General features: G+C 68.2%; 41 protein-coding genes and 1 pseudogene (2 of these 42 cut by a window edge). 24 read left to right on the forward strand and 18 right to left on the reverse strand.

Annotated elements, in window-relative coordinates:
• The 3 genes from KY572_RS10510 to KY572_RS10520 form a co-directional block, all read right to left on the reverse strand.
• A protein-coding gene (locus KY572_RS10510; RefSeq protein ID WP_224242414.1) for a hypothetical protein crosses the window boundary here: on the reverse strand, positions 1 to 487 show its start. The gene continues 692 nt to the left of window position 1, outside the view; only the first 487 of its 1,179 coding nucleotides appear in the window; it begins with the start codon at positions 485 to 487; its stop codon lies off the left edge, out of view.
• Between the two features lie 76 nt (positions 488 to 563).
• Positions 564 to 1,619: a thaumatin family protein gene (locus KY572_RS10515; protein ID WP_224242415.1), complete on the reverse strand. Its 1,056-nt coding sequence runs from the start codon at positions 1,617 to 1,619 to the stop codon at positions 564 to 566.
• Positions 1,620 to 1,814: 195 nt separating this feature from the next.
• The gene (locus KY572_RS10520; RefSeq protein WP_224242416.1) at positions 1,815 to 2,762 is read right to left on the reverse strand and encodes a lytic transglycosylase domain-containing protein; all 948 of its coding nucleotides are present in this window, start codon (positions 2,760 to 2,762) and stop codon (positions 1,815 to 1,817) included.
• Positions 2,763 to 3,026: 264 nt separating this feature from the next.
• Between KY572_RS10520 and KY572_RS10525 the strand changes: the two genes are divergently transcribed.
• The 3 genes from KY572_RS10525 (at position 3,027) to KY572_RS10535 (ending at position 8,295) form a co-directional block, all read left to right on the forward strand.
• Positions 3,027 to 5,804: a serine/threonine-protein kinase gene (locus tag KY572_RS10525; protein ID WP_224242417.1), complete on the forward strand. Its 2,778-nt coding sequence runs from the start codon at positions 3,027 to 3,029 to the stop codon at positions 5,802 to 5,804.
• A 55-nt stretch (positions 5,805 to 5,859) separates the two neighbouring features.
• The gene (locus tag KY572_RS10530; RefSeq protein WP_224242418.1) at positions 5,860 to 7,236 is read left to right on the forward strand and encodes a sigma 54-interacting transcriptional regulator; all 1,377 of its coding nucleotides are present in this window, start codon (positions 5,860 to 5,862) and stop codon (positions 7,234 to 7,236) included.
• Positions 7,237 to 7,359: 123 nt separating this feature from the next.
• A complete protein-coding gene (locus tag KY572_RS10535) occupies positions 7,360 to 8,295 on the forward strand; it encodes a C39 family peptidase (protein WP_224242419.1) in 936 nt (311 codons plus the stop codon).
• 31 nt (positions 8,296 to 8,326) lie between these two features.
• On the opposite strand, the gene KY572_RS10540 is transcribed toward KY572_RS10535, so the two are convergent.
• Positions 8,327 to 9,148, reverse strand: a complete 822-nt coding sequence (locus KY572_RS10540; RefSeq protein WP_224242420.1) for an AraC family transcriptional regulator — start codon at positions 9,146 to 9,148, stop codon at positions 8,327 to 8,329.
• 274 nt (positions 9,149 to 9,422) lie between these two features.
• Between KY572_RS10540 and KY572_RS10545 the strand changes: the two genes are divergently transcribed.
• The 3 genes from KY572_RS10545 (at position 9,423) to KY572_RS10555 (ending at position 11,960) form a co-directional block, all read left to right on the forward strand.
• Complete coding sequence (locus tag KY572_RS10545) at positions 9,423 to 10,121, forward strand: O-methyltransferase (protein ID WP_224242421.1); 699 nt, start codon at positions 9,423 to 9,425, stop codon at positions 10,119 to 10,121.
• 410 nt (positions 10,122 to 10,531) lie between these two features.
• The gene (locus KY572_RS10550; protein ID WP_224242422.1) at positions 10,532 to 11,545 is read left to right on the forward strand and encodes a hypothetical protein; all 1,014 of its coding nucleotides are present in this window, start codon (positions 10,532 to 10,534) and stop codon (positions 11,543 to 11,545) included.
• Positions 11,546 to 11,657: 112 nt separating this feature from the next.
• Complete coding sequence (locus tag KY572_RS10555; RefSeq protein WP_224242423.1) at positions 11,658 to 11,960, forward strand: PRC-barrel domain-containing protein; 303 nt, start codon at positions 11,658 to 11,660, stop codon at positions 11,958 to 11,960.
• Positions 11,961 to 12,167: 207 nt separating this feature from the next.
• On the opposite strand, the gene KY572_RS10560 is transcribed toward KY572_RS10555, so the two are convergent.
• A complete protein-coding gene (locus KY572_RS10560; protein ID WP_224242424.1) occupies positions 12,168 to 12,518 on the reverse strand; it encodes a hypothetical protein in 351 nt (116 codons plus the stop codon).
• A 354-nt stretch (positions 12,519 to 12,872) separates the two neighbouring features.
• Positions 12,873 to 13,247, reverse strand: a complete 375-nt coding sequence (locus tag KY572_RS10565; protein ID WP_224242425.1) for a PKD domain-containing protein — start codon at positions 13,245 to 13,247, stop codon at positions 12,873 to 12,875.
• A gap of 724 nt (positions 13,248 to 13,971) precedes the next feature.
• Here KY572_RS10565 and KY572_RS10570 point away from each other — a divergent pair.
• From KY572_RS10570 to KY572_RS10595, 6 genes are all read left to right on the forward strand, one after another.
• Positions 13,972 to 15,009, forward strand: a complete 1,038-nt coding sequence (locus tag KY572_RS10570) for a sigma-54-dependent transcriptional regulator family protein (protein ID WP_224242426.1) — start codon at positions 13,972 to 13,974, stop codon at positions 15,007 to 15,009.
• Positions 15,006 to 15,401 (forward strand): response regulator transcription factor, encoded by a 396-nt coding sequence (locus KY572_RS10575; protein WP_224242427.1) that lies wholly within the window; start codon positions 15,006 to 15,008, stop codon positions 15,399 to 15,401. Before KY572_RS10570 ends, KY572_RS10575 begins: the two co-directional genes overlap by 4 nt.
• Before the next feature lie 193 nt (positions 15,402 to 15,594).
• Positions 15,595 to 16,848 carry a LodA/GoxA family CTQ-dependent oxidase gene (locus tag KY572_RS10580; RefSeq protein WP_224242428.1) on the forward strand — a complete coding sequence of 418 codons (1,254 nt, stop codon included), beginning with the start codon at positions 15,595 to 15,597 and terminating at the stop codon, positions 16,846 to 16,848.
• Positions 16,763 to 17,539 carry a LodA/GoxA family CTQ-dependent oxidase gene (locus KY572_RS47740; RefSeq protein WP_224242429.1) on the forward strand — a complete coding sequence of 259 codons (777 nt, stop codon included), beginning with the start codon at positions 16,763 to 16,765 and terminating at the stop codon, positions 17,537 to 17,539. Before KY572_RS10580 ends, KY572_RS47740 begins: the two co-directional genes overlap by 86 nt.
• A complete protein-coding gene (locus KY572_RS10590; RefSeq protein ID WP_224242430.1) occupies positions 17,536 to 18,687 on the forward strand; it encodes a tryptophan 7-halogenase in 1,152 nt (383 codons plus the stop codon). Before KY572_RS47740 ends, KY572_RS10590 begins: the two co-directional genes overlap by 4 nt.
• Positions 18,688 to 18,746: 59 nt before the next feature.
• Complete coding sequence (locus tag KY572_RS10595; RefSeq protein WP_224242431.1) at positions 18,747 to 21,797, forward strand: hypothetical protein; 3,051 nt, start codon at positions 18,747 to 18,749, stop codon at positions 21,795 to 21,797.
• 60 nt (positions 21,798 to 21,857) lie between these two features.
• Here KY572_RS10595 and KY572_RS10600 read toward each other — a convergent pair whose 3' ends face one another.
• Positions 21,858 to 22,853 carry a hypothetical protein gene (locus KY572_RS10600; protein WP_224242432.1) on the reverse strand — a complete coding sequence of 332 codons (996 nt, stop codon included), beginning with the start codon at positions 22,851 to 22,853 and terminating at the stop codon, positions 21,858 to 21,860.
• Positions 22,854 to 23,234: 381 nt separating this feature from the next.
• Between KY572_RS10600 and KY572_RS10605 the strand changes: the two genes are divergently transcribed.
• Both KY572_RS10605 and KY572_RS10610 read left to right on the forward strand, forming a co-directional pair.
• Positions 23,235 to 23,681 carry a glycoside hydrolase domain-containing protein gene (locus tag KY572_RS10605; RefSeq protein ID WP_317987834.1) on the forward strand — a complete coding sequence of 149 codons (447 nt, stop codon included), beginning with the start codon at positions 23,235 to 23,237 and terminating at the stop codon, positions 23,679 to 23,681.
• 148 nt (positions 23,682 to 23,829) lie between these two features.
• On the forward strand, positions 23,830 to 29,136 hold the full coding sequence (locus KY572_RS10610) for a trifunctional serine/threonine-protein kinase/ATP-binding protein/sensor histidine kinase (RefSeq protein ID WP_224242433.1): 5,307 nt from the start codon (positions 23,830 to 23,832) through the stop codon (positions 29,134 to 29,136).
• A gap of 197 nt (positions 29,137 to 29,333) precedes the next feature.
• Here KY572_RS10610 and KY572_RS10615 read toward each other — a convergent pair.
• A pseudogene (locus tag KY572_RS10615) lies at positions 29,334 to 29,651 on the reverse strand (transposase); the annotation flags it as partial.
• 351 nt (positions 29,652 to 30,002) lie between these two features.
• On the opposite strand from KY572_RS10615, the gene KY572_RS10620 reads away from it, so the two are divergent.
• A complete protein-coding gene (locus tag KY572_RS10620) occupies positions 30,003 to 31,892 on the forward strand; it encodes a S8 family serine peptidase (protein ID WP_224242434.1) in 1,890 nt (629 codons plus the stop codon).
• A gap of 363 nt (positions 31,893 to 32,255) precedes the next feature.
• Here the strand turns inward: KY572_RS10620 and KY572_RS10625 are convergent, their stop codons facing one another.
• A complete protein-coding gene (locus KY572_RS10625; RefSeq protein ID WP_224242435.1) occupies positions 32,256 to 33,407 on the reverse strand; it encodes an IS4 family transposase in 1,152 nt (383 codons plus the stop codon).
• A 324-nt stretch (positions 33,408 to 33,731) separates the two neighbouring features.
• Here KY572_RS10625 and KY572_RS10630 point away from each other — a divergent pair, with 324 nt between their 5' ends.
• Together KY572_RS10630 and KY572_RS10635 are read left to right on the forward strand one after the other, a co-directional pair.
• Complete coding sequence (locus KY572_RS10630) at positions 33,732 to 33,887, forward strand: hypothetical protein (protein ID WP_224242436.1); 156 nt, start codon at positions 33,732 to 33,734, stop codon at positions 33,885 to 33,887.
• A 93-nt stretch (positions 33,888 to 33,980) separates the two neighbouring features.
• On the forward strand, positions 33,981 to 34,748 hold the full coding sequence (locus KY572_RS10635) for a hypothetical protein (RefSeq protein WP_224242437.1): 768 nt from the start codon (positions 33,981 to 33,983) through the stop codon (positions 34,746 to 34,748).
• Between the two features lie 166 nt (positions 34,749 to 34,914).
• On the opposite strand, the gene KY572_RS10640 is transcribed toward KY572_RS10635, so the two are convergent.
• Positions 34,915 to 36,306 carry an IS1380 family transposase gene (locus KY572_RS10640; protein WP_224242438.1) on the reverse strand — a complete coding sequence of 464 codons (1,392 nt, stop codon included), beginning with the start codon at positions 36,304 to 36,306 and terminating at the stop codon, positions 34,915 to 34,917.
• 830 nt (positions 36,307 to 37,136) lie between these two features.
• Between KY572_RS10640 and KY572_RS47745 the strand changes: the two genes are divergently transcribed.
• Complete coding sequence (locus KY572_RS47745; RefSeq protein ID WP_317987835.1) at positions 37,137 to 37,547, forward strand: hypothetical protein; 411 nt, start codon at positions 37,137 to 37,139, stop codon at positions 37,545 to 37,547.
• 402 nt (positions 37,548 to 37,949) lie between these two features.
• On the opposite strand, the gene KY572_RS10650 is transcribed toward KY572_RS47745, so the two are convergent.
• The gene (locus KY572_RS10650) at positions 37,950 to 40,976 is read right to left on the reverse strand and encodes a pentapeptide repeat-containing protein (protein ID WP_224242439.1); all 3,027 of its coding nucleotides are present in this window, start codon (positions 40,974 to 40,976) and stop codon (positions 37,950 to 37,952) included.
• Between the two features lie 732 nt (positions 40,977 to 41,708).
• Between KY572_RS10650 and KY572_RS10655 the strand changes: the two genes are divergently transcribed.
• The 4 genes from KY572_RS10655 (at position 41,709) to rnk (ending at position 43,523) form a co-directional block, all read left to right on the forward strand.
• Complete coding sequence (locus KY572_RS10655; protein WP_224242440.1) at positions 41,709 to 41,939, forward strand: hypothetical protein; 231 nt, start codon at positions 41,709 to 41,711, stop codon at positions 41,937 to 41,939.
• Positions 41,936 to 42,232 carry a DUF421 domain-containing protein gene (locus KY572_RS10660; protein ID WP_224242545.1) on the forward strand — a complete coding sequence of 99 codons (297 nt, stop codon included), beginning with the start codon at positions 41,936 to 41,938 and terminating at the stop codon, positions 42,230 to 42,232. Before KY572_RS10655 ends, KY572_RS10660 begins: the two co-directional genes overlap by 4 nt.
• Positions 42,233 to 42,586: 354 nt before the next feature.
• Positions 42,587 to 43,054: a CBS domain-containing protein gene (locus tag KY572_RS10665; protein WP_224242441.1), complete on the forward strand. Its 468-nt coding sequence runs from the start codon at positions 42,587 to 42,589 to the stop codon at positions 43,052 to 43,054.
• A gap of 61 nt (positions 43,055 to 43,115) precedes the next feature.
• Positions 43,116 to 43,523 (forward strand): nucleoside diphosphate kinase regulator, encoded by a 408-nt coding sequence (gene rnk, locus KY572_RS10670; RefSeq protein ID WP_224242442.1) that lies wholly within the window; start codon positions 43,116 to 43,118, stop codon positions 43,521 to 43,523.
• 112 nt (positions 43,524 to 43,635) lie between these two features.
• Here rnk and KY572_RS10675 read toward each other — a convergent pair whose 3' ends face one another.
• The 5 genes from KY572_RS10675 to KY572_RS10695 form a co-directional block, all read right to left on the reverse strand.
• Entirely contained in the window at positions 43,636 to 46,395 is a 2,760-nt protein-coding gene (locus tag KY572_RS10675) for a valine--tRNA ligase (protein WP_224242443.1), read from the reverse strand.
• 125 nt (positions 46,396 to 46,520) lie between these two features.
• Positions 46,521 to 47,066 (reverse strand): hypothetical protein, encoded by a 546-nt coding sequence (locus KY572_RS10680; RefSeq protein WP_224242444.1) that lies wholly within the window; start codon positions 47,064 to 47,066, stop codon positions 46,521 to 46,523.
• 14 nt (positions 47,067 to 47,080) lie between these two features.
• Positions 47,081 to 47,458: a hypothetical protein gene (locus KY572_RS10685; RefSeq protein WP_224242445.1), complete on the reverse strand. Its 378-nt coding sequence runs from the start codon at positions 47,456 to 47,458 to the stop codon at positions 47,081 to 47,083.
• Positions 47,459 to 47,561: 103 nt separating this feature from the next.
• Entirely contained in the window at positions 47,562 to 48,305 is a 744-nt protein-coding gene (locus tag KY572_RS10690; RefSeq protein WP_224242446.1) for a LytR/AlgR family response regulator transcription factor, read from the reverse strand.
• On the reverse strand, positions 48,302 to 49,327 hold the full coding sequence (locus tag KY572_RS10695) for a sensor histidine kinase (RefSeq protein ID WP_224242447.1): 1,026 nt from the start codon (positions 49,325 to 49,327) through the stop codon (positions 48,302 to 48,304). Before KY572_RS10695 ends, KY572_RS10690 begins: the two co-directional genes overlap by 4 nt.
• Positions 49,328 to 49,546: 219 nt before the next feature.
• Between KY572_RS10695 and KY572_RS10700 the strand changes: the two genes are divergently transcribed.
• Both KY572_RS10700 and KY572_RS10705 read left to right on the forward strand, forming a co-directional pair.
• Positions 49,547 to 52,012: a WD40 repeat domain-containing protein gene (locus KY572_RS10700; protein WP_224242448.1), complete on the forward strand. Its 2,466-nt coding sequence runs from the start codon at positions 49,547 to 49,549 to the stop codon at positions 52,010 to 52,012.
• A gap of 15 nt (positions 52,013 to 52,027) precedes the next feature.
• Positions 52,028 to 54,286 (forward strand): serpin family protein, encoded by a 2,259-nt coding sequence (locus KY572_RS10705; protein ID WP_224242449.1) that lies wholly within the window; start codon positions 52,028 to 52,030, stop codon positions 54,284 to 54,286.
• A 13-nt stretch (positions 54,287 to 54,299) separates the two neighbouring features.
• Here the strand turns inward: KY572_RS10705 and KY572_RS10710 are convergent, their stop codons facing one another.
• Positions 54,300 to 57,230 (reverse strand): CHAT domain-containing protein, encoded by a 2,931-nt coding sequence (locus tag KY572_RS10710; RefSeq protein ID WP_224242450.1) that lies wholly within the window; start codon positions 57,228 to 57,230, stop codon positions 54,300 to 54,302.
• Positions 57,230 to 57,671, reverse strand: partial view of an RNA polymerase sigma factor gene (locus KY572_RS10715; protein ID WP_224242451.1) — the 3' portion only. 110 nt of this gene lie beyond the right edge of the window; 442 of the gene's 552 nt are visible here — the last part of the coding sequence; its start codon lies off the right edge, out of view; it ends in the stop codon at positions 57,230 to 57,232. The genes KY572_RS10710 and KY572_RS10715 overlap by 1 nt, the downstream gene beginning before the upstream one ends.

Genomic DNA, 57,671 nt, shown 5'->3' on the forward strand with positions numbered 1-57,671 from the left:
TCATGCCCTGCGCCACCCGGTCCATCACCGCGGCGCGCAGCCGGGCGCGGATGTCCATCCCGCCCTGCTGGGAGCTGGAGTTCTCGCGGCTCTCCACCCGGCGCTCACGCGACAGCTCGGGCGCCTGCACCATCTGCGGAGCCGGGCGCGCCTGCGCCTGCTCCTGGGTCACCACGGGGCGGGCCGCCGCCTCGCCGTTGATGACGCTCAGCCGGGGGCGGGGGAAGGACTCGTGTCCCTCCTCCATGCTGCTGTCGAAGCCACCCGTGTACGCCCCGAGCTGCCCGCCGCTCTCCGCCCCCTCCTGGCGCCTGGCGCCCTGCGCGCCCCCGCTCTTGCCGCCCGCCGCCGCCTTCCCCGCGCCGCCGCCCCCGGCCGCCGGCTTGCCAGTTCCGGACTTGGGCTCCTCCCGCTTCGGCTCCGCCGCCTTCGAGGCCTGCGCCGCTGCTCCGTTCCGGGAAATCGCCTGTGCCAGTCGAACGCTCATGGTGTGCCTCTTGCGGGTGGGAACTGTTCCCCTAGAGAGCAAGGGGCATGCCATGCGGCGGGAGGGGGCTCGGCTCCTACGTCAGGTTCTTCAGGTGCACCGTCAGGTGGCTGTCGGCCGTCCCCAGCGTGCTCGCGTCATCGGTGGGGATCACGTAGCCCTGGTCGGCGCCCACGTGCTTGCGGAAGAAGTCCACCACCTCCCCATCCTGCACGTTGGAGGTGGTCGTCTTCTTGATGCCGTAGACGTTGCCGCTGCCGTCCTTCGCCTTGACGGCGTCCGGCGCCTTCTCCAGCAGGTTCTCCAACGTCCCGGACTTACGGCCCCCGCTCTCCGGCTCGATGGTCATCGCCGCGTTGTTCCCCTCGATGTAGCTCACGTCGTAGTAGGTCTGGTTTCCGCCCCCGTTGAACTTCACCTCGCCCAGGGTGGCCGCCTTCCCGTCACCCGCCGTGCTGCGGAAGTTGCCGCACCAGCCCTCGGGGAACGCCACCGTCTGGGTCTCCCCCGGCTTCAAAGTCACCGGATCCACGGGCTTTTCCCCCGCGTTCGGCGTGAACTGGACCGTCATGGGCTCGTCGCCATCGTTGGTGAACGTCATCGTCCGCTCACCCTTGGCGCTGCCCTTCGGCTGGGAGACGCCCGCCGACGAGTCCACCTTGGCGCTCTCCTGGGCCTGGGCCGGCGCGCTCGGAGCGGCGCTCGAGGGAGCGGCCTCGGCGCCCAGGTCCGGCACTCCCGCCTGGGCGCCCAGGTCCGGCACTTCGCCCTCGGCTCCGCCCAGGTCCGGCACTCCGCACTGGGCTCCGCCCAGGTCCGGCACTCCGCCCGCCTGCGCGCCCTGCAGGGGCGAGACGCCGCCGAAGTCGCTCCCCAGCATGCGCGCGGACTGCTCCAGCAGGGTGGCCACCTGGGACAGCAGCTGCACCGCCTGCTGCAGCCCGCCCGCCTGCGTCAGGCCCGCCGGCGAGTCGAAGCCGTCGCTCATCAGGAGCTTCTGCAGCGCGCTTTCCTGCCGCGGAGCCGGCGTGCCGCACCGGGCCTGCGGCTGGGCGGGGCTCTGCTCGAGCCGCGGGGTGCTCTGGATGGAGGCGTGGGAGAAGGAGGACGGGGACAGAGGAGAGAGGGCCATGACGGGGTTCTCCGAAGGAGGGGGAAGGGGAGGAGGGGCGGCGGAGGGTGCGTGCAGGGAGGCAACAGCAGGATGTGTGCCAAGGTGTCTTGGGGGTGTTCTTGCTGGCTCGGGCGAGGGTTCGGGAGGCGGAGACTGGTGACAGCCGTCCTGGAAATGGTGACGGCTGTCACCAGGCGGCGGCCCGGGCCCGGGCTACGCGGGCAGGGTGCCCTGGCCGGTGCTGATCGTGTCCCAGAACTGCTTCACCTTCGTGACGTAGGTGGCGTCACCGGTGCCGGCGGGGATGGCGTTCGGGTTGGAGCGGTCCACGCCGTTGGGCCCGGAGTTGTAGGCGCGCAGCGCCAGGTCCCAGCTGCCGAACTGCTCCTTCATGTCCTTCATGTAGCAGGCGCCCGCGAGGATGTTCGTCACCGGGTCCGAGAGATCCTTGCCCTGCAGCTCGGGGTGCCTGGCCTGCAGCTCCTTGAAGGTGTTGGGGTTGACCTGCATCAGGCCGGTGTCCGTCAGGCCGTTGCCGCCGTTGGTGGAGACGGCGGCCAGGTTGCCGCGCGACTCCTGCCAGATCTGCGCGGCCAGCATGGCGGCCGGCACGCCCGTCTTGGCCGCGGCGGCCTCGATGGCGTCCTTGAACTGCGCCAGGGCCGGGGGGAACCCGGCGCCGAGCTTCGCGTCGCCCGAGGGAGTCGCCGTGCCCGCCGAAGAGGTGCTGCCAGACTGCGCGGGCGCGGTGGGGGCCGCGGAGGCGTCGGAGCCGGCGGCCGCGGAGGCGTCGGAGCCGGCGGTCGCGGTGGCGGTAGCCTCCGGCGACTGGGGCGCGGCGGCGCCGAGGTCCGGGGGAGCGCAGCACTCGCCAGCGCCCGGCAGGCCCGCCTGGCCACCCTGGCCGCCCAGGTTCGCCTCCAGCATCTGCTGGAGCACGTTCACCGTCTGCGCCAGCGTCGACACGACGCCCAGGAGCATCTTCTCCATCTGCGCGCCGCGCTGGGGGCCCGCATCGAAGCCGTCCGCCTGCAGCGCCTCGAGCCCGGGCGACCCGCAGCGCTGCTGGGCCAGGGCCTGCGTGGGGGCCTCGGCGCAGCGCGAGACGGACTGCGTGGCGAAGGTGGACGTCTGGGGGGCGCGGAGCGAAGAGACGTTCATGGCGGGGTCTCCTGGGATCTGGTGAGGGGGGCTGCTACTTGTGGATGACGTGACTACCTGGGAGCAGAACTCGTGCCAGGGCTGGGAAGGAGGGCCGGGCCGCTCTCTCTCCAAGGGTGCAGGGGCCGGCGGCCTGTCCACTGGCCGTCGACAAGGCGGCTTGCCCTGGTGACAACCGTCCCGCATTGATGATCCCTGTCACCATCCAGGTAGAGTCCACGCCGGCTCGGTGGGCCCCTCCCCATGGCCGCCAGGGACATCCTTATGAGCGAGGAACACAGCCAGACCGAACCCACCGTCACGCCGACGCCGGCGCTGAACACCAACCGCACCGGGGAGGGCCGTGCGCCCTCTCGGATGCAGCCCGCCTCGCAGGTGGGGCGCTACCTGCTGCTGCAGCGGCTGGGCGAGGGCGGCATGGGGGTGGTGTACTCGGCGTATGATCCGGATCTGGATCGCCGGGTGGCCCTCAAGCTGCTGCGTCCGGATGGGCAGACGGACTCGGAGGAGGCCCGGGCGCGGCTGTTGCGCGAGGCGCAGGCGCTGGCGCGCGTCTCCCACCCCAACGTCATCCCCATCTTCGACGTGGGCGTGTGGGGCGAGCAGGTGTTCCTCGCCATGGAGCTGGTGGAGGGCGGCACGCTGGCCTCCTGGCTGAAGGAGACGGAGCGGCCCTGGCGCGAGGTGCTCAGCTACTTCCTGCAGGCAGGCCGCGGGTTGCAGGCCGCGCACGAGGCCGGGCTGGTGCACCGCGACTTCAAGCCCGCCAACGTCCTGGTGAGCCGCACCGGGCGCGTCTTCGTCACGGACTTCGGGCTGGCCAGGCAGATGGGCGGCGCGTCCGCACCCAAGGCGCTGCCCCCCACCGAGGAGCTGGCCCGGCGGATGACGCCGACGGACAACCGCCTGCTGGAGACGCCCATCACCCAGGTGGGGCTGGTGATGGGCACGCCTTCCTATATGTCTCCGGAGCAGTTCCGGGACGCCGAGCTGGATGCGCGCTCGGATCAGTTCAGCTTCTGCGCCGCGCTGTACCTGGGGCTCTACCGCCAGCGGCCCTTCGAGCCTGGCCGCATGGAGTCCTACGCGGTCTCCTCGGCCGCGAAGTCCGCGAAGTCCGCGCCGCCGCCCGATGGCCGGCACACCGTGCCCATGACGCCGAAGAAGCCGCGGGCGGCGGAGAGCGCCTCGCGGCCGGCGAGCCCCATCCTGGAGCCGCCGCGCGAGGCCAGGGTGCCCACGTGGGTGAAGCAGGCGGTGATGCGCGGGCTGGCGCTGGAGCCGGCGGCGCGCTTCCCGTCCATGACGGAGCTGCTGGAGGCGCTCTCGCAGGAGCAGCGCCGCGTGCAGCGGCGGCGGTGGGGCGTGGGCGCGGCCGTCGTGGGAGCGGCGCTGACGGTGGTGGGCGTCGTCGAGTACCGGCAGTCGCGGGTGTGCGTGGACGCCGGGGCGCCCATGGACGAGGTGTGGAGCCCGACGGCTCGCCAGAAGATGGAGACGGCCTTCGGCGCCACGGGCCGCTCCTTCGCCCGGGAGATGGCCACCCGTGTCAGCGGGGTGCTGGACGGCTACGCGGCCGAGTGGAAGCGGCAGAACACCGCCGTGTGCGAGACGACGCGGCGGCAGGGCACGCAGCCCCAGGAGCTGCTGGCGCGGCGCGTGGTGTGCCTGGAGCGGCGGCGCAAGGACATGCGGGCCACGGTGGAGCTGCTGGCGCAGGCGGACGCGTCGGTGGTGACCAAGGCGCTGGACGCCGCCTACGCGCTGCCCGCGCTGCAGGAGTGCGAGGACGTGGAGACGCTCGCCGAGCAGCAGGGCCTGCCCACCAACCCCACCCTGCGCGCGGAGGTGCAGCGGCTGGAGGAGAAGCTCACCGCGGTGCGGGCGCTGGTGGACGCCGGCAGCTTCAAGTTCGCTCGGGAGGCGGCCAGGCAGCTCGAGGCGCCGGTGCTCGCCACCGGCTACCTGCCGCTCATCGCCGAGACGCGCTTCCACCTGGGCTGGCTCGAGATGCAGCTGGGCGAGCCTCCCGAGGCGGCGCAGCTGCTCTCCCAGGCCGTCTACGACGCCGAGGCGAGCCGGGCGGACCGGCTGAAGATCTCCATCCTCAACAAGCTGCTCTACGTGGAGGACGAGCAGCGGCACTTCCCGCAGGCGGAGGGCTGGGCCGGGCTGGCCAACGCCTCGCTCCGGCGCATTGGCGGGGCGCCCGTGCTGGAGTCCGACGTGAAGGTGAACCAGGCCAACCTGGCGGTGAACCAGGGCCGCCTGCCCGAGGCGAAGGCGCTGCTGGAGCAGGCCCGGGCGCTGCAGGAGCGCGTGCTGCCCCCCGGCCATCCCAAGCGCGCGCGCACCACCTTCCTGCTGGGCCGGGTGCTGCTGGATCTGGGAGAGAAGGCCAGCGCCCTGGCGATGCTGGAGGAGGCCCTGAAGCAGACGGAGGCCTCCGTGGGCCCCATGCACCCGGACATGGCGCAGCGCCATGGGATGATCGGTGTGGCTCTGAGGGAGATGAAGGAGCCGGCCCGTGCCCTGCCGCACGTGCAGGCAGGAGCCGTCATCCGCAAGGCCCACTTCGGGGCCACCAGCTGGCAGTACGCGGACTCGCTGGATGAGCTGGGATGGGTGCTTCTGGATCTTCGGCGCTACGACGAGGCGCTCGCGGTCTACCAGGAGGCGCTGACGGTCAAGCGCCAGTCCCAGCCAGAGGGGTCTCCAGCGCTCCAGTACTCCTATGACGGAGTGGGGCAGGCGCTGCTGGGGCTGGGGAGGGCCGGCGAGGCCGTGGAGGTGCTGCGCAAGGCCGTCGCCTTCACCGAGGTGCCGCCCGACGTGCTGGCCGAGTCCGGCTTCGCCCTGGCCCGGGCCCTGGCGCTCTCCGGCAGCCCGGAGCAGGCTCGAGACGAGGCCATCCGGGCGCGCGAGCGCTTCACCCAGGCCAGCCTGCCGCAGCGCGTCGCCGACGTGGACGCCTTTCTGGTGGCGCTCCCGAAGGCTCCCGCCGCCCAGGCGCGCACCGTCTCTCAATCCCTGCACCCGTGAGGCGCGCACTGTCTCTAGATGGCGGAAGGCTTGGACCGTGGTAGGATGACGCGCCGTGGCGGCCCAGGACGAAGAGGAGCTCTTTTCTGATCCCACAGCGACCCTGAGCCGGGCCCTTCCGGGTCAGGTGAAGATGAAGCTGCTGGTGCTGTCGGGCCCTGACGCTGGGCGCAGCTACCCGCTCACCGGCCCGGAGTACGTGGTGGGCAAGGCCCCGCCCAGCGACATCGTCCTGAACGACAAGTCCGTCTCGCGCCAGCACCTCAAGCTGCAGGTGCGCGAGGGGTACGTGAAGGCCACGGACATGGAGTCGCGCAACGGCTCGTTCTGCGAGGGGCTGCGCTTCAACGAGCTGGACGTGCGCCTGGGCAGCGTCATCACCCTGGGCACCACCGAGCTCAAGCTCGTCCCCGAGGACACGCGCTCGCGCTCCGTGCTGCTCTCGGAGCGCGACCGCTTCGGCGCCCTGGTGGGCACCAGCCGCAAGATGCGCGAGGTGTTCACGCTGCTGGAGCGCATGTCCAGCGGCTCCTCGGACGTGCTCATTCAAGGCGAGACGGGCACGGGCAAGGACCTGTGCGCCGAGGCCCTCCACGCGGAGAGCCCGCGCAAGGATGGCCCCTTCGTCATCATGGACCTGGCGGGCATCGCGCCCTCGCTCGTGGAGAGCGAGCTGTTCGGCCACGTGAAGGGGGCCTTCACGGGGGCGCAGGCGGACCGCGCCGGCGCCTTCGAGCGGGCCAACGGCGGCACCGTCTTCCTGGACGAAGTCGGAGAGCTGCCGCTGGAGCTCCAGCCCCGGCTGCTGCGCGTGCTGGAGCGCCGGCAGATCAAGCGGGTGGGAGGCAACGACTACCGCACCGTGAACGTGCGGGTGGTGGCCGCCACCCACGTCCGCCTGGAGGACGCGGTGCAGGCGGGGAAGTTCCGCCGGGACTTGTTCCACCGGCTCGCGGTGCTGCGCATCACCCTGCCGCCGCTGCGCGAGCGCCCCGAGGACATCCCCCTGCTCATCGACACCCTGCTGGAGCGGATGGGGCGGCCGCCCAGCGCCCTGTCGGATCAGACGCGGGCCCTGCTGGCCCAGTACCCCTGGCCGGGCAACATCCGCGAGCTGCGCAACGTGGTGGAGCAGGTGGTCAACCTGGGCGAGGAGGCCCTGCCGGAGATGGAGCCGGCCGCGGACGGGGCCGCCGCGGCCCAGCGGGCGCTGGAGCTGCCCTTCAAGGAGGCCAAGGAGAAGCTCATCGACGGCTTCGAGCGCGACTACCTCAAGGGTCTGCTCGAGCGCTGCGAGGGCAACCTCTCCCGCGCCTCCCGCGAGGCCGACATCGATCGCGTCTACCTGCGGAAGCTGCTGCGCAAGCATGGCCTGGACACCCGGGCTGGTGGCTCCGGACTCCAGGGTGATGACTCCGGTCACCAGGATTAGCGACGAAAACGGGGTTCTCTAGCTTCAGGCCCTATGGTAGATTTCCAGAAAATGCTGTGCACGTGAATTGCACACATGGTATGCAGACCACGTTGGTCTCCTTACCCTCCCTAGGAGAAGCCCATGAGCGTGACTCTTCCTCCGAGCCAGTTCCGCCCCCTGCCGAACTCGCAGGGGACTTCTTCCGCCCAGTCCCAGGGAGTGCAGCAGACACCGGCGCTTCCGGAGCTCCCGAAGCCTCCGCCGCTGTCGGCCACCGTGCCCCAGAGCTACATCGACGGCTTCGAGCAGGTGACGAAGCTGCAGCAGGAGTGGGCGGCGAAGTTCGCGGCGGCTGGCGCGGCGAACCTGGCGGGGACGCCGGCGGTGGCGGCGCCGGAGCTGGCCCCGGCGAGCGTCGGAGGCGTGCAGGGCTCGGCGAGCGCGCCGGTGGACTGGATGGATGAGTCCAAGCCGGTGATCCAGCAGACCAAGGACACGGACTGCGGCGCCGCGGCGACGGCCATCCTGGCCGAGTCGATGGGGACGGCCAAGGAGCCCTCGAAGGCGCAGCTGATGGACGCGCTGGACTCGCGGTTCGCCACCGACGGCGCGGGGGCCACGCCGCGCCAGCTCACGGACATGCTGGCCAACCAGGGCCTCTCGGTGGCGAAGGGCACTCCCTTCGTGGACGCCGGGGCGCTGGAGGAGGCCATGGCCAAGGGCCAGAAGGTGGTGGCCATGGTGGACTCCGACAAGATTCTCCCGGGTGAGGCGTCCGGTGAGGCGGGCCGCTCGCACTGGGTCGTCATCGACGGCAAGGATGCGCAGGGCAACTTCAAGGTGAAGGACCCGGGCACGGGCTCCAGCTACTCGGTGAAGCTCGAGGAGCTGATCGACGCGGTGAACGCCAACCGGGCGAAGACCGAAGCTGGCGGGATGCTCGTCGTCGAGAAGGCGCAGCAGGGCGAGTACGAGGGCGTGACGGCGGAGCGCAACGCGCAGCAGGGCGTGGCGCTCGGAAACAAGCCGGGTGGTGGCTCCAACTCGCGCAACACCTACGGCCGCGAGTCTTCCTAGCCTCCAGAGCGGCCCACGGGCGGCCCGCCGATCAAGCAAGCGTGGCCAGGCGGCTCGCCATGTACCGGGCGGGCGACGCCCCGAGCGCCTTGCGAAACATGGTCACGAAGCTGCTCGCGCTCTCGTAGCCGAGCTCCAGCGCCACGCTCTGCACGCTGGCGCCGCGGGAGAGCTTCTGGATGGCGAGGATGATGTGGAGCTGCTGCCGCCACCGGCCGAAGCTCAGGCCCGTCTCCTCGACGAGGAGACGGTTCAAGGTTCGCTCGCCGACGCCGATTCGCTTCGCCCACGTCTTCGTCGTGGCGCGGTTCGCCGGATCGGCGGTCATCTCATCCACCAGGCGGCGGAGCCGCGGGTCGATCGGCATCGGCAGCCGATGCTTCTCGATCGAGACCGTGGCGAGCTCGTCGAGGAGCACGCTCACCAGGCGCGCATCAGGCCCCTCGAGCTCGTAGAGCGCGGGGCGCGTCGCCAGGCGAAGCAAGAGCTCGCGGAAGAGCGGCGTCACCGACACCGCGCAGCAGTCCGGCGGGAGGTTGGGCGCCGCGCCGGGCTCGACGAAGACGCAGTAGCCCTCGAGCGGCGCGCGGGCGCAAATCCGATGCGTCACGGAGCCGGGGAGCCATAGCGCCGATTGCGGCGGTACGATCCAGAGGGCGCTCGACGCTTCGCAGATCAGCTCTCCGCGCACCAGGTAGATGAGCTGCGATTCGCGGTGCGAGTGAGGCTCGCTCTCGAGCCCGCCGCTCGCCATGGCGAGCGCGATCGCGTTCACCGGTCGCGCGACCCCGGTCTTCCAGCGTCCGCGCGCCTCGAGCACGAAGCGGCTCGCGAGCGACTCGAGCGACGCCACCGCGCCACGGGGCTCGTGCGCCACCTGGACGTCTCCGCGAATCGTCCAGCCCGTTGGATGCGCAATCCCTGGCTCCGTCGAATGCCGCCGCTTCGCCGCCATGGCCGTTTTGATAAACAAATTGTCTTGATTGCGCAATGCGGTCAGCGGCGATGGCTGCTTATGTTCTTCTCCATGTCCTGCCTTCCACCGAGCCTTCGGACGTCGTCGAGTCCGTGTTCCATCGCCTCGTCTCCCGCCGCGCCAGATGTGTGTCCTTGGCCCGAGGCCGATCATGAAGTCTGATCCCTTCGCCGTGCTGCCCGACGGGCGGGTGCGCGCCGTGCTGCGGCGTCTCCATGATGAGGCTGACCGGCAGATGCCAGGCGTCCTGCTCCACTTCCTGCCGAAGCTGCCGGGGATGCTCCTCGGTCGCCCCGTCGACGCTCCGGGGACGGAGCTCGACTTCGTCGACAAGTACATCGCGCTCGGGCGCGACCAGGGCGCCTTCTGCTACCTGACGGCGCGGGCGCTCGGGGCCAGGACGATCGTCGAGTTCGGCACGTCCTTTGGCGTCTCGACGTTGTGGCTGGCGGCGGCGGTGCGCGACAACGGCGGCGGTCGCGTCATCGGCACCGAGCTCGTGCCGGAGAAGGCGCGGCGCGCACAGGCGAACCTGGAGGAGGCGGGGCTCGCGTCCTTCGCCGAGATTCGGGTGGGTGACGCGACGGAGACGCTGCGGGCGGACCTCGGCGAGGTGGACTTCATGCTCAACGATGGGTTTCCCCTGCGGGCCCTCGACGTGCTGAAGCTCGTCGCCCCGGCGCTGCGTCCAGGCGCCGTGGTGGTGACCGACAACGTCGGCGTCTTCAAGGCCGACTACCGCGACTATGTCGCCTACGTGCGTGAGCCGCGCCACGGTTTCGCGTCGATGACGGTGCCCTTCCGCTCGGGCACCGAGTACTCGGTTCGGCAGCCGGCGCACCCGGGCTGACCGGGGAGCAGCGGCATTGGGAGGATGGCCCAACCGGCCAGAGCGCCACCGACTGGTATGCTTGTCATACCAGTTCGCAACAAGTCCCGCAGCCAGGTGCCCTGAGGCCAGCGGGAGCAGCGCTGGCTACCAGAGGCTCACAGCCAGGGCCACCAGGAGGCCCAGGGCCAGCGTGCCCAGCAGGAGCCACGGGGCGGCTCTCCCGGAGCGCCCTCTCTGGGATGCCGTCACGGCGGGCAGGCGAATCTCGGTGGCGTCTTCTCCCGCGTGCCGCACCGGGAGCCGGGCCGAGCGCACGCGCTCGGTGGAGTCATCGCGCGCCTTCCTCGAGGTCGCATGCGCAATCGCCGGGCCAGCCCGTGGAGCCTGTGAAATCAACCCCGGTCCTTCGGAGTGGAGCGCTGGAGCATGTGCGCGCGGCTCTGGCCGCGCTCGAGGAGCTGCGCGAGGGATATGGCCCCGCGCTCGACGACAAGCGGACTCGCCTGGTGGAGGAGCGGATCCGCGAGGCGCTCGCCGGGCGCGACGAGGCGGAGGTGGCGGGCCTCGTGAAGCGGCTCCTCCTCACGGTCGAGCCCCGGCCGATGGGCGTGCTGGCCGTGAGCGTCGTCGCGCTTGGGCTCACGCGGGAGATCGTCTCCCTGCTGGACGAGGTGCTCGTGAAGGCCCGCCCGCACCAGCGGGAGCGGATTCAGCACTTCATCGCTTCCTTGTCTCCACCGGAGGAGGGGGCTTCCCAGGCGTTCCGGGAGCGGTGCCTGAGGCTGGCGCGCGAGGGACACACGGTCGAGGAGCGCCTGGAACTCATCCAGCTCCTGTTCCGGCTGGCGTCCTCTCGGCGCGCCGAGCTCGTCCCGGAGCTGCCTGAGCCGGCGGAGTTGCTCGCGACGTTGCTGGAGGAGACCGAGGGAGCCATTGGCGCCAACCTGTACGAGAGCTGGATGCAGCCGCTGCTGGCCCTACCTCGCGCACGGGCCTGGTTCATGTCGTACGTGGCCAGGGCGCCCGACAGCTATCTGGCCTTGCTCCTCTTCCGCACGCTGGGGCCCGAGTGCGAGGGATTGATGATGCTGCTGCAGCGGCTGCTCGCCGACAGGAACACGGGGCCCGTCGATCGGGAGAGGTGGGTGGAGGCACTGGGGCGCATCGCCAGCGGACCCACTCATCCGTCCCGAGCGCTGCTGCAAGCCGTCTTCCTGGATGGCCGAGAGAGCGTCTCCACCCGCATCGAGGCCGCGAGCAGGCTCTGGGCCCTGGGAGTCCGAGACGTTCCGGGGGCGGAGCTGTCTACCGCCCTCCGTGATCGCTCCGCGGCTGTGAGGAGCTGGGCGCTTCTGCTCTCGGGCGCGCTCCCGGAGGAGCTCCTCGCACCGCTCCGAGAGGACGCGAGCCCCGTGGTGCGCTGGGTGCTCACGCACGGGTAGCCCGAGGGAGGCATCGACAGGCGGCTCGCCTCCTCGGCCCCTCGGCAGAGCAGGGGGGGCGCCCTGCCAGTGGCATCGCCACTTCCTATGTTTTCGACAAAGGAGGAGGGTGATGCGCCTTTCGGACACGAACCTGAAGAAGCGGACAGTGCTGGGTGCGGACGGGCAGGTGGTGGGTGAAGTCTCAGGGCTCTTCCTGGACAGCAGCACCTGGAGCGTGGAGTCCCTGCAGGTCAGCCTGAGGCGGGAGGCGGCCGATCAGCTCGGCGTGTCGCGGAGCGTCTTCCACACGGGAGTGCTCGAGATTCCCTCGCGCTTCATCCAGTCCGTGGGAGATACGGTCATCCTGGCGGTGTCCCTCGAGGAACTCCGGCGGAACCTGCCTGGCGAGACCGAGCCTGCCCCCGCTCACTAAGGGAGGCCCGAAGAACTGCTCGCCCCTTGAGAGAGACTCCTGTGCAGGGGAACGGCCCGGCCATGGGGGCGCCTTGTGAGCGGGCTCGTAGCGAACTGGTATGACAAGCAGACCAGTTCGGACCGAACGCGCTCGACACGAGGGCGGACCGGGACGCGAGAAAAGAGCTCTTCGGACCTGCTCAGTCGGGGGCCGTGGCGGGGAGCGTCAGGCCGTCAGCCGCGTGCGGGATTGCGCCAGGGCGCCACCGAGCGCCGCTCCGATGAAGAGGCCCACATCCGCCAGGACCACCACGACGCCTCCCGCCAGCCCCACGAACAGCCCAGCAAGCGGGGCTTCGAAGAGCAGCAACAGGACGAAGAGCGCCACCGCTACGACGATGGCCGGGATGATGGCGGCCGTCAGGCCTCGTCGCACACCGCCCGCCATATAGCCGCCCACGAAGCCGCCGATGAGGCCGTTGATGAGGGGAAGAAAGAATAGCACCAGGCTGATCACCACCATGACGATGGCCGCGGTGAAGGGCGAGCTACCACGAGTGATCCGGACGTCGGCCATGCGCCACCTCCTCAGGAAGGGAACCGATAGGCATCTCTCACGGTGGCGACAGAGTGCTCCCGGGGCCAGGAAGGGGCTGCCCGGCAGACGCCTGCCATCCCGAGCCCCTCGCGATCAGTCGGGCTCATGCCTCCATGGACGCTCGGCGCCAGGGGCCGATTCCCATCCTCCGGGAGCTCCCCTTGACGTCTTAGGGAAGCAAGACTCTCTCCCCCAAGACGTCAAGGGAGAGGTTCATGAGTGACACGTGGCTGGAGCTGCTGCAGGGCACGCTGGATGTGCTGATGCTCACCGGCTTCTGTGCCACCGTCATGCACGCGGAGTTCGACGAGTAGATCGTCGTGGCGCGGCCCTTCAACGAGGCTCCGTCGGCCCGAGGAGGCTCACATCTCGAACCGTGATACTGACCGTGTCCGAGCTACTGAGGAATGAATTGTCCCACACCGTGAGCTGGAAGGTGAGAACGGTGTCTGTGGTTACCGCTGGCGCCACGAACTGCGGCGTCGGGCGGGTGAAGGTGGGAAGGAGAGTCACGGGCGGGCCCGACAGCTGCGCCCAGGCGTACTGCCGGATGGAGCCGTCGGGGTCCGTCGACCCCAGACCCTCCAGTGTGACGATCGACTGTTCATCCACCGTCTGATCAGGACCCGCATCAGCCACCGGAGGAGCGTTCATCGGGGTCGCAACACCCAACCCCAGGATGAAGAGGCTCCATACCCATCGCTTCATGGTCAACTCCGTGTGTGAGAGTGCACGGGCCGTTGATTCCCTCTCGGGGAACCCCGGCCCCCATGCGCAGGCAACAGGGAAAAGGTACGTGATGAGGAATGGCTCCAACAATGTCCCCATGCGCCAGAAGCATTGTCCTGGGATGCCACGCCGCGCCCTTCTCGGCCCCTCTGCTCCACCTCGTCGAAGAACTGCATGCGCCGAGAGACGGCGATCGTCTTGGCCGCCTCGGCGGCTTCCTGCTCTGGAGTCGCCGCATGGCGCATGCTCGCGGTCTCGACCGACGGGTTCGATGCGCAGGCTTGAGCCTGCTCCCTGACGCAACACCAGGCTGTACCAGCTCGCGCTCGTGACGAACCGGAGGGCCGTCGACGGCTCTACGACGAGCAGGAGCTCAAGGAGTTGCCAGGCACTCGAGCGGCCAGCATCCCCCCTCCTGCCTTGCCCGGGGGATGGACGCACCAGTGCTCCACCGCTGCGCATCGGGGGCACAACGAAAAAGCTACTCAGGTCGGCCGCACGGATGCTTCGAACCTCAGTCCCATGACGCAGAGGCCGCGCAGTCTGGGAGTTCTGTATGGTGTATCCCTCAACTTCGGAAGCCTGGAGGCGCTATGCCTCCACCGGGGCATTGGATGCTCGCCTGCTGCGACCTCCCATCCTGCGTGCGTGGGAGCGAGCCCATGCGCAGGGCGCCAGTCCCCACCAGCTCCGGGCCGAGCAGTTGTCCGATGAGAACCTGGCGAGGCTGCTCCGAGAGAAGTCGGCGCTGATCCAGGCGGCACGCCCCTACATGCGAGCCCTGTCCCGAGCGGCTGGAGAGCACCGTCACGCCGCGATGCTGGGAGATGAGAGAGCGCTCGTGCTGGATGTCGTGGGAGACGATGCGAGCATTCGTGGCCCCGAGAGTGTGCCAGGGCCTGGAGCCCTGCTCTCCGAGGCGGTGAGCGGCGCCAATGGGATTGGTACTCCGCTGGCGGAAGGGACGTACTCGGAGCTGATCGGCCCCGAGCACTTCATCAGCGGGTTCCACCCCTTCACCTGCCAGGGCGTGCCCCTGATAGGGCCCGAGAGCCAGGTGGTGGGAGTGTTGAGCATCTCCATGCGCAGCCCGACAGCCGCCACGCGGCTCCGGGACATCCTCGTGTGCGCCGGCCATGGCATCGAGGCGGAGCTGCTGCGAGTCCAGCTCGAGGAGGATATCCGCCAGGTGCTGGAGGCGACGCCTGGGGATGACACGGCGCTGGAGAACCTTCGGCAGGACTTGATGCAGCTCCATGCGACGGCGCGGTTGCGGCTCCAGGGCGCGGCGGCGCTGTTGGGCCACTACCGGGACGAGAACGCCCTGCGGCTGTTGCAGGTGGCGCAATCCACCGCGCGGGAGTTCCAGCTGCGTGCGAGGATGTTCCAGGAGCTCGCGGGCTCGGAGCTGGGGGCCGCGCGCGCGGTGGAACTGCACGAGCAGGTGCGGCAGTTGCTGGCGCTGCTGTCCACCGAGAGCCGCATCCGTGCCGTGGACGTGTTCTCCGAGCACCTCACGCCCTGTACGGTGGAGGCCGATCCCCGGCGGCTGGCGCGCCAGCTGCTCTCGCGTCTGCTGCACGCCTTCGAGCTCGCGGAGGGAGGAGGCTCGGTGCGGGTGCGGCTGCTCCCCGTGGGAGGCGCCGGGCGGGTGACGATCTCCGCCCAGCCCGCGCCGGGAAGGCCGCGCGAGCCCGTCAGCTTCACGCTCGAGCTTCCGCTGAGAGGGGCCCTGACATGAGCGCTCACGCTTGTGCCGTCCTTGTCGCGGATGATGATGACGAGCTGCGAGACACCCTCGTCGAGCTTTTGCGGCTCGAGGGGTTCCACGTCCTGGAGGCGGGCAACGGCCAGGAGGCCATCGAGCAGGTCTTCGAGCACCGTCCCCACGTCCTGCTGCTCGATCATCGGATGCCGCTCATGACGGGAGCGGAGGTCTGCCGGCGCTTGCGGGAGAAGGGGGCCTCCATCCATATCATCTTCATCACCGCCGCCCGAGAAGGCGCGGCCATGGCCCAGGAGCTGGATGTCTTCCACTTCCTGCCCAAGCCCTTCGATTTCGACGCGTGCGTCACCGCCGTCTCCGCGGCGTGCAGCGCGGCTGCCCGCCGAACATCCCCGGCAGAGGGCTGATGGGAGTGGGGGACACCCCCTGGCCCCATCGACGTGTCACGACGGCGCGCTGACATGTCATCGCGGCGCGCTGACCTGTCAGCGCGTGCGGCGTGTGGGCCCAGGGGGTTGATTCTCCGAGGGCCGTGTCGTTGTCCGTGCAGGTCTCGAAGTTGCAGGGCGCTTCCAGCAGCACTGGAGGCCTCCTGCACCCATGAGCACCATCTACAAGATTCATCCCGCGATCGGCGTTGCCCGAGTCGGCGACAGCGAAGATTTCTACCTTGGCCCCGAGGCCGCCGGCGCTCTGCCCACCGAGAGGGATGGCAGCCCGGTGACCCGATTTCGGGACAACGCGAACGGTCTGCGCAGGCAGGCGGCCCGCTTCCGCATCTACGCCTATGACACCCCGGGCGCTCCGGGCAGGGAGATCGTTCCGGGGCAGGGGGGCGTCAAGGACATCCAGTGGACGGTGTACCTGGCCAACAAGAAGGCCGCCTGGTACGAGTTCCAGCAGCAGGAAGGCGCGGACGGCACCTACACCCAGGATCACGCGCTCCGCAACCCGCGAACCCTGGGCGCGGACCGCCAGAAGCTGATCATCGACCCGGGGCCGCAGACCATCACCTGCCTGGGCAGCGATCACACGCCGACGCAGGCGGAGTTCTCCAAGGGCAAGGGGCCCGCCGGCTTCACCCAGAACTTCCCGCCCACGGGACTGCTCCCCGAGAACAACGACATCACCACCCTGGGACGCATCTTCACGGATGCCTCAGGGGCGCTCTACACGCTGGGGGGCTATGGCCGCTCGGGCGTCGAGACGCGGTACGACATCACCAGCCTGCTGCTGACCACCTTGAACCCGAACGATGCGGATGACGATCAGGCCCTGCTGCCCAAGGCGATCGTCCATCAGCTCAAGAAGATCGCGGACCTGCCTTTCGCCACCCAGGCCGCCTTCGAGGACGCCATCCGCCAGGTGCTGGGCGCTGACTACGACGCCTATATCCAGAAGATCGAGTACTACGCCTATCCCCAGCCGCGGCTCGACGACTACGCCAACAACTCCTTCTGGTGGGATGACGTCTCGGATGGGCCGGTCACGGCGACGCTGATCATGGAGGAGGGCCCTCCGGTGGAGGTGCACTCACCCTCGTGGGTCCTGGTCGCTCCGCCCGCCTATGCCCCGCAGATCCTCAACATGATCACGCTGTACGACACGATGTATGACGTGTTCGTCCGCAAAGGGAAGCTCAACCCGGCGCTCTACTCGGGGGGGGCAGTTCAACCTGAGCTACCGGCCGAACTACCAGGCCGAGATCCAGCCCATCCTGAGCCGGCCGGCCGTCTATCAGTGGGTCGCCAACATCAACGACCAGGGGGTGCAGGGGCACTCCAGGTTCACCAACGGGCAGGGCAGGCCCTCCAACTTCTTCGACTATGTCCGAGCGCCCGAGGCCGTCAATGACCCGAGCCCGGGCCTGATGCCGAAGCTGGCGGGGGACAACCCGCTCACCGACAAGCACCCGCGCAACTACCTGGTGCTGACGGACACGCAGTACTTCCTCCTGAGCCAGTTCAGCAAGGGGCTCTGCGACATGTCGCCGCCCCAGAAGACCCCCACGCCCCAGGAGCAGCTGGACCGAGGCGTCCTGGACAACTGCGTGGGAGGGCCCTTCTGCCCCGGGATCGAGGTGACGTGGATCTCCCGGGACTTCAACTTCTACAGCGAGCCGTTCCGCTTCAAGCACAAGCCGCTCAATGGCCAGCCCCTCACCTGGGACAACAACCCGCATCAAGGCCAGGGACTGGAGCCAGGGGATGCCAGCAAGTACATGGCGCTGCCCTGGCAGGCCGACTTCAACGAGTGCTCCAACCAGATCATCGACCACACCTCCATCTGGTGGTGGCCCGCGCAGCGGCCCTACTACGTCTACTACCGAGACGAGCAGAGTGGCTCGGTTCAGCAGGGGTATTGGACCCGTCCCAAGCAGTCCAACTTCGTCCGGGACGAGACCATGGTCTACAACTGGAAGAACCTGGGCTTCATCCTCCAGCAGAGCGGGACGCCGGCGTTCATGGAGCAGGACTCGCTCCCGTTCGTCCGGCTGGACATGGACACGCCGCTGGACAACCCGCCCCAGGACAAGAAGCAGTGAGCTCCGCCCGCTGTGATGTCGCCATCCTCGGGGGAGGACCGGCGGGCGCGGGGGTAGCCTTGGCGCTGCGCGCGTGCACCGGCCTCTCGGTGGCGCTGATCGAGCGCTCCGACTACCACGCTCCGCGCATCGGGGAGACGCTGCCCCCTGACAGTCGCACGCTGCTGACCCGGCTGGGTGTGTGGAGCGCCTTCCTCCAGGGTGGCCACCTGCCCTCGAAGGGGACGAGCTCCTGCTGGGGCAGCCCTGAGCTGGGGTTCAACGACTACCTCATGTCCCCCTGGGGCTCGGGGTGGCACCTGGACCGGACGCGCTTCGACCAGCTGCTGAGCGGCGAAGTCATCAGGCGCGGCGGGGCGGTGCACACCGCCACCGCGCTCTCTCGCTGGGAGGCCCTGGGGCCTGAGGGCTATCTGCTGCACCTGACGCCACGGGGGGCCAGCGAGTGGACCCTCCAGGCACGCTTCGTGGTGGATGCCACGGGGCGCAAGGCCGCCTTCGCCGTCGCTCAGGGGGCCCGGCCGCTCGTGGCCGATCGAGGCCTGGGCGTGTACGGCGCCTTTCGTGTCAGGCCCGGGCAGACGTTCGACACGCACACGCTCGTGGAGGCCTGCCCGGAGGGCTGGTGGTACTCCGCGCTCCTGCCCGAGGGGCGGGTCGTCGTCGGGCTGCTCGGAGACGGGGACTCGCTGCGGGGTGTGACTCCACGCGCCTCGGAGCGCTGGCTCTCCCTGCTGGAGCAGGCCCCGGCCACCCGGCGGAGGCTGGACGCCTGCGACTTCGCCGGAGAGCCGCTCGTGGCGGTGCCGGCCAACGTCGCGCGGCTCGACCGTGTGCACGGAGCGCACTGGCTCACCGTGGGGGACGCCTCGTGCACGTTCGATCCGCTCTCTTCCCAGGGCATCTCCAAGGCGCTGCGCTCCTCGCTGCTGGCCGCCGAGGCCATTGAGCGGCACCTGCGGGGTGCGCCAGGCGCGCTGCCCTCCTACGCGGAGGCGGTGGGCAGGCAGTTCCAGGAGCACCTGAGCACGCGGGGCAGGTACTACGGGATGGAGCAGCGCTGGCTCGAGGCGCCCTTCTGGCGGAACCGCGCGCGGGCGATGGGACAGCGCCCCCATGCCTCCGCCGAGCGGACATTTCATCAATAGCACCGGAAGGAAACATGAAAACAAGACGCCAGAGGTATCTCCTATTTTCAGCGCTGGCCGTGTGCGCGACCGCCGTGGGCGCGGTGGTGGGATGCAGCGCGACGCTCTCGAAAGAGAAGGTGGGCAAGCCCCCCGCGGGGCCCCTCACGCTGGCCGTCAAGGCGGATGATGGGTTTGTCCCTCCGCCCTATCCCGTCTTCCCGCATGGGAACACCCTCACCCAGTCCCTGCAGGACACCGATCCTCAGGTGGGGCAGTTCCTGGCCTTCTACAGCAAGCAGGGTGGGGTGAGCTTCCCGCAGATCTCCCGCTCGCAGCTGGCGGCCTTCCCCAACCGCTACCTGGACATCGCCGACAACGGCCTCAATCTGGGCAGCGGACACTACAACTCGTCCCTGGTCTGCCAGTCGTGCCATGACAGCGACTGGAAGGTCAGCGGAACGGACCTGCCGAACATGAGCTTCTGGGCTCAGCCCTCGGTCTCCACCAGCTCGGACGGCCCCGCGTCGCTGGCCGCCAACTGGTCGCTCTTCGGGGACTGGAGCGCCTCCATCAAGGCCCTGGCGGGAAGGGATCCCGTCTTCCTCGCGCAGCTGGAGACCACCCGCGATCTCTCACCTCACCAGCCCGATGTGGTGGACAACCTCTGTCTGCGCTGCCACTCGCCGCTGGGGCAGCGGCAGGCCGAGCAGAACCACACCGCCTTCAGCCACTACATGCTGTACGCCGCGCCGGCGAACTCCGGGTACAAGAACCCGTTCCCTGACAAGACCTATACCCAGCCGCAGTACGCGAACTATGGGGCGCTGGGGCGAGACGGCGTCTCGTGCAGCTCCTGCCACTCCGTGGCTCCCAGCAGCGGCCAGCCCTGGAACGGCACGGACTACACAGTCTTCTACGGGAGCACGAGCGGCAGCATCTTCGGCGACAATCTCCCCAGCCGCCTCAAGAGCGCGGGCGAGCCCGTCCAGCCGCCGCAGTATCCCTTCACCGCGACCATGACCACCCAGCCTGGCGCCATCCTCGGGCCGGACACCGGGCTCAACACCGGCCCCATGGCCGCGGCGGGGCTGAGCCTGCAGACGGCCGCCACCGCCGGGGGGGCACACAGCTACCTGCGCGACTCCACCGTCTGCGGCTCGTGCCACGTGGTCATCCTGCCCAAGGTGCCCGTCGGCTACAGCGACAAGCTGTCCATCGAGAGCGTGGTGGCGCGCGGCGGCTATGAGCGGCCGGCCAGCTGCTCAACCGCCCAGAAGTACTTCACCGGGGACTTCCTGAAGGATCCCTGCGTGGGGCTGGCCTACGAGCAGACGACCTACTTCGAGTGGCTCAACAGCGGCTATCCGTCCGATACCTCCACGTGTCTGACCTGCCACATGCAGCTGGCGGAGCCGCCCTCGCCCAATGACGGGAACGTGGAGGTGGCGCAGATCAACACGGATCTGAAGGGCTACTACGGGGACACCCAGGAGCTCACCCCGCGCCAGTACAACCGGCACACCCTGCTGGGCATCAACCTCTTCGTCCACGAGATGTTCCAGCAGTTCGGGGACGTGCTCGGGCTGCAGTTCTACCAGCCGTCCTCCTCGCGAGTGCCTCCCTACCTCCAGAGCCCGGACATCCTCAACCGGACTCCCATCCTCATCTCCAATCCGGGCGCGGAGGACGGCAACGCGAACGGCTGGGTGGCCGCCTCGGGTGGCGGCATCCAGGCGGTGTCGCAGGCCAAGGGCGGCCAGGGGCAGGCGGTGACGCCGAGCCATGGGAAGTACTTCTTCCAGCTGACGGGCACGGGCGCCGCGGCGAGCCTGGACATCGATGTCTCGCGGTACGCGGCGTTCATCGATCAGAAGAACGGGGCCGTGAGCGTCACCTGGGGCGCCACCGTCTACTGTGACAAGGCCACGTGTGGCGCGGTCACGCTGACGCCGCTGGGGCAGGGCACCACGAGCACGGGAGCCGCTGGCACGCTGGTGCCCCAGCCGGCGCAGCCGCGGTGGATTCCCCAGCAGGGCACCCTGGCCCTCAACGCCGGGACTCGCCACCTGTCGCTCAGCCTCGGCCCCAGCTTCGCTGACGATCTCTTCCTCTCCCTGCGGTTGCCGGACGGCTCCGTCGCGCCGCTGCAGGAATCGGCCAAGGACTACGCCATGGCCCAGAACCTGCTCAACGCCGAGCAGTCCATCCTGGATCTGGCTACCAACACCTCGCAGGGGACCTTCAACCCGAGGAGGCCCGCGGTGCAGGTGTCCCTGGGGACGCCCACCACGAGCCAGGGCAACCTCACCGTCCCCGTCACGGTCACCAGCAGCGTGGGCCACAAGTTCCCGAGTGGAGCGCCCTTCCGCCGCGCCTTCATCCAGTTCGAGGTGCTGGATGGGAAGGGGACCGTCCTCTGGGCCTCCGGGCAGCCGAACCCACAGGGCGCCATCTGCGCCGGCAACTGCCTGCCCGACAACAGCAACATCCTCCAGAGCGAGTTTACGTCCGATTACAAGAAGCTCCAGCCGCACTATCAGACGATCACCTCCCAGCAGCAGGTGCAGATCTACGAGGCGAAGGCGGTGGATGACTCCAACAAGCTGAGCACCCTGGAGCTCCAGCTGTTCAAGGACGTGAAGGACAACCGCCTCCTGCCGCAGGGCTGGGTGGCGCCATCGCAGCGCGGCCCCACCGAGATGCTGTTCGGGCTGAACCTCCAGCAGCTCGCCAGGCTCACAGAGCCCTCGAGCATCGTGCTGGGGCCCAATGATCAGAGCATCTCGAGCGATCCGGACTACTCCACGTCTCCGGCCAGTGGCAGCGATCGCCTCACCTACCAGATCCCGCTCTCGCAGATCAGCAACTGGGCGACGATCCGGGTGCGGATGAACTACCAGTCCATCCCGCCCCCCTACCTGAACGCGCGCTTCCGGGACGCGTTGCTGGGTGACAACGGAGCGCCCTCCGCGCCTGGCCCCGCGATGCAGCGGCTGATCTACATGAGCAGCCGCCTGAACACGCAGACAGGGCTGAAGTTTGCTCCGAACCCCAGCGACCCGAAGTCTCAGATCGACTTCGTGAACAACTGGACCATGGTCCTGAGCGAGGCGACCCTCCAGAAGTAGCACGGAGGGTACTCGCCCCGGAGCGCTCCACGCGGGTGGCGCTCCGGGGCGGGGGAGGGACTACACGCCGCGCGTGGTGTGCGAGCCGATCGCGAGGCCCTTCCTCGCACCGATGGTCTTCACCAGCGAGCGGGGCACTCCCAGCTGATGCGGGGTGAGGAGCCGGTTGTAGAGGGAGTGGTTGCTGGGCACGAAGTTCTGAACGGTCAGCGTGATGCTCCAGCCCGGCGCGGGAGTGGTCCCGTTGGCCCAGTACGAGTAGCTGATGGTGGTCTCGAAGTTCGCGGGCACCGTGGAGATGATGCCCGTCGCCCAGCTACCGTTGTTGGCGGGGACGGTCGTCTTCTGGAGATCGATCAGCGGGTCGGGGCCCGGCGTTCCCGAGGAGAAGGCGACGCTGGCCCCAGCTGGGACGTTCTTGCACTCGAGCAGGAAGAGCATCTGCCCGCCATCGGAGCCTTGCTGGTAGCCGACGGGGGTGGTGAACGTCGGGGCTCCGGCATCCGTCAGGGAGACGTTGCGCCAGCCGAACCCCGGGTTCTCGATGATGAACTGGGTGAGATCGTTGACGCTGCCCGTGGGCGGGATGGGGTTGGGGTGCTCGTTGGTCACCACCTGGGAGATCAGGCAGAAGTGGTCACCGCTGCCGAGCGCTGGAGGGTTCCACACGAAGGGGTCCGTCGCGACGGCGATGGCGTTCGGGCTGACGTTGGTGACCGCCACCTGGGTCCTGCCGTCGCTCGTCTTGAGCTGGTTGGACTGCCACTGGCTGGGGTACAGCAGCAGGCTGGCCTTCGTGTAGTACAGCGACATCAGCCCCGACTGCGGGCCGGAGGCGAAGTTCCGGGCTCGCAGGTAGATGTAGTTGTTGGCCTGGTTGATGATGTCCTGGCCCACGTCCTGGCCATAGTTGCCCACGAAGTACCGATCGGGCTCCGAGATCGGGTTCATCCCCGAGGGGATGATGTCCGGCGAGGTGTAGGCCGGAGGCAGTGAGGGCAGCTGCCCGGCGTCCGAGAGGTTGGTGCGGAAGAACAGATCATTGTAGGTGACCACGAAGGCTCCTCGAGCAGAGATGACACTGTGGAACGGCATGCCCCCGCGCCCGAGGTTGCTCGGTGCAGGGGCGGAAGTGCTGCTCTGCACCTGGCAGGCCAGCTGCGCTCGAGAGTGGGAAGGGGAAAGGCCGCGGCCCGGGGGGCTCGCACGCTCCTGCTGACGGATCAACTCAGGGGCCTGACATGTCAGAGCCGCTCGCTGACACGTCGCCGCTCAGGGAAGAGACGCGGCGCCTCGTCGTGAAGCAGTGGAGCGGGCGATCGGGCAGCGCTTGGGGCGGCCCTGGACGCAGGCGCCCACTGCAAGCCCTAGCTTGGGAGGGCATGAGAACGTGTTATGTCCCCGCGGATGAGGCTCGCGCCCTCTGGGTGGATGTCCATGTCCCGATGGACGCGGCTCCGGGCCACTACGACGGTGGGGATGCTCTCCACGGCGTGGACGAACCAGTGGCGCTTCAATGGGAATGGCGACGGGACGCTCTTCTACCCAGGGACTCCCTCGATGATCGGGGGGACCACGGCGGTCCCATTGCCCTCCATCCGGCTCAAGCTCATCCGCCTCGGTGTCCAGGACTACGAGTGGCTCCAGGCCGTGAGTGATGCGGGGGACCCGGAGTTCGCGCGGAAGGTGGCGCGGCGGCTCATTCCCTCCGCCTGGCGTGTGCCCGATGACGGTGCCGCCTTCGATCAAGCGCGGCTGTGCCTCATCCACCGGTATCTCGAGCTCACGGGAGCCCAGCAGCCCGATGCGGCGCTCTCGTCCAGATGTCTGGAGCCCACCGGCTCCTTCTCCGATCGCTCCAGGAGTTCATCCCCGTTTCACTGAAGGTCACTGTGGCCCCGGCACGGAGGCCCCCAGGCAGGCGTTTCACTGTCCAGGGAATGGTCAGTTGTATACGAGTACTCTTCGGGGTTCTGGCGCCGTCGGGGTCGATCACGGCCGCGGGCACCGGTTCCCTCAGGAGTACTCATCCATGTTGGACATTCCCGGCTACAGGGTTCTCGGCACGATCCGGGCCACAGGCTCCAACGCGCTGTTCCATGCGACGCGCGAGGCGGATGGCCTGCCCGTCATCATCAAGACGCCGATGGCGCCTTCCCCCGGTCCGCGCGAGCGTGAGCGCTACCGCCGCGAGTTCGGCATCCTCCAGCGGCTGAGCGATGTGAAGGGCGTGGCGCGGCCCTACGCGTGTGAGCGGATTCACGAGCGGCCGGTGCTGTTGCTGGAGCGCGTGCATGGCGAGGCGCTCTCGGAGACGGTGGGCAAGTCGCTGGAGGTGCCGAGGTTCCTGGCGCTGGCCATCTCGTTGGCCTCGACGCTGGCGGAGATCCACAGCCGCAACGTCATCCACAAGGACATCAAGCCCTCCAACATCATCCTCGAGCCCTCCGGCGAGGGGCGGCTCATCGACTTCGGAGTGGCGACGCTGCAGCAGGTGGAGCACCTGGACGCGGCGCCTGGCCACATGATCGAGGGGACGCTGGCGTACATGTCGCCCGAGCAGACAGGGCGGATGAACCGGGCGGTGGACTACCGCACGGACTTCTACTCGCTGGGCGTGACGCTGTACGAGGTGCTGACGGGACAGCGGCCGTTCCAGGGGCGAGACGAGCTGGAGTGGTTCCACGCGCACATGGCGCAGAACCCCAAGCCGCCGCACGAGCTCAATCCCGAGGTGCCGTCGGCGCTGTCGTCCATCGTGCTCAAGCTGATGGCCAAGACGGCCGAGGAGCGCTACCAGAGCGCCGAGGGGCTGAAGGCGGACCTGGAGCGGTGCCGTCAGGAGTTGGGCCAGAGCACGCCGCGAGCGTTCGTACCTGGCGAGCATGACGTGCCCAATCGGTTCCAGCTGCCGCAGCGGCTCTATGGACGCGATGCCCAGGTGGCCACGCTGCTCCAGGGCTTCGAGCGGGTCGCCCAGACCTCGCAGCCCGAGCTGTTCCTGGTGAGCGGGTACTCGGGCATCGGCAAGTCCTCGGTGGTGCACGAGCTGCACAAGCCGGTGGTGCAGCGGCGGGGCTTCTTCCTGAGCGGCAAGTTCGATCAGTTCCAGCGGGACGTGCCCTACGCCACCATCGCCCAGGCCATCCGCGGGCTGGTGCAGCAGCTGCTGGCGGGGACGGATGAAGAGCTTGCGCGGTGGCGCGCTCGGCTGAGTCAGGTGTGGGAGGGACAGGGACAGGCGTTGGTGGACCTGGTGCCGCAGCTGGAGGTGGTGGTCGGTCAGCAGCCGCCGATCCCGGAGCTCCCCGTGAGCGAGGCCCAGCACCGCTTGCGTCGAGTGGTCCGCCAGTTCCTGAAGGTATTCGCCACGCCGGAGCATCCGCTGGTGGTGTTCCTGGATGATCTGCAGTGGGCGGACCTGTCCAGCCTGCAGCTCATCCAGCAGCTGCTGTCCCAGTCGGAGCCGCTCCCGGTGCTGTGGATCGGCGCGTACCGGGACAACGAGGTGAGCTCCACGCACCCGCTGGTGCCGGTGCTGGAGGAGGTGCGCAAGTCCGGGGCGCGGATGACGGACCTCCGGCTGGAGCCACTGAGCCCCAATCAGGTGGCGCAGCTGGTGGCCGACACGCTGCCCGGAGCAGGCGAGGAGCTGGTCGTCCCGCTGTCGGAGCTGGTGTACGAGAAGACGGGCGGCAACCCCTTCTTCCTGTTGCGGCTCATGGTGACGCTCCACCAGGACGGCCTGCTGGTGCGCATGCCTGGGGGAGGCTGGCGCTGGGATGCCGAGGGTGTCGCGGCTCGAGGCTACTCGGACAACGTGGTGGACTTCATGGTGGGCAAGCTGCGGCAGCTGCCCCCTGGGACGCAGCAGCTGCTGAGGCTGGCGGCGTGCGTGGGCAGCGCCTTCTCGCTTCCTATGTTGGGCACCCTCGCCGACATGAAGGAGACGGGACAGGTGGAGCAGGGGATCGAGCCCGCGCTCCAGGAATCCATGCTGGTGCGAGCAGGCCCGGAGCAGTACCGCTTCCTGCACGACCGCATCCAGCAGGCGGCCCACTCCCTGAGCTCGGAGGCGGAGCGCAAGTCCATCCATCTGCGCATTGGCCGCTTGCTGCTGGAGAGTCTGTCCCCGGAACAGCTGCGCGACAGCCTCTTCGATGTGGTGAGCCAGCTCAACGCGGGTGTGGAGCTCATCGAGGCGCCCGCGGAGCGTCACCGGGTGGCGCGGCTGAACGCAGAGGCCGGAAGGAAAGCCCTGGCGGCGGTCGCGCATCGGCCCGCCATCGTCTACTTCACGGCGGCCTTCGAGCTCATTCCAGGAGACCCCTGGGACACGGACTACGAGCTGGCCTTCCAGGCGCGACTCGCCCGCGCCCGATGCGAGCTCGTGAGCGGCAACGTCGGTGGGGCGCGTCAGCTGGCGGTGGAGCTCCGCTCCCGAGGGCGGAGCCCCGCGGACCGGGTGGCCGCCTACATCCTGCAGGGGGATAGCTGCATGGCCGCGGGTGACAGTCCGGGGGCCATCACCTGCATGCTGGAGTGCCTGGCGATGCTGGGCATGCCCTTGTCCGCGCACCCCACGTGGGAAGAGGCGGTGGCCGTCCATGAGGAGGTATGGGCGTTGCTGGGGAAGCGCTCCATCGAGAGCCTCGTCGACCTGCCGCGCATGAGCGACCCCGAGATGCAGCTGCTGATGAGCGCGCTGGCTGCCATCTGGGCGAAGGCCATGGTCACCGACAACCACCTGCTCGTCATCGCCCTGAGCCGGATGGTCTCGCTCACCCTGCGTCACGGTTTCACGGAGGCTTCGGTGGTGGGCTTTGCCTGGTTCGGGGTGACGACCGGCAGCCTGTTCAAGCGGTACCGGGAGGGCAGGGCCCTGACCTTGCTCGCGAGCACGCTCGTCGATCGATACGAGCTGGCCCCTCTTCGGCCTGGAGCGTTCCTGGCCCTGCAGTGCGGCAGCCTCTGGACTGATCCGCTCCCCGTCGTGCAGGAGCACAGCCTCAACGGCCTCCAGCATGCGCTCCAGGCGGGGGACTTCTACTTCGCCGCCCTCCTGGCCGTTGCGCTGGTGGGGACCCGCCTGTCCATGGGGAACAACCTGGAGGACGTCTACCAGGACTCGATCGTCCGCCTCGAGTTCGCGCGCAAGGTTGGCGTCCGGGACGTGCAAGACCTGCTCCGCGTCTACCAGGGCTTCATTCAGCAGATGCGCGGCGAATCGCGCTCGTTCAGCACGATGAGCGGGGACGGCTTCGATGAGCAGGCCTACGAGGCCGAGATGACGCCGGCGCGCATGGGCAGCACGCGAGGCCAATACTGGTTTACCAAGCTCCAGGCGCGCTTCCTGTGTGGCGCCCACCGTGAGGCCCTCGAGACGGCGGAGAAGGGGGAGGAGTTCGTCTGGGCCATGTACACCTCCGGCAGCATGAGGGAGTACCACCTCTACCGGGCCCTCACGCTGGCCGCGTGCTTCGAGGAGGCCACACCCGAGGTTCAGCGCCAGTGGCTCGAGGACATCCGGCGCCACCAGCGGCAGCTGGCCGAGTGGACGGAGAACTGTCCCGAGAGTTTCCACATGCTCGAGCGGATGGTGGCCGGAGAGCTGGCCCGGCTCGGGGGACGTGGGGATGAGGCGACGCGCGCCTACGAGGAGGCCATTCGCGCGGCACGAGAGAGTGGGGCTCCCCAGTTCGTGGGAGTGGCCAGTGAGCTGGCGGCGAACTTCTGGCGCTCGCGGCAGTCGCCCATCGTCGCTCACACCTTCGCCCGCGAGGCCCGAGCGGCCTTCCTGCAGTGGGGAGCGCTGGGCAAGGTGCAGCAGCTGGACTCCCTGTGGCCCAACCTCTCGCCCGAGGTGGCCGCTGGGGAGACCCAGACCAGCAGCACGGACTCGACGCGGATCGACGCGCTGACGGTGGTGAAGGCGCAGCAGGCCATCTCCGGGGAGATCGTCCTGGAGCGGCTGGTGACCACGCTGGTGCGTGCGGCGGTCGAGAATGCAGGCGCTCAGCGCGGCGTCCTGCTGCTGCCGAGCGGAGACACGCTCTCGGTGGTGGCGTCCTCCAGTGCTTCGTCGGGCAGTGTGGCCGTCACGGTGGAGGGTGGGGGCGCTCAGGAGCTGCCGTGGACGATGCTGTCGTATGTGAGGCGCACGCGGGAGCATGTGCTGATTGGAGATGCGTCCAAGCCGCATCCGTTCACGACGGATGAGTACCTGGCGCGCAGCGGAGCCAGGTCCGTGCTGTGTCTGCCATTGATGAGGCAGGAGCAGTTCAGCGGAGTGCTGTACCTGGAGAACAACCTGGCGACCAACGCGTTCAGCCCGGGGAGGCTGGCGCTGCTGGGCCACATCGCCTCGCAGGCCGCCATCTCCATCGAGAACGCGCGGCTGTACGGGGACGTGCAGCGGGCGAGGCAGGAGCTGAGGCAGGCCAATGACGAGCTGGAGCAGCGGGTGGAGGAGCGCACCCGGGAGCTGAAGCAGGCGCAGGCGAGGCTGGTGGACACGGCGCGTTCGGTGGGAATGGCGGAGGTGGCCTCGAATGTGCTGCACAACGTGGGCAACGTGCTGACCAGCGCCGTCATCAACCTGGAGATGATGCAGCGGGCGGTGGGCGCCTCGAGAGTGGGGAAGCTGAAGCAGGCGACGAACATGTTGCTGGAGAATCGCCAGGACTTGACGAGCTTCCTGTCACCTGGAGCAAGAGGGGGACACCTGCCGGAGTACCTGGCGAAGCTGGCCGACGAGCTGATGGGTCAGCAGATGCAGCTGGTGGAAGACATGGAGGCGATGGGGCGGCACATCGAGCACATCCGGGCCATCGTGCAGGTGCAGCAGACGTACGCGAGGACGTCGCTGATGACGGAGGAGTGCGACCTGGGGCAGCTGGTCGAGGACGCGCTGCGGATCCAGATGGCGGCGCTGCATCGGCACGGGGTGACGTTGGTCAAGGAGCTGTCCGCGGTGCCGAGGCTGAAGCTGGACAAGCACAAGGTGCTGCAGATCCTCATCAACCTGCTGAGCAACGCCAAGTACGCGATGGATGGCTCACCCGAGGGAGAGCGTCACATGCGGGTGAGGCTGGGAGTGGAGGGACAGCACGTCCAGATCCAGGTGGAGGACAACGGGGTGGGGATTGCGCCGGAAGCGCGGGAGAACCTGTTCACGCACGGGTTCACGACGCGCAAGGACGGACACGGCTTCGGACTGCATTCCAGCGCGCTGGCGGCGCAGATGCTGGGAGGGCGGCTGACGCTGGAGAGCGAGGGGCCCGGTAAGGGAGCCGTTGCCACGCTGGAGCTTCCACTCTCCTCTTCGGATGGGCTGTAACGAGAGTCTTGCACGAGCGGCCGGTGCTGCTGGGGCGGGTGCAGGGCCACGCGCTCTCGGAGGCGGTGGGCAAACCACTTGTCTCAAGACTCGATCTTCGGACGGCCCATGGGCAGCTGCATCAGCTCCTGCCCCTGCGTATCGATGGCTCGGAGCACGAGGGTCTTCGTGCCATCGGCGTCCTCGCCGTCATTCAGCTGCCAGTCGATGCCCACCAGCGCCTCGTACGTCACCAACCCCAGGCGCCAGAACTCGTGGAAGACTCCCGCCTTCAGCCACTCTCGGAACCGACAGTGGGCCGAGGACGAGTGGCACACTCCGGGGGCTTTGAGCGCCTGCCACTGCATCCCCATGCGCAGCACCAACAAGATGGCTTCCATGGCGAACCTGTCCGGCACCAGGGGGCTATGGCGCCCCAGCGGATGCGGGGGCCTGGGCGGCAGCAGGGGCTCTATCTTCGCCGTGTTTCCGAACTGCGTGAAAGGGACTCGCAACGATGACGGTGGTGAATCCATATCAAGCGGAGATGACATGAAACGCCTCCACCCGGGGGAACTCGCCCGCTGCCCCCTGCTCGGCCGCGCCGCGCCTCCCACGGAGTAAGAAGCGAGAAAACCGCGCTCTTGTTGCCAACGCCAGGGAGCATCCCCACCTCAGTCACGGTTCTTTGACTGGGGGCGCGTTTGGGTTCACAGGTTGGCGTTCGGGGGCTGGTGGCGTGCATGGTGGTGTTGTCGTGGGTGGCTTGCAGTGAGGCGCCGCCTGCGCCCTCCACCACTGTCGAGAAAGCACCACAACAAGAGCGGAAGCCGCGCTTCGTTCCGGGGCGCGCCATCGTCAAGCTGAAGGACTCTGCGGATCCGCGGTTGCGGAACGCGCCTCCGCAACTGGTGGGCTTTCACGTCCAGGTCGTCAAACCCCTGGCGGGCGGCTCGATGCTCTGGTCCCTGGAGCCAGAGCAGAAGAACCTGGAGCTCTCCTTCGAAGAGGACGAGGCCAGCACCCTGGCCGCCATCGAGGAGCTGCGCAGGAACCCGGACGTCGAGTACGCGCACGTGGATCTCTACATGGAGTTCTTCGCGACGCCGAACGACCCGCTGTATCCGGAGCAGTGGCACTACCCTGCGATGAACCTGCCGCAGGCATGGAACACCGTCACCGGAGGGGTGAAGATCGCGGTGCTCGATACGGGCCGGCTCGATCACCCGGATCTGGTGGGGCGCTGGGCTCCAGGCTACGACTTCGGTGAAGGCGACGCGGATCCGACGGATAACGGCACCTGGCACCACGGCCTGCATGTGTCGGGCATCCTCGCGGCGAACACGAACAACGCGATGGGCGGCGCGGGCGTTTGCTGGGGATGTCAGCTCATGCCGGTCCGGATCTCCAACCGCTACGACCAGCTGGTCACCGTCAGCACCGTGGGCCTGGCTGTCCAGTGGGCGGCGGATAACGGTGCGAGGGTCATCAACATGAGCTTCGGTTCCAATGGTGGCTCGGATCCGTGCTCGAACTACCCTTACATGCAGGACGCGGTGAACTACGCGCTCCAGCGCGGCGTGGTCCTGGTGGCGGCGGCGGGCAACTTCATGGTGGACACCGCGGGAGTGACGCCAGCCTCGTGCAATGGCGTGATCGCCGTGGCCGCCAGCACCCGGACAGGCCAGCTCGCCTCCTTCAGCAACCGAGGGACGCGGGTGGACGTCACGGCGCCCGGAGGAGGTCCCGAGTTCTATGGCCAGGGCCTTGGCTGTCCCGAAGACGGAAGCACCTACAGCGGGACGGATGGCGCGGTGTCGCCCTGGGCCATCGTCAAGGCGGGAGACCAGCTCCAGCCGACGGACTACTGCTACCGCTACCTCAGCGGCACCTCCATGGCGTCCCCGCACGTCGCGGGGCTGGCCGCGTTGCTGCTGACCCAGCGGCCGTCAATGTCACCCTGGCAGATCACCGAGCGCATCAAGCAGACGGCGCGCCCGATTCCGGGCTGCACCTCGGACTGTGGAACGGGCCTCGTGGACGCGGCGGCGGCGCTCTACCCACCGCCTCCGGAGAAGCCCATGAAGGGGCCGTGGTGGAATCCGGCGCGCTCGGGCAACGGGCTCGACATCCAGTACATGCCCAATGACAACAACACCCTGGCGATGTCCTGGTTCACCTACAAACCCTCGGGTGAGCCCATCTGGTACATGAGCTATCTCTCCGCGGGGGCGGGGGAGTGGGTTGGAGATCTGCTGCGGACCTCGTGGAGTGGGACGAGCGCTTCCACCCAGGTGGTCGGGACCGCGAAGCTGATTGGCACCAACGGCCAGTGGACGTATCAGTGGAAGTTGGGAGCGCTCTCGGGGAGCGAGCCCATCCAGCCGTTCCTGTTTGGCAATGGCGCCACGACGATGGAGATGAGCGGTGACTGGTACAACCCCCAGGAGTCGGGATGGGGCGTGGTGTTCGCGACCCGAGGGACGATCCAGGTGGCCACCGTCACCGTCTACAGGGGCTCCGAGCCGGTATGGATGCAGGGCCTGGTGGACACGTCGGCCACGTCCTTCACCATCGGGCTGAACTACATCACGGGGACCAACCTGTGCCCGGGGTGCTCGGGAGCACCCTCGACGGTTTCCCAGCCCGCGGGCACGCTCTCCATCGCTGGCGCGGGTGGAGTGCCGAGCGTGGTGACGAGCTCCACGCAGATCAGCTTCCCAGGTGGGACCTGGAACCGACCGCCGTTCAACCTCACGCGCTTGATCGGGCCGTAGGCCTCGCAACGAGCAGGGCCTCCGTGCCTTGGAGCGGAGGTCCTGCCGCTTCGCGAGCCATGCAGCGAAGCGCTTGTCGAGGATGGGGGCGCTTTGTCGACGGCAGCTCACGTGTCGTCATCCAAGAACGATGGCTCAGTCGCAATTGCCCCATGTCAGCCAACCCCCAGGTTCACAGGATTTTCAACTTGGGACCCTCGACATGGGCGCCCTCGAGTTCGAAGCCCTTGGCCTTCATGCCGACCAGCACCCGGCGCGGTTTCTGGGAGATCAGGATGGGAGGTTCCGGGCGCAGTTCTCCGCGGCGGAGGCCGAACAGTTTGCGAGAACGAGTGGTTGCGGGCCCTTACCTGAGGCATCCCCTCATATAACGCCGAAGGTTTCGCGGAAAACGGGCTGCTCACGAACGAGCTGGCCGAAGAGCTCCATCAGAGGGAGCAACTGGGCCTCGGGCATCATGGGCAGGGCCTGATAGTAGAAGCAGCCCTGGCGGAAGAGAGAGTAGGAGCGTTTCTTGACCGTGTTGGCTTTGAGGGAGCGCTCCATCCCCAGCCGCTCACCGGCCTCCCCGAGCACCGTCAGCAGAGCCATGGCCAGTGCGCACACCCGCAGCAACCGGTCGCGCCGCTCCGGCTCGGCAATGCTCATGGCGGACAAGCCCATGCCGAAACGCAAGTCTTTGAGGTCGCGAAAACTCTCCTCGGTGCGGAAGCGGCGGCTGTAGAGCGCCACCACCTGAGCGGCGCTCGCCCCACTCAGGCTGGTGGCCAGACACCAGGGCTGCTTCATGCCCTTCTTCTTCACGAGAACCACCGCGTTCACGGGCGCCTGGTCGGCGGTGACCCACGCGGCAGGCAATCGGCAGGCGCGGCCCGAGGCGGGCACCCACTCGGCTGCCGTGCGCCGCTCGCCGTCCTGGCGGGTGACGGTGATGCACTGGCGAAAGCGAATGACGTACTCGAAGCCCACCTGCCCCAACAGGGCGTAGAGCTTCTGGTCGGCAAAGCCCCGGTCGGCCAGAATCGTCACCTTCACCTCGGGCGGGATGAGCTCGCGCAGGCGCAGCAGGACGCAGTCCTCCACGGCGTTGCGCAGCCCCTTGAGGGCGGACTTCTGCACCGTCAGCCACACCAGGGGCGTCGAGCGGCCGTGTCGCGTCTTGAGCGCGGCCACCAGCGTCGTCTGGTCGTCAGCCTCGAAGTCCGTCCAGTCCAGCGACACCACGGCCTCGGTGCGCTGTCCCAGCACGTAGGGCACCCACAGGGCCAACAGGTGCCAGACGTCGATGCCCGTGTTGGACAGCAGCCGGTCGACCTGCTTCACCCCATGCTTGCCCTGGGTACCCCGGGCTATCGCCAGCGCCTGCCCGATGGCATACACCGACAGGCTGGCCGCATGAACCACGCCCAGCGTCGCCAGCGACAGCGACAACACCCGCTTGGCATGCAGGTCTTCCCCGAAGAGCCCGTCGAGGAAGTCGTGCACCTTCTTTTCATTGATGGGAGAGCGTCTCACCCAGTACGTAGTGTCGAGGGGCACCTACTCTTCGCATGAGCCAGCCAACCTGCCGCTTCCTTGTCAGCTTGCTAAATGAGGGGATGCCTCAGATCTGTGACAACTCCCCAGTTCACGGTGCTCTCGCTGAGCAGTGAGGTGGTTGTGAAAGAGGGAGAAACCAGCGACCATGCTGCTCCGTTACAGGTCGCCAGTGCACGGACGGAGCCTGGCTCCGAACCGACCACCAGGTTCGTGCCTTCGTCTGGTGGTTGGCCCGCAGCGAGCTGCCCAGGGTCAGCGTCATCTCCAGGGCCAATACAGGCGACGGGAGCCGCAGCCAGGATGGCCATCAAAATCAATGCTGAAGTCGTTGATGCGGCTCGGCTCAAGCGCACTTCCCGTGGGCTCTCCCACGTGCCAACGGCATCCGAGGGGCATGCCGACGCTCCGGAAGAGGTCAATTTGTCGCTTGCACAAAGTAAAATCTTCCCACAATGATGCCGGTTCGGAGAGGAGATCTTCAGAAGCGCGCCATGCGCGGGCTCCTTCTCGAACTGTGATCCACAGGAGTTATGTGAAATTAGGAGTTATATGAAAGTCGCCAAGGCGATCGCACTCATGTCGGTATTGTTGGTCGGGCAGGCCACCTCCGCCAACGGATACACCGTCAATGGCTTCAACGGGTCGGGCTGCACCTACCCGACATCGGTGAAGTTCAACTACCAGTTTCAGCCTTTCTTCGGCAGTTACTGGAACTACGACGTGGTGACCAACGGTGTCCTGCAACGGATGAGCAACCAAGCAGACACGGCGTTCTGGTATGGGGTGAATTGCCAGCTCGGCTATTCGAGGAACCAGATCGTCTACTTCGAGATCAAGGGAACCAATCTCTTCGCCCAGACGAACCACCTCGGCGCGCTGTTCAAGGCCACCGTGGACCCCAACCCCAGCGCGCCGTCCTACCATGCCGAAGGGCCGATCTTCTGGGGGTCACCGATCACGTACTATCCCGCGATCCAGCTCGAGCGGTATGCCCTGCGCACCCCCGGAAAGACGCAAGTGACCGGACCTTCAAGCGTTACCGGGACTGACTACCCCAGGGGAGCACCGGTGATGCAGGATGGCGTGACCTATCGCGTGTGGGTGGACGCCAATCTCGATGGCGTGCAGGTCTGGGTGCTCGATCCCTACAGCAACACGTGGGATCGCAATACGTGGCTGGCCAACTTCGTCATGTCGTGGAACAGCAGCGAGAGCGTGAATCCGCTGAACTTTGGCATGGGGTTCTTCGTGATCCCGCAAGGGTCTTTCAGTTCCGGGGCCACGCTGGAGTTCAACAACATCCAGATCACCAACTAGCCCGGATCTGTCACACGAAGGAGCGCGTCGTGCAGAGCGGCATCAATTGGCGGCATCTGCGCGCCGCGCGTGGCAAATGGCCGCTCGGCAGCGTGCTGCGGGCATGACAGAGGCGTGCACCGGCCGGCGTTGGGGTCCATCGAGGTTGTCAAAGAGCTGCGAGGCGTCAGGAGGGAGTGGGAACTTCGCGGAGCTGTTCGGCGACGCGTGCGAAGAGCTCGCGCACCGGCGCCGCCGCGCTCAGCGAGAGCGCGACGCGGCGGACGCTGACGCGGACGATGGCGGCCACCTTGAGCAGCTTCAGTTGGAGGGTGCCCGCCTGGGCCCGCTCCATCTCGGTGCCCTTCAGGCCGAAGTGGCGCAGCAGGTTCAGCAGCACGTAGGCCACGGAAGCAAACCAGAGGCGCAGTTGGTTGGCGCGCAGGGTGTGGGCGCTGGTCCGGTCGGCGAACAGACCCAGTTGCTGCTCCTTGATGCGGTTCTCCATGTCGCCGCGGGCGCAGTAGAGCTGCTCGTACAGAGCCCGGGCCCCAAACTGCTCGGGGCGCAAGGAAGTCACCACGAAGCGTGGGTTGAATTTGTCCTCGAGCCACTCTGCTTTGGCGACGACGCGGCGCTGACGCGTCCAGGAGTCCAGCGTGCGGTAGCACAGTTCCCGGTACGCGCGCACCGGAGCGCCTTTGCGCTCCTGGCGGGAGACAGCCTGCACCAGCATCAGGTCCCCGCGTATCATGGCTTCCAGCCGGGTGTTCTTGGCCAGACCGAACACGAAGTCGACGCCATTGTGCTCGCACCAGGTCATGAGCTCATCCCGAGCGAAGCCGGAGTCCGCACGCAGCAGAATGCGCGTGGTGGGCCAGCGCTCGCGCAGGCGCGAGACGATGCGCTGCACTTGCTCCAGCGAGCCTGCGGCGGCGTCGGCGTCGGAGGTGCGCAGCTTGGCGCACAGCAGGAAGTCGCCCGCGAAGATGTAGAGCGGCAGGTAGCAGTAGTTGCCGTAGTAGCCGTGGAAGAAGCGGCCCTCCTGCGTGCCGTGAATCGGGTCGTCTGTCGCATCCAGGTCCAGCACCACTTCTTTGAGCGGCTGACGGTGCGCATCCAGGAACGCATCGACGAAGAAGTTCTCGATGGCCGGGCCGTCGTAAACCACCTTGCGGTAGCGCGCCTCGGCCGTCGCGTCCTCAGGCGTCAGCTCCAGCCGGTTGAGCGTGCTCGGGCTGGCCAACGACTGCTTCTGGGGCTCCGCCTTGCCCACCACGGCCGCAAGCAGCGGGTCGTTTCTCAGCGTCGCGTGGTCCACCAAGTCCTCGTAGCCGCACGCGATGCCGAACACGCGCTGGCGAACGAGCTCTTCCACCGTGTGCTCAATCAACTCCGGCTTTCTCATGTCCTTGAAGCACTCGGCGAACTTCTTCATGAGGCCGAACCGCTGGTCCGTCCGGTGCAACAACGCCAGCCCTCCATCCGACGAGATGTGCTCCCCGTCGAACGCCGCCACCCACTTCCTCCTTCCCACGCTGTCGAACTCGACCTGCTTCGCGTTACGCTCTGTTTTCACCGCGTAGCTCCTTCCTATGGGTGGAAAGCCTTGAGAACTCTCCAGTTATCGGCCGGTCGCTACGCGGTGTCTCTTGTACCTGTGATCGATCCGGGCTAGCGAGTGCCTCCTGCAACCGTCCCGCCGCCTCCAGCGCATCGCCCAGACTGTCGTGCGTGTTGGCCACGTCGGGGTAGAGCGTCACGGCGCGCTCGAAGACAGCGAGGGCCTGGGGGGATGCGCTTCTCCGCCAGCAGCCTGTAGCCCAACTGGTTGAGCAGCGGCTCCGGAAGCAGCACGGAGTAGCCCAGGTGCTGGGACAGCCCCGTGTGGTGCGCCTCCAGGCGCGCCAAGTCTCCACTGCGCTGGAGGGATTCGGGCGGACTCCAGTCGTTGAAGATGAATATGAGGCCCTCGTAGGCCCCGCGATGCGGCATGGTGCCATGGTTGTCGCCGCGCAGTTCCTCGGTGCTGATCTCGTCGTAGCGTCACACCAGGGCCGCAGGCTTGCGCTTCTTCAGTTCCTTGGCGAGCGCGCGGGTGCGCGCGAGATCGCCGTTCCCCTGGACCCCCACGGTCATCCCAGAGCGCGTGGTGCTGAGCCCAAGCACCCACAGTGACCTGGAAGCCCACGCCCTGCGGCCCGGCTGGATCGCTTGGGCCGGCATGTGCCCCGAGGGGCGGCACAGCCTCTGCTCCGGCTTGGCGCAAAGCCCGCGTGTCACCCTCCAGCGGCCCTTCTTGGCCCCTCTTCACCAGCCCGCCGCCCTCAACAGGGCTCCTATCCGTCCTATACTTAGCTTTCTCTCGGCACGCGGCTGTATGGGCGCGTCTGGACCGGCGGACCCCAGGTGATCGTCCGGTACTACGAGGCCCATCCCCTCGACCGGGAGAAGTTCCCCATCTGCGCGGTGGCCCGGCTCGCGCGCGGCCAGATGAAGAAGCGCCCGGAGTCCAAGTCAGGCACCGCCATCCTTGAGTACTCCAGCGCATGGGTCTTCGTCGTCGACGCGTTTCGCTGTGCCTCAGCCCCGCGCCTCCCCGGCCGTCTCGCGCAGCAGCCGCGCGAGCAACTCCGCGCTGCGCTCGCTGCTGAAGGCCGCCTCCTCCTTGCGCCGGCCCGCCTCCCTCCGCCGCCGCTCCCTCAAGCGGGGGCGGGGCCGGGGCTGGAGGAGGAGAGCCCGGTCCAGGCTGCGACGTTGGAGTCGACGATGGAGCGCACGCCGCGATTGCCCGAGGAGGTGAATCCTCTAGTCCTCTAGAGGGGAGGACTCCGCAGCTCTCTCCAAGGCTTCGGCCACCTCCTGCGCGGTGCCGCGCTCCTCCGTTCGCACCGATATGTGCAGGCCATGGGCGGTGAGATCCGCGTGCGCAGTGAGCTGGGCACGGCGCCACCTTCGAGGTGGTGCTGCCCCCGGCCCTGGAGGACGCGTTGACGGAGCCCCTGCGCCATCCGTCCTGATGAGCGTTCGATTGCCGCCGCCTCCACTCATCAAGACGTCACAACGGACCTGTCGTTGCCAGCAGCCGCAGGTAGGCTTCCCTCACCTCCGCATTCGTGTGCAGTTCAAGGGACCGCTCGTAGCACCTGCGCACCGCTGTGGTCGCGCCGCGCATCAAGCTGGCGTGTCTGGGCATAGAACTCCACCGCTTGGTGGCGATCCTCAGCTCTCAGTTGCAGCCTCGTCCTCCGCAAGCCGTGCGCCTGCAGCTCTCGGGTCGAAAGAATGCGGCCACCGTGTCTTGTGTGAGTAGATCGCATGCAATCCCACATCGGGCTCTGCCAGAATGGCTCCAGCGAGGTTTGCTTCAGCGAGGTTTGCTTCAGCGAGGTTTGCTTCAGCGAGGTTTGCTTCAGCGAGGTTTGCTCCAGCGAGGTTTGCTCCAGCGAGGTTGGCCTTAGTGAGATCAGTTCTAGTGAGGATGGCCTCCTCGAGGATGGCTGCACGCAACTTGGCACCACTCATGCTGGCCCCAGTGAGGTCGGCCTCACGGAGAAGCGCCCCAGTGAGGTCGGCCTCACGGAGGAGCGCCCCAGTCAGGTTGGCCCCAGTCAGGTTGGCCTCAGTCAGGGTGGCCTCAAAGAGGTTGGCCCCAGAGAGGTTGGCCCCAGAGAGGTTGGCCCCAGAGAGGTCGGCCCCAGTAAGAATGGCCCTAGTGAGGTCGGCCTCAGTGAGATTGGCCCCTACGAGGAAAGCTAAGAAGACGTGGGCCCTAGAGAGGTTGGCCCCAGTGAGGTCGCTCCCAGAGAGGTTGGCATCAGTGAGGTTAGAACCCATGAGAAGGGAACGGGTTAGCTGGGCGTCAGTAAGGTCGGCTCCAGACAGGTCAGCATTGAAGAGTTCTGCAGCCTCATGTTGGAGCTTGCTTCCATGCACTATTGAACTTCTTCCAGAAACCCAAAACCAAGCGAGCAATGACCGTAACGCACGCGGTCCTTTCGCCTTGATGCCGGGCCCATCAATCATGCTACCGATGGCGAGTGCAGCCGCGCGCAGTGGTGCTCGGACGTCATCCTCGATCGATGATATATCTCTCTTGCCGAAGTCTTGCGACTCGTCGTTGAACTCCTCGGACGCCCACTCGAAAAGCTCTTCACGCTCGCTCTTAATAAAGCCTTCGATTACTCTGGGTGCGTCACTCGGATATTCGACAATCTCGATGAGGAAGTCGACTGCGCGTTCCTCTTGCTCATATAGAAGTTCACCCTCGAGAAGGACGCGCATCCACTTTGTGCGCTCCTTTCCTTTGGCTGCGAGGATGCGGCGGAGTTGTGTGGCCCAGAAGCGCCCGACAAGGTATTCGCGGAACGACTTGTGACCGAAGAGTAGCGCGTGATCCTCCCCTTCCGGATCTGACTGCAGCGCGAGGAGCAAACCTCCACAGATTGTTTGGACAACATCACGCTCGATGCGAAGTTCGAGTTCGTCGCGCACCAACTCTTCGACATGGTGCCTGTACAGAGACTCCTTCCGATTCGCCAAGCAATGTGCCTTCCAGGCAGCGCGCGACATGAGCCATAGCATCGCATCGCGAGGCTCATCCTTGGAGCCGATAATTCCCTGTTTGAGCAGCGCATCACGCAGCTGCTTCGAGGCATCGAGAACCCGGCCATGTTCGGCTCGCACATCCATTTCGTGTTTGCCGCGGGCAATCTGGCGGAAGAAAGTCTCGTAGAGCGCGACACGGGGAACTTTGCCTCCGCCGAGTTCGTCCCAGGTGAAGGCAGTCATGAAGAGGAGAATGGGGGTCTGTGCCAACTCGATGAGTTTGCGAGCAGCGATCTCCTCAAGTGAAAGACTTGCTTTCTTCTCTGGTACGCGGGCCAGGAAGTTCCACCGGGAGAGCCATGTACCGGCCTGGCTTTCCGCACCTTCAGTCGACCACGGTTGCAGTTGTAGAACGGGAATGCCGAGCTTCGCTATCTTGGAGCGCGGCAACACCAGCGGTCGCGACAGGACGACGCAGCGCCAGTCAGCGCTGGTCATGCGCTCAAGGTGATCGAACATCCTCTCCTGTGCGCTCGTGCCAAGCACGACCTCATCGAAGCCGTCCACAATGAACAGTACACGCTGGCCGGCGGGTAGCGAGAAGGCAGGCTCCTGCTCTGCGAACTCAAGTCCGAGGTGCTGACGCGCCTGTCGGTGGAGGGCACGTTGTGCGACGAGGCCCATATTCTCGACTGTTGCTGCATCCAGATCGTCGGCGCAACGAATGAACACTGGAAAGTAGCAAGTAGGACCAGGCGCGGTGGAATCGAGATACTCTCGCGCGAGATCAAGGGCTAGGCGCCGTGCCGTAAGCGACTTGCCAAGCCCCATGTCCGCCTCGACCACGACGACGCGATTGGCCTGAAGTAGCTCTCGCAGGAATCCAAGGACCGGACGCGGTGTCTGTCTATCACTTGGTCCGTTGGTACGGAGCGCCGATGGTTCGACGTACATCTCGGCGAGCGGCAAATACGGTAGTTGCTCGTGATGAGCTACGTTGCCAAACACGTGACGGGCTCCCCACCCGGCGACGTCCTGTACGAGCAACTGCCGGACTGCGTCAGCGCGCTGTCCCTGGAGGCCTTCAAGATAGCGGCGCACCTCCTCGCCGTCGTGACCCGCAAGCGCGGTACCGTAGGCAAGCCGGAAGAACTGCTCGAAGCTGCGCCTTCGGTCTGGCGCGAGCAGCGGCGGATCCCAAGCGGCGTCGGTAAGAGTTTTCCAGAGCGCTTGATACCAGGGCGTGCGGAGTGGGTCGCCAACTAGGCTGCGCAGGTAGAGTTCCTGCTTGGCAGCGTTGGGGTGGTCGGCGGCCATGGCCGGGGTCCAGTGCTCCTGCAACCGTGCCGCGAACTGGTCCTGGATGGCGCCGAGATCGATATCCGGATCGGAGAAGCCGTACGCGCGACACCGTCCCCAGGCATCGGCGAAGGCGCCCATGATGAGGAGCACTTGCCTCCGAGCCGCAGGTGGGACGTCGTTCTTCTGCGACGCCTCTTGGGCGGCGAGGAGGTGCTCGACCACCGCGTTTGCCTCGCGAGAGCTAGCACGCAGGTTCCGTCGCTCGGACATCCATCCGCGGAACGCACTGTATCCTCCCTTGAGCGCAAGTCCGAGAGACAGCGCATCACCGACGACCGCCGTAGCGACCTTCATTAGATCCGCATCGAGCACAGCGGAAATGGGGTTGGGATCGACCATCCCACACTTATTAGCCGGAACAGCAGGGCCTGTCGCCGGATTCTCAGGTTGCGCGGCGCTGAGGTGGCCCACCACTCGTTCGGGCTTCTTGCTCCTCTTTGCTTACGGTTTGTCCACGAGGCTGGAGGTGGGGCGACGCTTCAGCGCGGGCAAAGGCAAGTAGCAGGTGCCCTTGAACTGAGCCTGCCCCCCACCTGACGCACTCAAACACATCCAGCGCGAATGTTCTGCGCAGCAATCCAGGCCAGTCCAGTCGCGGCGTCCGCTTCTTATTCATCTCCTGCCTCGCCGCTGCCTCAGGCGCCTCTCTTGCCGCCCCTCCTCCTCCTGGGGGAGCAGAAATGGCTGGAAGTCCTATGGGACCTGAACTCGGCCGAGTTGGAGCGCTCTCACCAGAGGCGCCGAGCGGCGGGTTCGATTCCTGCCGCTTCCAAGCAGCAAGGAACTCCGTGGCGCCAGCTCGAAGCTCCTGAGCTTACTGCGGGGCACCGGGGGCCGGCGCTGGGGAGGATAAGAGGGGGCGTAACACGCATCACCCCGATCCCGAGCTGCCTGCAGAGCGGGTGGGTACAGCCTCCACCCGCCTGCCCGTGCCCAGCAGGACGCGTGGCCTCCTGGCATAGGGATGCTTACCCTTGGCGTTCGGCCAGCTGGAGGATGGCCTGATGCCAGAGCGCGGCATGCGCGCGAGGCGGATGAACGGCGTGCTAGTCGAGAGCGAGGAGTGGGACGATGATGGACTGGGCAGAGATCTTCCGTTTCAGCGTGCCAGTAGGGGAGACCCTCCTGCGCGGCACAGTGATGTTCCTGGCGATCTACGCCATCGCCCGCGTGGCCGGGAAGAGGGAGGCCGGCGCGCACTCGCTCACGGACCTGCTCGTCGTCGTGCTCGTAGCGGAGGCCGCCGCGCACGGTATGACGGGAGAGGCGAAGGGGGGCTGGACAGCCTGTTGCTGGTCGTGACCATCTTCGCCTGGAGCGTGGCGCTTGATGCGCTAGCCTACCGGTTTCCGGCCCTCGCGCCGCTGCTCAAGTCCCGGCCCGTGCCGCTGATCCGGGACGGGCAGATCAACCAGCGCGCGCTCCGCCGTGAGTTCATGAATCGTGAGGAGCTGATGGCGGAGCTCCGGATGCATGGAGTCACGGACGTGAAGGACGTCGCCCGCGCCTACCTCGAGCCAAGTGGGATGATCAGTGTCATCCGCGCGGACCGCAAAGAGGCTGACTCGCCCGCGAAGCCGCACGCCATCGGCTGACGCTCCCTGGGAATAGGCCGCCCCCTTCGCCGGTTGCCAGGGGAGGACCGGAGTGACAACCTTCTGTCTGGGCCCCGCCGGTTCCTCTCACCTCCCAGGAGCTTTGACGTGCGCACGTGTCCAACCCTCGCTTCGTTCAGCATCCGCTCGGACGGGCAGGGTCTGCGTGCGCTTCGCTTCGTGATGCACAGGGCAGCCGCCTGGCTCGAGGCTCTGGCCGTCGCTTCCCGCTAGCCGGGAGCTGCTGACGGCCGGACCACGCCTGATGATCCATGTCTCGCGTGCGCGGCCCGCTGGGCCCTGGCCGGGGTCTGCCCGCGCCACGCCTCCACCCTTTTCCCACAGGAGCTTCCCATGCCCACGTTCGTTCGCGACCTGATGCTCAAGAACGTCGCCGTCCTCCCCCCTCGGGCCACGCTGCGCGAAGCGGCGGCGTCCATGGCTCGCTCGCGCCGAGGCCTCCTCGTCATCGCGGATGCGGAGCGAGTCCACGGACTGCTGACGATGCGTCGGCTCATCCTGGGCGCCGAGGCTGCTGCCCAGGGGTTCCCCATCCATGGGGTGGGTGATCTGGCCAACAGCCGCTTCGTCCTCACACACGAGGACGAGCGCCTCACGCAGCTCTCCACACGCATGGTGCGCGCCGGCACAGGCCGGGCCGTTGTCGTTGACGAGGACGGGCAGGTGCTCGGCGTCGTGACGACGCTGGAGCTCGCACGAGCGGAGCGACGGCGGCGGCGGCTTCGTTCCGTGGAACTCTCGTCCGAAGACTCGTTCCCTGCAAGTGACCCTCCCTCGTGGACGGGCGCCGTGGCTGGCTGAGCCGACCTTGATCCTTCCACCGCTTCCCCTGGAAGCAGAACCCTTGAAGAGAGGATGAACCATGACCCGGAATCCGCGAATCTTCATCAGCCGTTCGGACTTCAACCGCCTCCAGCGCCTCCTCGACCAGCAGGGGGATGGGCGCGACGCGCCCCTCGCGGAGCGTCTGGACCAGGAACTCGCCCGCGCAGAGGTGGTGGAGCAGGTGCCACCCGGCGTCGTGGCGATGAACAGCACCGTGCTCTTCGAGGAGGAAGAGACGGGCACGCGCCGCCAGATCAAGCTCTGCTACCCCCAGGAGGCGCGCTCCGAGGAGGGCTGCATCTCCGTCCTCGCGCCCATTGGCAGCGCGCTGCTCGGGCTCTCCGAGGGACAGCGCATCGAGTGGGAGGTCCCGGGTGGCCGTCGGCGGCTGCGCATCGTCGCGGTGCCCGGACAGCCCCAGGCCCCCAAACGGCCCGCGGCATGAAGCCTGCGCCTGACGCCCTCCATCTCTCTCGAAGACGAGAGCCGAGCAGGAGCTCGCTGCCTGCACCCTGGAGCGCAGCTCCTGCCAGACGGGGCGGGTTTGTTCTCAGCGGTCAGGCGCCAAGCCGGCGATGCTGCTCCCTCAGCGTGGCCAGCTGCTGGGTCCAGTCCGTCAGACGTTGGCGCTCCTGGGCCACCACCGCCGCAGGGGCGTTGTTGACGAAGGTCTCGCTCCCGAGCTTGGTGTTGCACTTCGCGATATCGCCCTCCAGGCGCTTCATCTCCTTCTCCAGCCGGGCTCGCTCGGCCGATAGATCGATCAGCCCGGCCAGCGGCATCAACAGCCTCAGCTCACCGACGATCGCGGTGGCCGAGGCGGGCGCTTCGCCCTCGAGCCAGGCGATGGACTCGAGGCGGGCGAGGAAGCTCAACCCCGCCTGGAAGCGCTGAATGCGCTCGCGATCCTCGGCGCCGCCTCCTTGCAGGAGCAGAGGGACGGGCCGGGTCGGCGAGATGTTCATCTCGCTGCGGATGCGCCGCAGCTGCGAGACGGACGCCTTGAGCCACTCGATGTCCGCCTCGGCCCTGCCGTAGTCGCCGCTGAACTGCTTCGGCTCCGGATAGGGCTGCGTGCTGATCGACTCACCCGTGAGGCCGAGCTTCGGTGCGACGGCGTGCCAGATCTCCTCCGTGATGAAGGGGATCAACGGGTGCAGCAGCCGCAGCGTGGTCTCCAGCACGAACAGCAGCGTGTGACGCGTGCTGTGGGCCTCCTCGCTGTCTCCGCCCGTGAGCGCCGGCTTGGCCAACTCGAGGAACCAGTCGCAGTACTCGTTCCAGGTGAACTCGTACAGCGCCTGCGAGACCAGGTCGAAGCGGTACGCGGCGAACTGGGCTTCGACTTCGCGCACGGTGCGTGCCAGGCGCGAGAGGATCCAGCGCTCGGCGTCCGTCTTCGGAGTGGGGCTTCCCGAGGCCGTGAAGCCCTCGCAGTTCATCAGCGCGAAGCGCGCCGCGTTCCAGAGCTTGTTGCAGAAGGCCTTGTAGCCCTCGGCCCGCTTGAGGTCGAACTTGATGTCGCGGCCATGCGTCGCGAGCGAGGCGAAGGTGAAGCGCAGCGCATCCGTGCCGTGGGCCGCGATGCCGTTGGGGAACTCCTTGCGCGTCGCCTTCTCGATCTTCTGCGCCATCTGCGGCTGCATCAGGCCGCTGGTGCGCTTGGCGAGCAGCGCCTCGAGCGTGATGCCATCGATGATGTCGATCGGATCGAGGATGTTGCCCTTGGCCTTGGACATCTTCTGCCCTTCGTGGTCTCGCACCAGGCCCGTGATGTACACGTCCCGGAAGGGCACCTTCCCCGTGAAGTGGTCCGTCATCATGATCATCCGGGCCACCCAGAAGAAGATGATGTCGAAGCCCGTCACCAGCACGGACGTGGGCAGGTAGCGATCGTAGCCGTACTTGCGCATCAGCTCCGGGTCGGGCCAGCCGAGCGTGCCGTGGGACCACAGCGCCGAGCTGAACCACGTCTCGAGCACGTCGCTGTCACGGGTGAGGGCCACGTCCGCCGCGAGCCCGTGCCGGGCGCGGACCTCGGCCTCGTCGCGGCCGACGAAGATTCCTCCGGAGGCGTCGTACCAGGCGGGGATGCGGTGACCCCACCAGAGCTGCCGGCTGATGCACCAGTCCTGGATGTTGCCCATCCAGTGCCGGTACGTGCTGATCCAGTTCTCCGGCACGAAGCGCACGGAGCCGTTCTCCACCAGCTCGAGCCCGCGCTTCGCCAGTGAGTCCATCTTCACGAACCACTGGCTCGTCAGATACGGCTCGATGACCTGACCGGTGCGGTCTCCTCGGGGCACCTGGAGCTTGTGCTTCTTCTCCTCGACCAGCAGCCCGGCCGCGGTGAGGTCCGCCAGCACGGCCTTGCGGGCCACGTAGCGATCGAGCCCGCGGTACTTCTCCGGCGCGTTCTCGTTGAGCGTCGCCTCCGGGGTGAAGATGTTGATCATCGGCAGCGAGTGCCGCTGGCCGACCGCGTAGTCATTGAAGTCGTGCGCCGGGGTGATCTTCACGCAGCCGGTGCCGAAGGCCTTGTCGACGTAGGCGTCGGCGATGATGGGAATCTCCCGGTCCGTCAGCGGCAGCTTCACCCGCTTGCCCACCCACTGCGTGTAGCGCTCGTCCTCCGGGTGCACCGCCACCGCCACATCGCCCAGCAGCGTCTCCGGGCGCGTGGTCGCCACGACCAGCGCGCCGCTGCCGTCCGCGAGCGGGTAGGAGATGGACCAGAGCTTGCCGTCCTCCTCCTCGTTGACCACCTCCAGGTCGGAGATGGCCGTCTTGAGGACCGGATCCCAGTTCACCAGGCGCTGGCCTCGGTAGATGAGGCCCTCCTCGTACAGGCGCACGAAGGTCTCGATGACGGCCTTGCTCAGGCCCTCGTCCATGGTGAAGCGCTCGCGGCTCCAGTCCCCGGAGGTGCCCAGGCGGCGCATCTGCCGGGTGATGGTGTTGCCCGACGTCTGCTTCCACTCCCACACCTTCTCGATGAACTTCTCGCGGCCGAGCCCCTCGCGGGTCAGGTTCTCGAGCGCCAGGTTGCGCGCGACCACCATCTCCGTGGCGATGCCTGCATGGTCGGTGCCGACCTGCCAGAGGGTGTCGAAGCCGCGCATGCGGTGGTAACGAATGAGCGCATCCTGCAACGTGTGCTGGAAGGCGTGGCCCATGTGCAGGGTGCCGGTGACGTTCGGCGGCGGCAGCATGATGGTGTAGGGCGTGCCCTGGCCGGTGGGCTTGAAGCAGCCGCTGGCCTCCCATCGCGCGTACCACTTCGATTCGATGGTGCTCGGTTCGAAGCTCTTGTCCATGGAGCAGGACTTCCGATACTCGCGGCGCCCGGTCAAGCTGACATTCACGTCCGCAGGGGGCGAGCCCGTGCGTGCCACGCCCTGGCACGTTCTCACCCTCCCCGCAGCCAACCGCACCCGCGCTGTCAGTAGAATGGCCCTTCGTCGGCGCCGAGCTGCTGTGCCGCCTTCTCCCAGGACGCCCCCCGCTCGTCGTCCGACCAGTGGGTGACGATGCTGCCTCCGCGGCTCACCTCGCTCACGGCGCTCATCGCCGCCAGGTGGGCGTCCCCCGTGACGAACTCGTACATGGCCGCTTCATCCTTCCAGACGGTGAGCGTGCGCTCCGCCTGGCAGCGCTCGGAAGAGGCGAACGCGACGGCCATCAGCCCTGGCTGGCTGCGCAGCGCCTCGCCGATGGGGCCGACGAGCTCCCGGAAGCGGGCCTGGGCCTGCGCGTCCGTCTTCATCTTCAGGCACGTGCTGCTCACGATGTACTGGCCGGGCGCCAGGGTTCCGTCCGCCCGGACCGCCGGTCCGAACAGCGGAACCTCACGGAGGAGATCCTCCTCGAGCCGACCGCACGTGCAGTCCGCCAGCTCATCCACGGGCGGAGGCGGGTCGATCGGCTTCGTCGAGTCACAGGCCAGCAGGCTGAGCGTTGCGAGGCAGGAGGTGAGAATGCGCTTCATGGGTACAGCTCCTTTCAGAGGGACGACTCAGGACGACAAGAGGACGGCTCGGAGACGGCGCCGAAGAGCAGCGGGGCAAAGGACCGCCCGAGCTTGGCCGAGGTGAAGCTCTCCGCACGGGCCAGTACCCGCACCGAGACCTCGGGCGTTCCAACAGCCGAGGAGCGCAGCGTGGCCACCCAGTGGTGGCCTCCCGCCGCGTCCCGCACCCGCAGGTACAGGTAGCTGCCAGCCGGCAGGCGCTCCTCGACGTGGCCACACACCGTGTAGCGGGCGGCGGCGGCGAGCGAGTAGCGAACGAGCGGGTTGCTCCCCGTCGAGGAGCGAGAGGCGACGGCGGTCAGCGCCACCAGTCCGCCCAGGGCCATCATCCACGGCAGCGTGCGTTTCATGCCCCCAAGGTAGAGGCCGGCGCCTGGCTACCGAGCGACGCCCGACCAGTGGCTCCGCGGCGGGGATGAACGGCGGCCCATGGACGACGAGCGGCGGCCCCGCTCACCCCGGAGCGCCACTCAGCCCGAGCCCCTCCTTCACCGCCGACAGCAGACGGCGGCTGACGCGCGCGACCTGGCCGTCCCGCAGCTCCACCGCGAACGAGCCCTCCACGGTGCGCAGTGCCTTGATGCTGCCCATGTGCACCAGCTCCCCCCGATGCACTCGCAGGAAGCCCAGCCCGCGCAGGCGCTCCTCCAGGGCGCTCAGGGACTCCTCCGTCACCTGCTCCGCTCCGTCCGCCTGGAAGAGCGTGTACTTGTCCGCCGCCCAGAAGCGGGTGATGTCGCGCGCGTCGAAGAAGCGGATCGCCCCGGGCGTGCTGGTGACGACGCGCGTCGAGGCCCCCGCCGGCCGCACCGCCTCCAGCGCTCGGGAGACAGACTCCCGGGTCGCCAGCTGGCGCTGACGTGCGCGCTCCATCGCCGCGGCCAGCCGCTCCGGGCGCACCGGTTTGAGCAGGTAGTCCACGGCGTTCACCTCGAACGCCTGCACCGCGTGCTCGTCATAGGCGGTGACGAAGATCAGCGGTGGAAGGTCCGTGTAGCGCTGCGCGAGGGTCAGCCCGTCCAGCCCCGGCATGCGGATGTCCAGCAGCAGCAGCTCCGGCTGGAGCACCTCCACCTGGCGCAGGGCCTCATGGCCGTCCCCAGCTTCGCCCACCACCTCCACCCCGGCCACCGCCTCGAGCATGCGGCGCAGACGGCTGCGCGCCGGTTCCTCGTCATCCACGATGAGGACCCTCATGCCATGCCTCCCAGGGGCAGAGCGAGCAGCGCTCTGCATCCACCCCTGGATGCTGGCTCCAGCTTGAAGGCTCCCCGCTCGCCATAGACCAGCCGCACCCGCTCTCGGAGATCCCTCACGCTCGTCTGGGTGCCTCGGTGCTCCGAGGCGCCCGGCCCCGGACCGTCGTCCTCCACGGCCAGGGTGACTCGGTCCTCATCGAGCCGCACGCGGATGCTCACGTGGACCTCCTGCCGGTTGGCCAGGCCGTGGAGGATGGCGTTCTCCACCAGCGGCTGCAGCAGCAGCGGCGGCACCTGAAAGCCGGCCGAGCCCTCATCGAACTCCAGCTCCACCTTCAGTCGCGAGCCATAGCGCGCCTGCTGGATGGCGATGTAGTCGCGCACCATGTCCACCTCGCGCCGCAGCGGCACCATGCGCGTCTTCGAGCTCTCCAGGGCATAGCGGAACAGATCCGCCAGTCGCTCGAGCGTGCGCTCCGCGAGCTCGGGATCCCGAGGGATGAAGCTGGCCACCGCGTTGAGGGTGTTGAAGAAGAAGTGGGGGTGGATGCGCGCATGCAGCGCCTCGATCTGGGCCTGCAGCGCCGCCTGACGCTCGGCCTGCGCCATGCGCTCGCTGAGGACCGCTCGGTTGCGCAGCCGCTGGACGATGAGCGCTGGGAAGAGGACGGCCCCGGAGATGATGACGCACGTCACGTAGAAATGGAGCGAGCCGTTCGGACTGCCGCCATACCGGCTCATCCCCGGCCTCATCAGCCAGCCAATCCCGATGGCCACGACGAAGGTGACCGCCAGGTGCAGGGCGCCCCTCGCCACCGGGCTCCGGAGCCGCCGGAGCAGTCCTGGCATCACCCAGCGGTAGAGGAGGTGGAAGGTGGGCGCCAGCACGACCCAGGGGATGAAGGCGGTCACCAGCATCTCGAGCGCGACGTCCAGGGGCACGGAGAAGAGCTCGTGCTTGAGCAGCGGCGCGGCGGCGAGCGCGCTGATCGGGTAGAGCCACACCATCTCCCGTGGCAACAGCTCGGCCTCGTCTGATGGGCGGAGCTCGGGGGGGCGGCTCTCCGCACTCGGGGCGTCTGGATCTCCCATGGGACCACGGTAACTCCTGGCCCCTGGCCGGAGAATGCCTCCGACGAACGGTCACTCCCTTCCGACGAGCGGCTCCCGGGTAGGGGAGGGGATTCCTCCCCTGGCCCGGGTTGGGCTACACCGAGGGCCAAGGAGCCCTGTGCGCCCATGGCCGACGAACTCCAGTCCCTGACCGATCTCTCCACCCTCGAGCGGCTCGTGAAGACCGAGGGGGTGGAGGCCCTCCTGGCCGCCCTGGACGCGGCGCTCGAGCGCGTCCCCGCGGACGCCCGGGCGCAAAAGGAGGAAGGCCTCTCGGTTGGACCCAGGACGCTGCGGATCATCCGGAGCGCGGTTGCGCTCGATGCCGGCTTCCTGGAGGCGCACCCCGAGGCGCTCTTCCAGTGCCTCTACAACCGCCTGCGCTGGTTCGATGCGCCCGACAGCGCGCCGCACTTCACCCCCGGCGCCAAGGGCCCATGGAGCCATCCGGAGGCGCACCTGTCCTCGCTCGCGCGGCAGTGGCGGCGCCAGTGGGAGGCGCGCGGCGGTGCGCCCTGGCTGGAGTCCCTGCTGCCCCTGCCCGGCGAGCTGGAGAGCGGCGACCAGGTCCTGCCTCATGGCGCTCAGGTGCTGTGCGCCGAGTACAGCCCCTCGGGAGACCGGCTGGCCACCGGCTCGTGGGATGAAGGGGAGAACGTGCGCATCTGGGATGTGGCCACCGGAGAGTGTCTCCACGTGATGGAGGGCCACGAGACGGAGGTGCTGGACGTGGCGTGGAGCGCGGACGGCAAGCGGCTCGCCTCCGGCTCGCGCGATCACGACGCGCGCATCTGGGACGCGGAGACGGGTGAGTTGCTGCACGCCATGACGGGCCAGGAGGGGCGGGTGACGTCGGTGGCGTTCAGCCCGGATGGGCGGCTGCTCGCCGCCGCGAACCTCGGGTGGATCGTTCGGCTGTTCGACACGGCCTCCGGAGAGGAGGTGCGGACGCTGGAGGGACACCAGCAGTCCGCCCTCAGTGTGGACTTCCACCCCTCGGGCCAGTGGCTTGCCTCGGGCTCGTCCGACGATACCGCGCGCATCTGGGACGTGCGGACCGGAGCCCAGGTGGCCTGCATCGAGACCGAGGGGGTCGTCCATTCCGTGGCCTTCAGTCCGGACGGGGAGTGGCTCGCGCTCACGGGGAGGGAGGGCATCTCCCTGGTCGAGACGCGGGGCTGGACGCGCGTGCGCAAGGCGGGAGGGGAGGACCCCTACTCCCAGGTGTCGTGGATCGGCAACACGCGGCTGGGCGTGCTCACCTACAACCGGCTGGAGGTGCTGGACGCGCGCAGCGGCGACGTCCTGCGCACCCGTCCCTATGTGTCCGATGGCAACGAGCGCAGCGCCGCCTTCCATCCGGAGGGCAAGCGCTTCGCCCTCACCGCGGCCGATGGTCGGGTGCGCGTGAGTGACGTGGACTCGGAGCCCGCCCCCTCCTTGCTGGCGGAGCAGGACGGCGTGCAGAACCTCTGGGGGCGCGTGGAGGGCGAGGTGGCCATCGTGCGCAAGCTCCAGGAGTCTCTCGCCGTCGATGCGCGGGGCCAGCTCCGCTCCCTCCCGAGCGATCCGGCGGAGGCGTACGGACAGCCGTGGAAGGCCAGCCCGGATGACGCGTGGATGGCCTACCCCGTCTCCCTCTTCGACGAGGAGCCCTCCCGCCTGGGCATCCGTCTGCTGGAGGTGAAGAGCCTCACCCCGGTGCGGTCGCTGTCCGTCCCGCCGGAGGCGTCGGGAGGCGAGACGGAGCTCTTCCTCGACGAGCGGCCCCTGGCGTTCTCGCCGGATGGCCAGCTCCTGGCGGCTGTCGTGGAGCCGGGAAAGGTGCGGCTGTGGCGCGTGTCCGATGGCGCGCTGCTGCACACGCTGGGCGGCCACGAGGGCCCCATCACCCTGGTGGAGTTCACGCCCGATGGCTCGTGCGTGGTGACCGGCTCCCCCGAGGACTCGCGCCTGCGGCTGCATGAGGTGAAGAGCGGCAAGGTGGTCGTGGACACCGAGGCCATCGTGAAGCCCGCGCCCGCGTATGGGGCCGCGGCCCGCGCTCCGCTCATCGCCGTGGGCCGGGAGTCGGGAGAGCTCGCGCTCTTCGAGCTGCCGACGGGCTCCCGACGGGTCATCCAGGCGTCCGAGGCGCCGGTCATCGGCGTGGGCCTGTCCGCGGATGGCTCGCTCGTGGCGGCCTGCTGCCGGGATGAGGTCGTGCGCATCTTCGATGCTCGGACGGGAGCGCTCGTGCGCGAGCTGCCCCAGCCCGCCCTGGCCTTCTACGTGGCCCTGGGCGAGCGCATGGTGGTCACCATGTCCAACGACCAGTACGCGCGCTTCTTCGAGCTCGCCACGGGCAAGCCGCTCGCGGAGATCCAGGGCAGCGTCACGCCCCGGGAGGCCGTGGGCCAGCCGCTCTGGGAGGCGCTGGGGGATGGGCCGTTCGCGCTCCACCGAAGGGAGGAGCTCACGCCCCTGGTCCACTTCCACGACACCATGGAGGCCACCGTCCTCCTGCGCGATGGGCTGATCGTGGGCCGCGGGCGCTCCGCGCGGGACATGCTCTACGTCCTGAAGCTCCACCTCCCGCCCTCGGCCTCGTGAGCAGCCCTTCGCCCCATGCGCCTCGACAAGCCTTCGAAGTCTCCCATCCCGACGCCTCCCGAGACCCAGGCCATCGGTCAGGCCGTCGCTCCCATCGCCAACAGCCATGCCTTCGCTGTCGAGCTCTGGGCGCGGAGCCGGCGGACGATGCCGGGCAACCAGGTCCTCTCTCCCGCGACGCTGAAGACCGCGCTGGTGATGCCCTGGAGCGGTGCCCGGGGACAGACCGCCTCCGAGATGCAGCGGGCGCTCCAGCTCGAGAGCACGAGCTACGACATCGTGTCTTCGGCGGGTCTGCTCCTCCATGCCTGGAACGCCGTCGCGGGGCGGGCCTTCCTGCGCGTGGCCAGCCGACTCTTCGGCGAGAAGGACTTCTCCTTCGCAGGCTCCTACCTGGACATGACCCACGTCACGTTCGGGGCCCCGCTGGGACTCGTGGGCTTCAAGGACTCGGCCAGGGCCGCGCGCTCCACCATCAACACGTGGGTTGCCCGCCAGACCGAGGGCCACATCCAGGCGCTCATCCCCGAGGGTGGTGTGGATGAGTCGACGCGCCTGGTGCTCGTCAACGCGCTCTGCTTCCAGGGTGAGTGGGACATCCCCTTCAGGAAGAAGCACAGCCGCCCCGAGGCCTTCTTCGGCCCAAAGGGCGCCCAGAAGCTCGTGCCCATGATGCACGGCATGGACCGCTTCCCCTTCGCGGCCCTGGACGGCGTCAAGGTGGTGGAGCTGCCCTATGAGGGGAGGGACCTGTCCCTGGTCTGCGTGCTCCCGGACGCGGTGGACGGGCTCGACGCGCTCGAGCAGGGGCTGACGAGCGCCCGCATCGAGCGCTGGCTGGCGGCACTGAAGCCCGAGCGGACCCGCATCTCCCTGCCGCGCTTCGAGGCCGTCCCCTCGGGCTCGCTCCTGCTGAACGATGTGTTGAAGTCGCTAGGGATGGAGCGGGCCTTCAGCCCGGCCCAGGCCGACTTCACCGGCATCGCCAGGCCGAGCGAGCCGGGCGACAACCTTGCCCTCAGCCGGGTCTTCCAGCACGCCTCCCTCAAGGTCTTCGAGCGCGGGAGTGAGACTCCCACGAGCGCCTCGGGCCCCTGGCCGCTCGAGCCCGGTGTCGAGCTGCCGCTCGTCAAGAGCGCCCAGGAGTTCCGCGCCGACCACCCCTTCCTGTTCTTCCTGCGCGACAAGCGCTCCGGCACGCTCCTCCTCATGGGCCGCGTGTGCGAGCCGGAGAGCGCCTCGCAGCGCCCGATCTCCTCTCCAGGGGATGGAGCGGCGACGAGCCCGTCACTCCCCGGCGGAGCCTGGCCCGCGGCTCGGGCGAACCCCGCGGCGGTCGCTCCGGACACGGAGCCCGAGCCCTTCGGCCGGTACGAGCTGCTCCGGAAGATCTCCAACGGCGGCACCTCGGAGCTGTGGCTCGCTCGCCCTCGGGATGCAGGGCGCTTCGCCCGGCCCCTGGCCATCAAGCGCTTCCGTCCCCAACTGGCGGAGGATCCAGAGTTCGTGCAGGTGCTCGAGGCGGAGGCGCTCATCGCCGCGCGCTTCCACCACCCGAACCTCGCCGAGGTCTACGAGTTCGGCCAGGCCGACGGTACCTGCTACCTCGCCATGGAGTACGTCGACGGCAAGGATCTGGGCCAGGTGCTGCGCAAGGCCTCGGGCGCCGGCCAGTGGATCTCCCGGCATCTGGCCCTGCGCATCATCGCCAGCGCGTGTGAAGGGCTGCACCACGCGCACACCCGGAGGGATGACGGTGGCCGTCCCCTGAAGATGGTGCACCGCGATCTGTCGCCGCGGAGCATCCTGCTCGGCTTCGACGGTCCGGTGAAGCTGGTGGACTTCGGCCTCGCTCATGCCGTGGCTCGGCTGGGGAACTCTGGACCCATCGACGTCAGGTTCCACTACATGGCTCCCGAGCAGGCCGCGGGCAAGGAGCTGGACGCTCGCACGGACATCTTCGCCCTGGGCATGGTGCTCTACGAGCTGCTCACCGGCGCGCTCCCCTTCAAGCGGGACTCGCAGCTGGCCACGCTCCAGGCGGCGCTGGAGTGCCGCATCCAGCCTCCGTCCCAGGTGGTGGACGTGCCTCCCGAGCTGGACCCCGTGGTGATGAACGCGCTGGCCCGCTCTCCGGATGAGCGCTACCGCGATGCGCGCCAGTTCCAGAAGGCGCTGGAGGAGCTGCTCGTCTCGCAGGGCTGGGTGGCCGGTTCCGTGCAGATCTCCGAGCTGATGGAGGCGCTCTTCGCGGACGGGCCGGAAGAGGGCTGAGCCCCGAGGCCGTTCAGTCGTAGAGCAGGACTGCCTCCAGCCACTGGCGGCCCCGGCTCGCCGCGAGCCACTTCTGCCGCTCGTCCCGCAGCGCCACCGCGGGCGGGTGGCCCTGGCGTATCCGCTCGCGGACGGCATTGAGGAACTCGGCAGCTTCCAGATCCGGGATCTCCTCCGTGGCGGCGATGACGGCGCGCGCACCCGCGTGGATGAAGGCGGCGGGCAGACCGGACGGCTCGTGCAGGATGTACGCGCCCTGCGCGGCGCGGCAGGCGGCCAGCACCACCAGCGGTGCTCCCTCCAGCCGCTGCGCCTGGATGTGGCTGGAGCTCAGCTCGTCGCTCGCCCCCTCCGGCGCGAGCACGAGGTAGGAGAAGCGGGTGGACGGGACGACTCCGTGGGCCACCAGATCGATGTCCGTCGCGTCCCGCATGGCCGTGAGGACTCGGGAGGGGGTCGCCTCCGCGCCCGTCAGCAGCCGCTGCTCCTCGTTCGCGCCAAAGTCCGTCTTCCACGTGTTGAGCCGCCCCAGCTCCCGCGTGCGCTCGGGGGAGATCGCCACGTCCTTCACCACCAGGTGCACGCCGCGTCCTGACTTCGGCTGTGGCGCGGGCCCCGCGCGCAGCTTGTAGCTCCAGGCCACGGACGGCGGCAGCAGCCCCGGTCGATCCTGCAGCGGAGGTCGCGCGTAGGCCTGCACCGTCTCGCAGCCCTGGAGCGCGGCCAGGGCCTCGGGAGGAACCAGACCGGTCAGGTTGTCGGGCAGGCGCGTCCGGCGCGCTCCATCGTAGGTGCCCAGCAATTGCCCCTGGGCGCCTCGCACGAGGACCAGGCTCCGCTCGCTGTCCACGGTCGCGGCGGCGATGCAGCGCTCGGGGAGGGGAGCTCCCTGCTCCCGGCCGAACAGCTCCGCCGCCGCCGCGTACTCTCCGGCCTTGCCCGCATCGAGGATGAGCGAGGTGAAGCTGTAGGCCCGGGCCTTCTGCGCGTCCTCGTCTCGTGCCAGGAGATCGCCGGACTCCACCTCGCGGAGCAGCTCCTCCAGGCGCGCGCGGCCCTCCGCACGGTCACGCTCGATGAGGAACCGCGCCAGGGCATGCTTCATGAGCAGACGCTGGCCCGCGGTGGTGGTGGCCGGCAGCTCAGAGAGCGCTCGCCTCAGCGCGGCCTCGTCTCCCGCGTTGGGCCGCTGCCGGGAGATGTCCGCCAGCGCCATGGCTCCCACAGGGGTGAGTGGCAGCCCGGTGGCCAGCGCCTGATCGAGCGCCGCTCGGGCCTGGTCGAAGCGCAGCTCGTTCAGCGCCACGTGCGCCAGGTTCTGGTGGGCGAACAGCTCGAACTGCGTGTTGCCGCGGTTGCGCTCGAGGAGCTCCGAGAACCAGGCTCGCGCCAGCGGGAAGTCGTTCCTTACCCGCGCGAGCTGCGCGAGGTGCCCCAGCGCCACGTTCTCCTTGTCCCGATCGTTCGCCGCTCGGGCCTGGCGCCACGCCAGCGTCGCCTGCTCCCACGCCTCGCCCAGCCGCATCTGGCTGGTCAGGAGCTGGGCGTACTCCAGCCGGAGGAACCCACAGCGGTAGTCGATGGGCGTGGAGGCACACTGCGAGAGCGCCCGCTCCAGCGTCTGGCGTGCCTCGCCCTGCTGCCCGCGCGCGAGCTGGACCTTGGCCCGCTCGTGGGCGGCGAGGAGGCGGAACCAGGGATCCTGGCTGGCCTCGGCGCGAGCCTCGAACGCCTCCAGGTGGTCTCCGACCGCCTTCGCGTAGATGAGCACTCCCAGCAGGAGGTCCTCCTCCGGAGAGCGCAGCAGCTGAGAGATGAGATCCTTCACCTGCTCCTGGGGCAGGGTGCCCTGGCGCAGCCGGGCATAGGCCTGGGCCAGGGGCGCCCGGTGTGTGAAGTCGTGCGACGCGATGCGCTCGACATACCGGGCCAGGACGTCGCCTCCCGCCTGCTGATCGAGCTCGCGCGCCAGGGGCAGGAGCGCCCGCACCCGCTCGGCGGAGGTGCGCGTGCGCACCGCGTCGTAGAAGTACAGGCGCAGCGTCGACGAGCGCTCCGCCAGGATGGTGGGAGACGGCGGGGTGCCGCTGGCGGCGAGCTCCTTGCCCGCCTGCAGCAGCGCCTGCCACCGCTGGGTGCGCGCCTGTTCCGCGGACGTGAGCGCCTCCGCGCGCTGGCGGGCCTCCTCCGCCCAGCCCGGCTCTCCCTGCTGGGCGAGCTCTCGGAAGCCGGTGGCCGCGGCCTGTGGCACATCGAGGTCCCTCAGGGCCAGCGCCCTGTTCCAGAGCGCCTGCGGGTGGGTGGGAGCCTGGTCGAGCGCGAGCTGCAGGTGTCGGAGCGCCTCCTCCGGCACTCCCTTCACGAGCAGGGCCGCGCCCCTCAGGGTCTCGTTCTCCGGCGTGCTCGGTAGCGGCTCCAGGTAGGCCAGGGCCTGCTCCACCAGCCTCGGGTCGTTGCGCGCGAGGAGCGCCGCGGCGAGGCCCGCCGGATTCCCCTCGCGCTCGAGCTGGGCGAGCGCCTCGAGGGGGAGCGTCGTCGTCCGCGAGGGCTCCTGCCCCATCGCCCGGGCCGCCAGGGGACGGTGCCGGTCTGCCTCCGCGAGCGACAGCCGCGGCTCGAGCCGCCGCTCGGGCTCGTTCATCAGCCACGGGTCCGTTCGGGGCGTGCCCGTCCTCAACCCCACACCCACGGCGATGAGCACGGCACAGGCCGCCGCCACGGCCGCCAGGGTCCAGCGGGGAAACGCCCGGCGGACAGGGGGCGGGGCCGAGGCGGCCGGCTGACGCTCCACATGGCGCGTGGCCATCATCTTGAGCTGCAGCAGGTTGCCCAGCTCCGCCTGGCAGCGGGCGCAGTCCAGCAGGTGCTGGCGGAAGCCCTCCGCCTCCTCGGCGTTCAGCTCTCCATCCGCGAAGCGCTCGAGCCGTTCACAGTGCACGGACATCAGTTGTCTCCCAGGCGGATGAAGGGTTCGAGCAGGGCGCGAAGCTTCGAGCGCGCATCGTGCAGCCGCTTGGCCACGGTGCCCTCGCGAATGCCCAGCTCCTCGGCGATCTCCTTGTACTTCCGGCCCCGCGCATGCATCTCGAAGGTGGTGCGCGCCACCGGGCTCAAGGACCGCACGGCCGAGCTGAACTGCTCGTCGGAGATGCGGTCGAAGAGCGAGCGCTCGGGCGGCTCGGGCTCGACGGTGGGCTCCTCCCGCGTCAGCTCCTCGGCGCCGCGCTCCCGTGTCCGCTGCTTGCGGAGCTGATCATAGAAGCAGTGGGTGAGGGTGGTGACCAGCCAGTTGGCGCAGACCCCCTCTTCCGGCGGAGGGGTGACGTGGCCGAAGGCCGCCAGGAAGCGGACGATCGTCTCCTGGACGAGATCCTCCGCATCGGAG

The sequence above is a fragment of the Hyalangium gracile genome, from assembly GCF_020103725.1.
GTDB lineage: Bacteria > Myxococcota > Myxococcia > Myxococcales > Myxococcaceae > Hyalangium > Hyalangium gracile.

Excerpts from the sequence above, each read along its gene's own strand:
- KY572_RS10605 (WP_317987834.1), top strand. The coding sequence starts at position 23,235 with ATGTCCCGATGGACGCGGCTCCGGGCCACTACGACGGTGGGGATGCTC.
- KY572_RS10680 (WP_224242444.1), bottom strand. The coding sequence starts at position 47,066 with ATGAAGCGCATTCTCACCTCCTGCCTCGCAACGCTCAGCCTGCTGGCC.
- KY572_RS10555 (WP_224242423.1), top strand. The coding sequence starts at position 11,658 with ATGCGCCTTTCGGACACGAACCTGAAGAAGCGGACAGTGCTGGGTGCG.
- KY572_RS10635 (WP_224242437.1), top strand. The coding sequence starts at position 33,981 with ATGAAAGTCGCCAAGGCGATCGCACTCATGTCGGTATTGTTGGTCGGG.
- KY572_RS10655 (WP_224242440.1), top strand. The coding sequence starts at position 41,709 with ATGATGGACTGGGCAGAGATCTTCCGTTTCAGCGTGCCAGTAGGGGAG.
- KY572_RS10610 (WP_224242433.1), top strand. The coding sequence starts at position 23,830 with ATGTTGGACATTCCCGGCTACAGGGTTCTCGGCACGATCCGGGCCACA.
- KY572_RS10650 (WP_224242439.1), bottom strand. The coding sequence starts at position 40,976 with ATGGTCGATCCCAACCCCATTTCCGCTGTGCTCGATGCGGATCTAATG.
- KY572_RS10630 (WP_224242436.1), top strand. The coding sequence starts at position 33,732 with ATGGCCATCAAAATCAATGCTGAAGTCGTTGATGCGGCTCGGCTCAAG.
- KY572_RS10665 (WP_224242441.1), top strand. The coding sequence starts at position 42,587 with ATGCCCACGTTCGTTCGCGACCTGATGCTCAAGAACGTCGCCGTCCTC.
- KY572_RS10565 (WP_224242425.1), bottom strand. The coding sequence starts at position 13,247 with ATGAAGCGATGGGTATGGAGCCTCTTCATCCTGGGGTTGGGTGTTGCG.
- KY572_RS10520 (WP_224242416.1), bottom strand. The coding sequence starts at position 2,762 with ATGAACGTCTCTTCGCTCCGCGCCCCCCAGACGTCCACCTTCGCCACG.
- KY572_RS10575 (WP_224242427.1), top strand. The coding sequence starts at position 15,006 with ATGAGCGCTCACGCTTGTGCCGTCCTTGTCGCGGATGATGATGACGAG.
- KY572_RS10710 (WP_224242450.1), bottom strand. The coding sequence starts at position 57,230 with ATGTCCGTGCACTGTGAACGGCTCGAGCGCTTCGCGGATGGAGAGCTG.
- KY572_RS10535 (WP_224242419.1), top strand. The coding sequence starts at position 7,360 with ATGAGCGTGACTCTTCCTCCGAGCCAGTTCCGCCCCCTGCCGAACTCG.
- KY572_RS10525 (WP_224242417.1), top strand. The coding sequence starts at position 3,027 with ATGAGCGAGGAACACAGCCAGACCGAACCCACCGTCACGCCGACGCCG.
- KY572_RS10545 (WP_224242421.1), top strand. The coding sequence starts at position 9,423 with ATGAAGTCTGATCCCTTCGCCGTGCTGCCCGACGGGCGGGTGCGCGCC.
- KY572_RS10690 (WP_224242446.1), bottom strand. The coding sequence starts at position 48,305 with ATGAGGGTCCTCATCGTGGATGACGAGGAACCGGCGCGCAGCCGTCTG.
- rnk (WP_224242442.1), top strand. The coding sequence starts at position 43,116 with ATGACCCGGAATCCGCGAATCTTCATCAGCCGTTCGGACTTCAACCGC.
- KY572_RS10580 (WP_224242428.1), top strand. The coding sequence starts at position 15,595 with ATGAGCACCATCTACAAGATTCATCCCGCGATCGGCGTTGCCCGAGTC.
- KY572_RS10515 (WP_224242415.1), bottom strand. The coding sequence starts at position 1,619 with ATGGCCCTCTCTCCTCTGTCCCCGTCCTCCTTCTCCCACGCCTCCATC.
- KY572_RS10560 (WP_224242424.1), bottom strand. The coding sequence starts at position 12,518 with ATGGCCGACGTCCGGATCACTCGTGGTAGCTCGCCCTTCACCGCGGCC.
- KY572_RS10685 (WP_224242445.1), bottom strand. The coding sequence starts at position 47,458 with ATGAAACGCACGCTGCCGTGGATGATGGCCCTGGGCGGACTGGTGGCG.
- KY572_RS10675 (WP_224242443.1), bottom strand. The coding sequence starts at position 46,395 with ATGGACAAGAGCTTCGAACCGAGCACCATCGAATCGAAGTGGTACGCG.
- KY572_RS10705 (WP_224242449.1), top strand. The coding sequence starts at position 52,028 with ATGCGCCTCGACAAGCCTTCGAAGTCTCCCATCCCGACGCCTCCCGAG.
- KY572_RS10700 (WP_224242448.1), top strand. The coding sequence starts at position 49,547 with ATGGCCGACGAACTCCAGTCCCTGACCGATCTCTCCACCCTCGAGCGG.